Genomic DNA, 57,671 nt, shown 5'->3' on the forward strand with positions numbered 1-57,671 from the left:
ATTCGATGTGCCGCTCGGACTTCGACCAGGCGCTGTTGATCAGGAAGTCCTCCAGCATGGAGATGAAGACCGGAATATGATGCCAGTAGATCGACGTATAATCCGGACCGGTATACGGGTAATCCGCCTTCATCTGGTGGAAGATCGCCCTATCCTGGTAGTAGCCCGGATAGTTGCCGAATCGGCCGATCATCGCATTGCGCGCCATCGTTTCGAAATACGGATCGCCCGTATATTGCGACAACTTGACCAGCATGCCCGCCCAGTTGTTCATCGTGATGACGTTGCCGTGTCCCGGCGTCCGCGGGTGCTCGGTGCCCATCCCCGCTTTGGCGATCAGCCAGCCCGGCGCCGTCTCCTGCTGCAGAGGCGGTCCCGCCACCTGCGGCGGCAATGCCGACCCGTCCGGATTGCCCAGCCGCCACTGCTTGTCGCCGTGCCACCAGAACGTAAAGCGATCGGCGACAAGCGGCCGTTCCGCCGTTGCAACCGGGTCTACCGTGTAATCGGTTGCCGCGTAATCGTCGTGGTAGCCGGTCGTCCAGACACCGGTAGCGAGCAGCCGCGCGCTATCTTCTGCGGCGTCCAGGTACTTCTGCTCGCCGGTTGCCTCATAAGCGGCCAGGAATGTCGTCACCATCGGAATATAATCGCCGTAGATAAAGCCGCTTACAAATTGCTGCTCGCGTTTGGCCGGCGCATTCGGATGATTCTCCAGATAGTAATCCGCCAGCGCCTTCAGCTTAACCAGATAGTCCGCATCCCCGGTATATTTATGAAGCGCCGCCTGATCGGTGACGCCGGCCAAATTTCCGGTTTCCTTGGCTGTCTGGATGGCCGTATCCATCAGGAACGGCATGCGACCCTGGGTCATCTCATACAAGCCGCCGTAGACGCTCGCCGAATAATTCTCGACCGGCCCGCCCATCGGTGAGGGCTTCTCCGGCACATAGTTCCCGCCGCCGGAGCTGTTCGTCGCCTTGAAATGATAGCGCAGCCTGCTGAGCATATACGCTAACGTAGGCGCGGCCCGCTCGTCGAGAATCTCTTCGTTCTCCGTCAGCAAATAGCGCTGGACAGCCGTCATCGCATTGGACACCGTCGTCAGATGCCGCTCCTCCATATTGTAATGAGCCATGTTGACCGGGTCCCAGCCGCCGTAATCGTCATCCATCATCAAATCCGTCGCGTTGTAGATCGCTTCGTTAAGTGAGTGGAAGTAGTTCGTCCGGATATCCGAAAAGTTGAACAAATTCTCCGACACATGCGTCAGCGTATCGTACCAGGAGCTGAAGCGGTTGACGATCCGGTAGCTCACCTCGTAGCTGTCGCCGCTGTCAAAGAAGCTGCTCTCCGCTCCGAACAAGGGCGCGACCAATTGCGGCTTTACGTTGCTCTGCTGGTCGCGGAGCACAAACCCGAACGTGGACGTATCGGGATACGAGAACCCTTGCGGCACGCTCGCCGGGTCCATGGCAACGCCGGAGGTCAGCTGCCGGCCGGGCGCCTTCGACTGCCCTTCGTTGAAATGAAGTGTCGCCATCGGCGTAAACAAATAACTTTCCGGAAGCATGCTGGAATCCTTAGGCACCGCCTTCTTCACATACAACAGCGGCGCGGTCACCGTATCAAACGCCTGAGCGTCAACGCCGTCCCCGCTGAACAGCATGAAGGAATACGCCCCCGCCTGCGGGAACTGCGCGTTCAGCGTCACCTTCGGATCGTCTGCAAGCGCATCCAATTTAAACGTCACCTGCAGATTCGCTTCCGTGTTCGGGAACGTCAGCACGACGGTATCGTCATCAAGCTTCTCGAAGTCCGACGGAATAAACCATACCGGCACGCCGGTCTTGAAGAAGTCTCCCGTATACGAGGTAACCGCCCTGCCCCCTATCTCGATGGTCTGCCGCACGAGCGTGAATTGACCGCTCTCGCGGGCGAATTCGCTATTTAGCGCAGCCATCATCAGAAAACCGAGTTCCTCCGTTTTCCCCTTCACCTGCACCCATGCTCCGCCGTCCTTGACGAAAATTTCATTTTGCACAAGGCTGCCGTGGTCGCCCACCCCGCGGTGGAAAACGACCTTTACGGAATCGTTTTCGATGGAAGCGGATTCAATAGGCGGAATGTTCTGCTTTGCCCAGGCGGGGAATTCGGCGGACGGCAGTTCGTCGAACGGATGCCGAGGCTGAACAATTTCAAGCAGCTGCCCCTTATCTTCAGGTGGAACCATATTTAAATCCTCCGTCAGAAAAAAACCTTCGCTTCTGGCATAAAATCCCGAGGTGTCCCACAGCGCAAGCTCATGAACCCCTGCGTTCAACGAATAAACGCCAACCTGCGACCAGCGGAAGCCTTCCATCCCGTGGTCGCCGAGCTTCTCACTGGACATGACACCGTCAACCGATGCATGGAACGACCGTTTCCCCGGCTGGTTGGTCGCGTAATCCCGGTCACGAACCCACAATCTGTAATTTCCCGGCTTCGTGATGACGACCTCGGCGATCGCCGGAACTCCGTTCGTCCCGCCGGTTCCGTCTGTGCGCCCGGTCATATAGTCCCCGTTCAGCGTCCACGAACCGAATGACTTGAAAGATAATGGGGGGATAAAAAAATGCTGCATCTCCGAGTGCTGATCCTCCTCGGCCAAAGCGGGGGCTGCAGGCAGCCAAGAGATAGCCAGGCATACCGCCAAAAACAACGTCAAAACCTTTCTCACCATATTCCTCCTTCACTTGGTTAAATATGTTCTCCAACGGTACATAGTCCGCCGCCGCTTGCGCAAGCGGCAGCGGACCGAACGAGCGCCGCATTTACTTCTGTGTGCTCTTGATGTACTCGTTCATTTGCTTGACGTATTCCTCGCCTCCCTTCTTGTACCATTGCGCCAGCAGCTTGTCGAATTCGTCAACCGGCAGCTCCCCGATCATAATTTTGGTAATCGTTTCGTCCCAGATCAGCTTGAAATCCATGTATTCCGGTTTTTTCGCCGCCGGAGGGATGTACCCTTTATCCAGCGAAAACACGACGGTCTCGATCGACCGGTCCACCCACCTTTTAATCTGCTGACGTTCCTTTTCCGGCAGATTAGTGGGGATAAAAAAGTCGCCGTCATTCGCTCTTCGGACAATGTTCTTTCTCCAAGGCGCCTTCGCATCGGGATTGTACTGCCGCTCTCCGTTCACCATGTTGTATTCGACACCCTCAACGCCGTATTTGACCATGTTCCAGCCTTCATCCGACAACAGCCAGTCAAGCACTTCCAAAGCGCGCTGCGGCTCTTTCGCTTTATTCGTTACGCCCCATACGCCGAACGTCGCCGTTCCGTAGGCTGCGCCCTTCAGTTTGCCCTCGCGGTCCTGAATGAAAATATACTCAATATCCGTGTTCGGATTGATCTTTTTGCCTCTTGTTTCGGAGCCGGTCATATTGCCTGAGAATTCATACCGGATGCCTGAGATTCCGCGTTCAAACCGTTCTATCGAAGCCGAACGCTCGATAACGGGCGAATCCGGATCGACCAAGCCCTCTTTGAACGCCATCTGCGTATAGGCGAGCACGTCTTTGTAGATCTTCGTATTGTTTTTGTCGTACATCGGCGTCATGTATTCGAACTCGCCGCCGGTCGACTTCTGCCACCCGAGGTTTCCGAATTGCGACGAGAGGATCGGGTCGATCATCTTGCTCCCGTTCAGATACCCCGCAAATCCGTACGTATCGTTTTTCCCGTTTTTATCCGGATCTTCGAACGTAAACTTGCGCAAAATTTCCGTGAATTGATCGATCGTCACCTCGCGGTTTTCCGGCATCTTGAAGCCGATATTTTTCAGCCAATCCTCACGGATGATGAAGCCGTCGTTGCGGGCGACCGACGTGCGCGGGACGCCGTAAATTTTGCCATCGCGATTCGTTTCCAGGGCTTCCCAAGAAATGTCATACGTGTGCTGCTTGATATTTTTCAATTGATCCAGATACGGGTTTACCGGAATGACGATGCCTTCCTTCACCGCGTTGAGGAACGTCTCGTCCGTCTCGGAAGGGAACATGACCAGATCCGCATAATCCCCGGAGACGAGCGATAGCTGAAGCTGCTCCTTGTACCCCGTCGACGGCGGGACGACCCACTCCAGATCGACGTTCAGCGCCGCCTTGAGCTTGTCGAACAATGCTTTGTCCGCAGGCGTAATATTCGCCTCACTGAAATTGGCCATAATCTTGATCGTCACCCGCTTCGACTTATCGGCCGGGCCGGATGCAGCAGGCGTCCCGCCTTTTGACGACTCCCCCGGACCGGGTGCGCCCGGCTCCCCGACTCCCGCGCCGCCCCCGGAGCAAGCGGACAGCAGGAGCATTGTCGTTACGAATCCGATGCTCAGCGTATTTCTGAATGAACCCCTCATTGTCGTACTCCCCTCATGTTTTTAATTTATAATAAAGGCCGCGGCCTCTACTATCGAACCGAATAGGTCAGCCCTTCACCGAACCGAGCATGATGCCTTTCACGAAATATTTTTGCAGGAACGGATAGACGCACAGGATCGGGATCATGACGATCATCAGCGTCGCATATTGAAGGGTGACAGGCATAATGTTGATATCCATAGCTTCCGCGGCGTTACCTCCCGCTATCGTGTTCAGCTTGGACCCTTCGATAATTTCGCGCAAAAACAGCATCAGCGGCCAATTCGTCACATCGCGGATATACACGATTGCGTTATAGAAGTTGTTCCAGTAGCCTACGGCCGAAAACAAACAAAGCGTCGCGATGATGGGACCCGACAACGGGACGATGATGCGGAATAAAATGTAGGGGTCGGACGCGCCGTCCATACGAGCCGCTTCCTCCAGCTCCTCCGGAATATGTTCCATGAACGTCTTCATCAAGATCAGGTTGAAGCCGGTGAGCAGCGCCGGCACCACGAGAGCGGCCAGCGTATTGATCAGTCCGAGCTCGCGCATCAAATAGTAATTCGGGATGAGACCGCCGTTGAAGAGCATCGTGAATACGATAGCTACCATAATGAGGCCGCGGCCTCTGAGGTGCTTCTTCGACAACGGATACGCGGTAAGAATGTAGAGAACAATGCCGATCAGCACGCCGGAGACGGTAACGATAATCGTGTTCAAATAACTGGACCACAGCACCGGATGCTTCACGATCTCGCGGTACGCTTCGAATGAAATATCCTTCGGCCAGATGCGCATCGGATTTTCCACGAAAGCGCCGTAGCCGCTGATGGACACGACGAATACGTTCAGGAACGGGTACAGCATCAGCAGCGTGACGAGCGTGACGAGCGTGTTGTTGACGGTATCGAACAAACTGAATTTGAGCCGCATTCGCTTTCCTCCTACCAGATGGACTTTCCGCTTATTTTACGGGCCGCGTAATTCGCCGAGATGATCAGCATAAATCCGACCACGCTCTTGAACAATCCGACCGCCGTAGCGTAGGACAACCGCCCGTCCTGCAAGCCGATCCGGTATGTGTACGTCTCGAAAATATCGCCCGTCTCGTAAGTGACCGGATTATACAGCAGGAATACTTGCTCGAAGCCGTTGTCCAAAATGTTGCCGAGGTTCAGCAGCAGCATGATGATAACAGTCGTCGCGATGCCCGGGATCGTGATGTAGAAGATACGCTGCATCCGCGAGGCGCCGTCGATCTTGGCCGATTCGTACAGCGTCGGATCAATGCCCGTCATCGCGGCCAAATAAATGATCGTCCCCCAGCCGACTCCCTTCCAAATTTCGGCGCTGACGATAATGCTTCTGAAGTACTGAGGCTCCTGCAAAAACTTGATCGGCTCGTGCCCGAACGCCGTCACAATCTGGTTCACGATGCCCGCCGTCGGCGAAAGGAAGTTAATGACGATGCCGGCGAGCACAACCCAGGAAATAAAGTGCGGCAAATATAAAATCGTCTGCGTGACGCGCTTGAACGCCATGATCCTCACTTCGTTCAGCATCAGAGCCAGAATGACCGGCGCCGGAAACCCGAAAATGATCTGGTACGCGCTAAGCAGAAGCGAGTTCCTTAATACTCTCAGGAAGTGGGAGGACGAAAACAACGTTTCGAAATTGGAAAAGCCGATCCATTCGCTGCCCCAAATCCCTTTTGCGATGCTCAAGTCTTTGAAAGCGATTACGATACCGAACATCGGAACGTATTTGAAGATGAGAAAGTACAATAGACCGGGAATCAGAAAGATATACAGCCACTTATTTTTGACAACATACTTTAGAAAGCTTTCTTTTTTCACCGCAACGGCTCGATAAGGCTGAATATAGCCATCGATTTCGGTACTGGATTGCGCCACGCTGCAACCTCTCCTTCCTTCAAGGGATTTGGATCCGGGCTTGATAGGCTTCAGTATATAATCCGCGGGTAAAAATAAAAACTCCTCTCAAACTACAAATAGTGAGAGGATGTAAACGCTTTATTGGATACGCTTTCAAGGAGGTGGGTCGTTTTTTACATTTGGTGAGGTACCGACAACTTACAGCCGTTTCGGGATTCGCAATTCGACGATCGTCCCTTCTCCTTCTTTGCCCAAAATGCGAATGCCGTAGTTCTCCCCGAAGATAAGACGGATTCTGTGATTGACGTTGCTGAGCCCAATATGAGCGTTTTCCTTAATTTCTTCGGATCGAAGCTCTTGATTGATCTTGTCCGCCACCGCTTGGCTGATTCCGACCCCGTTGTCTTTGATTTTCAGGACGACGCACTCCGTCTCCTCATATCCGATAATACTGATGACACCCGGCCTCGCGGAAGGCTTGATTCCATGATAAATCGCGTTCTCGATAATCGGCTGCAAGGTAAGCTTGACCGTCAAATAGTCGAGGATGCTGCCGTTAATTTTCCAGATGACCTCTAATTTCTCCTTGAAATGAAGCTGCTGCACCTCCACATACATCCGGGCATGCTCCATCTCCGCCCTTAGCGGAATGATGTTTTCGCCTGTCGACAAGCTGAGCCGCAGCAATTGAGACAGCGCTTGAATCATGACGGACGCTTCATTCTTGCCGTTCGTCAGCCTCATGACCTTCCAATTGATAGCTTCCAGCGTATTGTACAGCATGTGGGGATTGATTTGCGCCTGCAGCGCGATGCCTTGCGCCTTGCTCATCATCTCGTACCGGCGCTGAAGTTCCTGCTCCATCTCATTTTTCTGCTCCGTAGATTCCATAATCGTCGCCGCGATATATTTAATCTCATTGGCGGCCGCGGACGCTTTGCTCTTAAAGTCTCTCATCGGGGGATGACTGCTTTCGAGCAAGTGCAAAATGCCCTGGATCGGCTGGTACGTCCGTACGGTTATCAGAAAGGCAATCAGGAAGCTGGAGCCGACCCCGATCGCGACCAGAAGGTAAATGAACGAACGAAGCTGATTCTGTCTCGATTCAAAGCGCTCCAAAGGCACGATGGACAGATAGGTCCATGCGCCGCGGGAGGATGGAACGGCAGAGACGATTCGGTCGCTGCCCTCATGCCGGATAATGCCGGAAAACGACATTCCCGTTATCGGATGCGGCAATTCCGGATGATGCAGCTCGATGGATTCGGTAATGAAACGCTGATCCTGCGTATAAACGATGTTTCCTTCCCGATCCAGAATGTAGATTTCTTGCTCCGGCGTGATCTCCTTCAGCAGAGGCGTCAGCTGTTTGGCGCCGATGGTCACGGTCAGCAAGCCCTCTTTGCTCCCGCCGCCGGTCGAAAGCTTGCGGAACAGGACAAGTTTATGCTCTATCGGACTCGTATCCTGAACCGGCTTCTGCAGAGTGCTGATCCAAAAGTTATGCTCGTCCTTCTTCGACACATACTCATCGAACCACCATCGGTGCTCGAACTTGTCCAACGCCCCTGCGTTCGACGGAGAAAGCAAATACTCGTTCTGTCCGTTGCGGGAGTAGATGTGGATCGTTTCCACATAGGGATTCGTTAAAATAGAAGTCCCGAGCATCTCTTGAATTCTTCGAAATCTTGATATCGTAGAATAGGAAAGGGGATATTCGATCTTATTTTCCGCCAGAAACAGCTCGACGTCCGCGGCGGAGCCGAGACGGATACCGAGACTTTCCGCTTCTGCCATAATGATGTCCACAGTATCGCGGATCCGGGTAAGCTCGCCGGCGTTCGCGCGGCCAACCTCCTCCCGCAGCGTCGAGTCGTTATAATCGAATACGAGATAATGCACGCACGCCAAGGGGACCATCAGGAGGACAAACACGACGATGAAATTTTTGATAAAGATGCTGTTAAACTTGTAGTTCCGGATATACGTCCATACGGTTGGTCTTCTTCTCATTGGCCCCTCCCAAAGATCGATCCGTTCCTGACATGCGGCCGCTTAGTCGGCTCGTTCCCGATATTCGCTTGGCGAGCATCCCGCATACTGCTTAAACAGCTTGTAGAAATGCCTCACGTCTTTATAGCCGGATTTTTCGCAAATCTCGTAAATTTTTAAATTCGTGTCCCGCAGCAGCTGCGCAGCCTGACTCATCCGGGTTTCCGTCACGTAATCGGAGAAGCTCATCCCGGTCTCCAGCTTGAACAAGCGGCTTAGGTAAACCGGGTTCAAGTAGACATGGTTCGCCACATCCTGCAGCATGATCTCGCTACCGGCGTTCGCTTTCACGAATTGCTTCGCTTGCTTGATGACCTTCCGTTCCGCCTCCGCTTGACCGCCCGCTTCTCTGCCGCTCAGCTCCTGCAGCAGCGACAAGCCGATATGCCGGATTTCGTCCATGTCCTCCGATTTGCACAGCTGCATCAGCCGGTTGCTGCCGCTGTCCGCTGCGAACACCTCATCCCTGCTGCCAAACAGTTGAATGAGCAGGGATTTGACCGTATCGATCGATTCCCCGCCATAGGTCGCCAGCGTCTGCTCCAGCAGACGCCCCGCATCCTCGTACCGTTCCGCTTGCAAATAGTCGGACCATCGCTGTTTCTCCGCTTTCCACTGCTGCAGCCGCGCGTTCGGCAGCGGGTTCGTCTGGAGGCGCAAGGTTCTGTGCTCCTCCAAGAACTCGCTCAGACCGCGGGATTCGGAATCCGCCTGCCATTCGATCGCAAGCCCAAGCAAGGTCCGCAGGCGCGACGCCGCTTGCGAGAGCATGCGGTCGATTTCGCCGGCAAGCTCGCAGCGTTCCGTGTCGACGCAAATCGCGAGCATCATGAGCGGATTCGAAGCCTGCTCGAACGGCAGAAGCGCAACGGACGAGACATGCTCCGACAAGCTGCGCAGCAAGGCGCGCTGCACGGCATCCGGCGGGGAGGCGGACGGCCAGGAAATACGGACAGGAGCGCAGGCGCATGTCTTGGGATCGATATTGAGCCCGATCATCTCGAACTGCCTCCTGATCTCCTCTTCGTCCGCATGGGTGTCGAACAGCAGATGAGGCAAATACCGCTCCTTCAAGTATCGCATCATCTGACTCCACATTTCCTTATCCATCGCCAGCCGGTTGAGCGCCGCCCGCTCCTCATCCAGCTGCTCCTTCAAGACCCCGAACACCCGGTATACCTCGTCCAGATCCGTCGGCTTGAGCAAATATTCCTGCACGTTATACCGGAGCGCTTCCTTCGCCAATTCGAATTCCTGATGGCCGCTGATTAGAACTATCTTGGCGGGAATCCGATGTTCGTAAATATGCTTCGCAACCTCCAGGCCCGACATGAACGTCATGCGGATATCCGAGAGAACGACGTCGACTTGATGCTCCGCGAGGTACGGAATCGCCTCCGCCCCGTCCTTCAGGACGGCCGCCACCCGGAAACCGCACCGCTTCCAATCCACGATCTCGGTCAGCCCGCTGCGGACCTCCTCGTCATCGTCTACGATCAAAACTCGATATGCCGTATCCTTCATGTCAGTCCTCCGATTTCAATTGGGATCATGCCAGCTTGAGGCAAATTTTCAGGCTTTTACCTCGAAATATTCGGTAACCGCCCCACGCATCGCCTGCTCGTCGATCTCGACGCCAAGTCCCGGATCGTTCGGAACGACGATATGCCCCTTCTCCAGACGGAAGGAAGCGTTGGAGTATGGAGCGCTTCTCTGCAAGGCGTTAGGCTGGTATTCGTAGATCAGGAAATTCGAGATTGCCGCTGATACATGAATCGAGGCGGCGTGGCCGACCGCCTGATGCGCGCTCAGATGCGGCGCAAACGTGAGGTGAAACGCCTCCGCCAGGTGGGCGATCCGCATCATCTCCGTAATCCCGTTCCGGCCCATATCCGGTTGCAGCACCTCCACGGCGCCGGAGGCGATCCACTCCTTGAACGTATAGATCGTACGCAGCGGCTCGCCGACGGCGACGGCCGTATCGATCGCCTCCGCCAGCTTGCGGTGTCCTTCCCGGTCCTCGAACGTAATGGGCGCTTCGAAAAAGATGGCGTCCAGCTCGCCGAGCGCCCGGCCGACCGTATACGCCTCCGAGTGCGTATATTTCCCGTGGGCGTCCAGCATCAAATCCATCTCGTCCGGGCCGAACTCGCCGCGAATCGCGTACAGCCCCTCCAGATCGGCTTTCTTGCCCTTGCCGAACGTGTGGAACTTAATGGCGTCGAAGCCTTCCTCCTTGAGCCGGATGACATGCTCGAGACGTTCTTTCGCATCCGCCCCCGGCACGCTGGAGCAGTAGCATCGCAGCTTATCGCGGTATTTGCCGCCTAGCAGCATATAGACCGGCTGTCCGAGCGCCTTCCCTTTAATGTCCCAGAACGCAATGTCGAGCCCGGCCATCGCATCGACCAGGTAACCGCCGGTATACCCGCGCTCGCGGAGCGTATCCAGCATGCGGTCCCACAACACTTGATTTTGCATCGGATTTTGGCCGAGCGCCATCGGCGCCAGATGATGCTTGAGAATCGTCGCCACAACTTCCGGATTCGTCGGCGCCAATATTTCCCCCCAGCCGGCGATGCCTTCGTCGGTCGACACCTTCACGAAGACGGTCTCCGAATTGACGGAGTATACGCAAGAGCGCTTGTTGCTGTCGGCAACGAAATAATCCGGCGTAATGAATCTCTTGCCCGCCGTTTGGACCGGCCCCGTCGGCCGCAGCTTCACGATATATACTTCTATGTTAGTAACCTTCATATCGGAATCCTCCTTATACGGATGCGCCGTTCTCGACGCGAATGCGCCATCCGAATCGTATTTGTTGCCCGGGGGCCAGCTCGCCTGCCCCGGTTTCGGACGCAGCCCACGGCAGGTTGAAGGCATCCGGAATACAAGTGTGCGGCTCCAACGATACGGCTTCTCCCCAATTCGGCAGAAACAGCACCATCACGGCAAACAACCCGTCCGTCTGAAAATGAATCCGCCGGCTGCTCCCGCTGTCGGCCAGTGTGCAAACATACGGCTCGCTGCGCCCCGAAACGTCGGAGCGGCCGCATTGCAGGTAGTGAAGATTGCCTTCGACACCGGAGACGGCCACTCCTTCCCGAAGCGAGGCGGATAGCGCCGTCTCCTCCGGCAGCGCGGCGGGACCGCCGCCGGCCATAGGCCACTGGGCGAAGGCCGGCAGCTTGAGAACGGTGCGGCGAAGGTCGCAGCAGAAATAAGGGTGATAGCCGAGCGAGAAGGGGGCGAACTGCTTTCCCGCGTTCCCCACGACGCCTTCAAGCGAGAGCTCCCCCTCCTTCAGGCGCACCGTTACGGTAAATTCCAGATCTGCCGGATACGCTGCGAATTGCAGGCCATCGTCCCGGCAGGTATAGCTCGCTTGAAGATAAGCTCCGTCTTCCGAATCCGCTCCCTGCGATTCGATCCGCCAAGGCAAGGCGCCGATTACCCCGTGCAGATTATGCCCTCCGTCTCGAAGCGGAAGCCGGTACTCCACGCCGCGAAACGCGTATGAGCCGTTGCTCGTCTTGCCCGGCGGGCTGAGCGCCGGAATGCCGTAGCGGAACGGAGTCTTTCGGAGTTCCGCCATGGACGGGGGCTGCAGCACGACGTCTTTCCCTCCCGAGACGTAGCGGATGATGTTCATCCCGAAGCCGGGCAGCAAGTCCGCCGTCGCCCCCGCAGCTTCATCAATAAGCCGGCAGACAGACTCCCCTTCTTTTTCCATCCAATCGATTCGATAGTGGTTCATAGGCCGTTATTCCTCCGCCTCCAGCTTGTAGACGCCCTTCCTCCAGCGCTTCCGCAGATCGGGACGAATCAGGCCGGTCGTCGCCAGCAGCGTCATGCCGCCGTCAACAGGCAAGTTGACGCCGTTCACGAAGGCGGACAAGTCGGAGGCGAGGAACAGGACGGCATTCGCCACATCCTCCGGAAGCCCGAGACGGCCCAGCGGATAGCAGTCGCGATCGATGTTGAAGCCGGCGTCGTTCTCGCGCTCTCGCTGCTTCGCCTCGCTCGGCGTCCATCCCGGCGAGACGCAGTTCGCCCGGATCCGGTATTGGGCGCCTTCGATCGCGAGCTGCTCCGTCAAGGCGAGGATGCCCCTTTTCGCCGCCGCATAGGCCGGGAAACCCGGATTCACTCGAAGCGCATTAATGGATGATATACTCACGATCGCCGGGGCTTCCGACCGGCTTAGAAGCGGCATCGCGTATTTGCTGCAGAGGAAGACGGATGTCAGATTGACATTCAGGATGTCGTTCCATTCCTGGAGCGAAACATGCTCCACGAAGCCTCCTCGGGTTCTGCCGGCGTTGTTGACTAAAATATCCAAAGCATCGATGGCTGCGAACGCCTGCTTCACCGATTCCTCGTCCGTCACATCCATGACGACGGCTTCCGCGCGATAACCGCGCCGGTTCAAGCTTTCCGCCGCAGCCGCAGCCGCCGGACCGTTCAGGTCCGCAATCCATACGGCGCAGCCCTCGGCAGCGAACCGTTCGGCGATCGCCCTGCCTAAATTCCCTGCCGCACCCGTAATGAGCGCCTTTCTGCCCGCTAACAGCATCGTCAGCCACTCCGTTCCATTGGAATTATCGTTGTTAACGTTTCCATTTCAACACTAACGGGTCTAATCCCTTCAAGGTATCGAATACTTCGCTGCGCAGGATGTCGTCAATCGGGGCGTTCGGGTTTCGCACGTAAGCGGATTGAATGACGCCTCCCGCCTTCAGTACCTCCTTATGTACGGCCATCGCGAAACCCGCGACCGTTCCGATACGGATGAAAGGCAGGTAGCGGAAAAACAGCTCTCTGGCTCCATCCTTGTCGCCGGAGATGAATTTTTGATAAATGTCCACGCAAGCGTCCGGGAATTCGCACGCCGGCATCGTGCCGACCGCGCCTCGGCACAACTCTTCGTAATAGTACATGCCGTTCAAGCCGCCGAATACCGTAAGGCGCCCCTCCGACTGCTCGAGCACCTCCGTTATTTTCACCGTCGTCGGCGGAGCCTCCACCTTCACATAAGCAATATTCTCGTACTCTTTAGCAAGCTTCGCCATCGTGGGCACCGGGATCGTGACGCCGCTTGCAATCGGTGCGTCCTGCAGCATGATCGGGATGTCGACCGCCTTCGCGACCGCGGCAAAATATTCGATCATCCGCTTGCCGTCCGGCTTTACCATGTAGGGGGGAAGCACCATCAGGGCGTCCGCGCCGGCCTTCTGTGCCCATTTGCTCAGTTGAACCGCGCCTTCCAGACCCGTATGTCCGCTGCCGAACACGAGCGGAACTTGCCCCTTCACCTCGTCCATGACGATTTCCGCTATCATCTCCCGTTCCCGGTCCAGCAGCGTGTACATCTCGCTCGCATTGCCGAACAGGGCGATGCCGTTCACCTTCGCCGCCAGCTGGAAGCGGACGAGCTCGCGCAAGCTTTGCTCATCCACCTCGCCCTTTTCCGTAAAGGGGGTGGCCAGAATCGGATATACGCCTTTCAACGCTTGGTGTGTTTGTGCCATATCACAATCGCTCCTTCTATAGAAAATAATACTCTTGCGCTTTCCGCAGCCGGTAAAACCCTCCTGAACGCCGAAGCCCCGGATGCAGCTTGATCAGCTGGAAGCCGCGCTCCTTCCATTCCAGCGCCAGCTCGATTTTCTCCTTTCCATCCCGGTTAGTTGTATGGCGTTCCCCCTCTCAAATGCTTCCTATTCCAGCAAAAATGATTGCAAACTGAACAATGACATTTTATAATACGAATGTATATATTACAATATAATATTAAATTCTGTTTTACGGGTTTATCCTGAAAATATTCGTAATCGATTCCGGTACGACTGCAAAGATAGTTCGTCTATACGCGGAGAATCGGACCGGCTTAGCGCGAGAGGAGCCATGAGAATTTTCGAACGATATAAGGTATAATGAGGGGATAATACACGCGAGGGATGGGTCCTAATGAAGTCTGATAATGCGAATCCGATGATCACGCAGAGCGTGACCCGGGCGCTGGCTATTTTATCCTGCTTCTCCGATGAGCAGCCGGAGCTTCGAGTGATCGACTTTTCGAAAAAGCTGAGTTTGACGCAGAGCAACGTCTCGCGCTTGTTGGCGACGATGGTGAGCCTGGGTTATGTGGAAAAGGACGAATTCAGCGGGTTTTACCGCCTGGGGCATCAGATCATTACGCTTGGGGGCATCGCGCTGAACAACTCCGAAATCCGTAAGCTCGCGCTTCCCGAGCTATTCGACCTGGAGCGGCGGCTCGGACTCGGTGCGAACGTGGCCGTGCTGAAGTCGAAGCATATGTTTTATCTGGCGCATGTGGACAGTCACCGCTCGCCGCGGATGTATACGCTGCTGGGGAGGAGCAATCCGCTGTACAACACGGGCATCGGCAAGGTTCTCCTGGCGCATCTCGACCGCAGCGAGGCGGAAACGCTGCTGGACCAGATCGAGCTGACCGCCTATACAGATCGGACGATTACCGACCGAAGCGCTCTGCTGCTGGAGCTGGAACGGGTCCGCACCCACGGCTACGCCATGGAACTGGAGGAGCTCGCGCTCGGCCGGGCTTGTATGGCAGCGCCCCTCCGGGGAAGAAGCGGCAAGGTGGTGGCGGGGATCAGCTTGTCGGGCCCTCTGTCCGAAATCCGCCTGCCCGAGCGGGAGCGCGAGCTGGCCGGCATCCTTATCGAAGTCGCCGACCGCATCTCCGTGAAGATGGGATATGTCACGGCAGCGAGAATATAGCGCTCTCGGTGCGCGCAAACAAATGTCCGGGGACCAGCCGAGATGAACCTCGGGCAGCAACCGGTTTGGAATGAGATCAGCGGGCATTCATACCAAAGAGCACTCTCGCGCGGCCTCGCACGGGTGCTCTTTGGTATACCCTCTCAATCCCAGAAAGGGGGACGAAACGGAAGTCGAACCCTCTCTCAGACATGCTTCTGGCGCAGATCGCACCGGATCATCCCCGGTTGACCGCCATCAAGGCGGTAGCCCTACGTATAGCCAACGACAAGCTCATCGCCCCCGTTTACATGTTCAGACATATTCAGCTCCCCTAGTTAGCGTCGCGGCGCATTCGCGGCGCCGTCCCGCCCTCTGTGTGGGCGACGCCGCTGACGACGAAGCCGACAGATTCGTAAAATCCTATCGCATGCGGGTTGGCGGTCACTTCTATACGCACACCGCGACGCGCGATGTCTTGGATCAGACGACTCGCGACGCCTTGGCGCATCCAGTCAGGATCAGTGAACAGATCCTCAAGTTCGAGGAAATCATCAACGGGACGTGCCGACGCAAAGCCGACGATCCGCCCGGCAGCAACAGCGACACGCGCGTACGGCAGCATCGCGTCGTCCCACACCAGCCACTCGGGATGAGCCGCCATAAGATCGCGGTAGCCATCGACAGTCAGTGACGCACGGCGAAAAATGTCGCGCAGCTTATCGACATCGTCGACGGCTGCGCTTCGGATAACAAGGTTAGACGGATACGAATCGTTTTCCATGTGCGGGTAACCTCCCAAATTATGGTCTATTTCGATTATTTCAACGTGTTTCCGTAATTGCTTTACGTATAGACCAACCGTTCTCTTGTCCGATCCCAGCGCCAATTCATCTCTTTTCCAAGATGCAGGCCCCCATACCACTCGTCCATCTCTTTTTCCCTTAGCCAATCTTTCTCGCCGGACAACACCGCCCTTCCCAGCTCTGTTAATGCAACGGCCGAATCGCTGCTGGATGCTGTCGGAGTTCTAAGTTCCAAGAGGGCATTCGGCCCGGCGGACATCGTTCTAAGCCGATACCAGAATTCCAAATCTCCCATTCCTAATGAATGCAGCAGCTTGCCGACTTCCTGAAATAACTTATGAGATGTATGCACACCTTTGTCTACGAATTCCAACGTGGTTTGCTCTACGATCCCCAATCCATTATCCGGTGAAGGCAAACGTGCCGCATGTTGGGTGAAAGCCGCCCGGGCGAATGGCAGCACAGCAGTATCCATCTGCAAAATGTCGATATGATCCTCTACATTGGGGGAAGTATAGGCCTTCCATATACGGCTGCCTAGTTCAAATTCCTTTTCTCCAATACGGCTCCACGTGCCGGACAAAGATTTCAACTGCTCACTTGAGAGCTGCCCCATCCCGCGGAACAAGTCAATCCCCGGATAATCCCCGATACACAAGAGATTGATGGGGGTTGTGCCCACAGATTGCTTGGCGAACCAATCCAATAAGTAACACAACATGGTTTGATCGAAGAGATCATGCTCGAACCACATCACCACTTCTTCATACTGGTGGAAATTTCGGATGACCTGCTCCTGCGATTCACAATTCTTGATGAAGTCGGAAGCGGGAACCCCCAGAGTCCGTTCCAAATATTGCGCTCTGAACAGCCTTTCCTTGTGCCCGTTCATCTTCTCGAACACCGGTCCAACCGAGTAGATCTCCCTCCAGACCAAGATATCTCCCCGGATATTTCCTTCTTTAAGCTTGTTGCCCACGTGGTCCCCGTTCACAATATGAAGCATGGTTCCTCCCCCTTGATACAAATCATTAAATATGGATATAAAGTCGGAGACTAGCAACGAACTTTTCAGTTTTTGGCGAGCGTCGAAAAGCCGCTTTTTCAATACCGAAGCAGACAATCCCAAGCAGCTTGATATTTCCTTGATCGAATACCCTTGCAAGTAAAAAAGTTGTACCGCCAATTTCAAATGCGGAGGCAAGCATTCCACAGAATGGATTAGCGTCTCCTGCCTTTCTTTGGTTTCAATAATCGACTCCACGCTGCTGTCGTCCGCAGGTATGCCAACTGCCTCTCCGAGCGGGAACGTGACCTGTTTTTTCCGGCGAAGGAAGCGATAGCATCGATGCTCAACGATGGTTTTAAACCATCCCGGGAATGCCTCAGGATCTTGTAATTTGGCCAGATTGGCGAAAGCCTCCACGAACGCTTCCTGCACCGCATCCTCAGCCAAAAACCGATCGCTTAACTTTCCATAAGCGACTGTATGGGCCATTCCCTTAAAATGGCGAACAATGTGTTCATATGCTTCCTGATCGCCAAGCCTCGCTCTTTCGATCCATTGCCGCATCTCTCCTGCACCTCCTTTGTATCTACGCCCTACCTACCAGGTGCCAGGCACAAAGCTAAAGGTTACAAGCTTTCCTAGCGCCGCGCATAAAATTTGCCTTTATTACATAACGGGTAGAACCCCAATGCTTCATGTGACACATTTTTCGGCAATCCATTTTTAGTATAAGATCCAATGCTTAGGAAAGTCTAACTTTGATGAAAGAAAGGAGGGATAGTTACTCAATGAATTCGCCAACACTAGCGCCGCACGAATCGATGGAACTGCATGAAGCGTTAAACTTCAAAACGCTCTGCCTCGCTAAGTCTAAACTTATGCAAGGCTTGGTCTTTGACCAGGAGTTGAAAGCGTTAATGCAGAAGGACGTCATTTTATCGACCCAACAGATCGCCGAGCTCCAGGCCATCTACGCAAGAGCTCCCTTCCAAGCGCCTGTTCCGAATAGCCCGACACCTATCACACATTAAAGGGGAGCGCCCATGAACACCGATTATTTAGACCCGATTAATTCGTTAAATATGCCGGAGATGGCGGATATGACCTTTGCCATGGACTTCCTTATTCGTGCCAAGGAGGGTGTGCGAAATTTGTCCATCGCCCTGACGGAAACGGCTTCTCCGGATGTAAGAGCGCTGCTGCGCCGTCATCTTATGCAGGGGATTGCGCTGCATCAAGAAATCACGGAGCTCATGATTCGCAAAAAATGGTTCCATCCGTACGAGCTGAACGAACAGTACCAGCTCGACCAGCTTTCCGCGAAAAATACGGTGATGATCGGGCAGATGAATTTGTTTCCGGATGACACGTCGCGTAAAGGGATGTTTGATCGGACCCCGGATGAACATATGGGAGGACATAAAGCATGAAGGCGGTCACGTACCAAGGGATTAAAAATGTCGTGGTCAAAGAGGTGCCGGATCCGAAGATTGAGAAACCGGACGATATGATCGTAAGAGTCACCAGTTCCGCTATTTGCGGTTCGGACCTTCACCTGATTCACGGGATGATCCCTAACCTTCAGGAGAACTATGTCATCGGGCATGAGCCGATGGGAATCGTAGAAGAAGTGGGGCCCGGCGTGACCAAGGTAAAGAAAGGCGACCGGGTGATCATCCCTTTCAACATCGCGTGCGGAGAATGCTTTTATTGTAAGAATCAGCTGGAAAGCCAATGCGACAATTCAAACGAACACGGAGATATTGGCGCATTTTTCGGCTACTCCGGAACGACCGGCGGTTACCCTGGGGGGCAAGCCGAGTATTTACGAGTTCCGTTTGCCAATTTCACCCACTTCAAGATTCCTGAAAACTGCGAGCAACCGGACGAAAAGCTAAGCTTGATCGCCGATGCCATGACGACGGCATTTTGGAGCGTAGATAACGCCGGCGTCAAGAATGGAGATACGGTCATCGTGCTCGGCTGCGGTCCGGTCGGACTTCTGGCCCAGAAATTCTGCTGGCTGAAGGGAGCGAAGCGGGTCATCGCCGTCGACTATGTCGATTACCGCTTACAGCATGCGAAGCGAACAAATCATGTGGAAATCGTAAACTTCGAACAGGATAAAAATATCGGCAGCACTCTCAAGGAAATGACCAAAGGCGGCGCCGATGTCGTGATTGATGCGGTAGGAATGGACGGCAAGATGAGCGATCTCGAATTTCTGGCCAGCGGTTTGAAGCTGCAAGGCGGCACCATGAGCGCATTTATCATTGCGTCTCAGGCTGTCCGCAAAGGCGGGACCATCCAAGTCACTGGGGTATACGGCGGACGTTATAACGGATTTCCGCTCGGCGACATCATGCAGCGCAACGTGAATATCCGTTCCGGACAAGCTCCGGTCATTCACTACATGCCGTATATGTACGAGCTGGTTACGTCGGGCAAAGTAGACCCTGGAGACATTGTTACGCACGTCATTCCGCTCAGTGAGGCCAAGCGCGGCTATGAAGTGTTCGATACGAAAACGGACAATTGCATCAAAGTCATCTTAAAGCCTTGAATAGGGATAGATACATGGGAGGACGATCCGAATGAATGCCAATTACGCCTTGCATGAGACGCTGGAGGTTCATGAAATTGCTGCGTTCAAGACCGTTTGCATGACCAAATCCAAAACCATGCAAGCTCTGGTAACCGACCCGGAGCTCACACAAATTTTGCAGCAAGACGTGCAACTCTCACAGCAGCAGCTTCAGGAGCTCAGTGAAGTGCTGTCTAAAGCGACCCTGACCTAAAAGGAGATCACATGAACATAATATTGGAACACATGACAGGGCTTCATACGCTGACCGACGAAGTGATCGCAATGGATTTGTTGATGAACGCCAAGAGCGGAGTCAGAAACTACGCCATGGCCGTGACCGAATGTGTCACCCCCGAAATCAAGCAAATTTTGATGAAACAGCTCGACGAAGCTATAGACTCCCATGAAAAGATATCAAACTATATGATGCAGCGGGGCCTCTACCATCCCTACCATATTCCGGAGCAAATTCAGCTCGATCTTAAAAATATTCAGACCGCCATGAACATTCCGTCCTAACTCCGTGTTGTGACTGCAGACGGATTGTGCTACAATAGGTTCACTTTAAGGAACGGAGGGTTGTCCTGACTATGGGTGCAGTTAATTACGGAAGATTGCGTTTTGTTACTTTGTCCCACTAATTCCATAGTGAACAAAGGCTCTGCCTGCGTGTGGAGCAAAACGGAATCGGTCTGCCCATTTCAGGATATCCCGCTGCTTGGATGGCTAACAGGGGACAGCGCGTCTGTCTCTTTTTGCGTGCGTAACAACGAGTATGAACGAAGAGCTCCTTCGCAAAGGATGAAGCGAGCCTCTGACGTTATCCATCCTTGCAACTGAAATTCCAATTAAAAGGTTGTCCGTATTTGCACTACGACAACCGTTTATTTGAATGCGCACTCAACCTCTCGCTTCCCGTTTTTTCGCCGCAGGCATAAGCCTGCGTTTTTTTGTTGTCGCGAAAAAACAATCGGGAGGATATCCGAAATGCGTAAACACGACAAAAAGCATAGAACGATAAGAAAACACAAAACAGGGCCGAATTTCACCGCGCAGCATTTGCTGCACAATCCGGCCACCATCAAAAAACTCATCGACATGGCGCGTCTGCAGCCGACCGAGACCGTGCTGGAAATCGGTGCGGGCAAAGGAAACCTTACGTTTCCGCTTGCCGAACGTTCCCGCAAAGTAATTGCTGTCGAGATCGATGCGGGCTTTGTTCAAACACTTCGCACCAAAGCAACAAATTATCCGCATATTAGCATCATACATGGCGATATAAGGAGAATACGGTTACCCGCCGAACCTTTTAGTGTTGTCTCCAATATCCCTTTTTCAATTACAACGGACATTCTGGACAAACTGCTTGGTGCCGAAGGCAGCATGTTACAAAGCGGTGTTCTGATTGTTGAAAAGGGAGCGGCCCGAAGATTTACTCAGAACACCTATCTGGAACCTCGTCCGCTGCGATGGAGCATGTACTTCCGGCTCGAAATGATAGCTGTCATTCCCCGCACCCATTTTGCTCCGCCACCCGGCGTCGATGCCGCTATCATGCGGATTGTCCGCAGAGATCGCCCGTTGATCCCGGCTGGGAAAGGAAAGTATTTCGCGGTCTTCGCTGCTTGTATGCTGCGTGAGCCGCGCCTGATGACGGCGCATGCGCTCAAGGGAATTTTCACTCCGGCACAGTTGAAGCATTCGTTGAGGATCGCCAAGGCCGACCGCGAACAACCGGTCGCTACTCTTTCGGCTGAACAGTGGGCAAGTCTGTTTACGTCCATGATTCGCCATGTGGACTTCCATCGATGGCCGAAAGGCTAAACGAACGGTCGACGTATCTATAGAGCCCGGCCCGCGAATTCCGCAGGCTGGGCTTGTTGGATTCCTTTCCGCGCATCCATTAAAGAGTTCCTTACCCTGCGCCCGGCAAAGGTGAAGTGACGCTGATGGTGCAAGTGCAGATTGCTTAACAAATTAGCGCCAATCTCGTTCGGAATTGACGCTTTTGTTATTTTTTTCCGTTTTATATTGATCGAACCTTGGTTTAGGTTTAACATCGAACTATTAGCTTATCATGGGAGTGAATCGTATGGAGATTAGAATTGACGATTTGACCGGAAAGGAAATCATCGCACTGATTAGCGAGCATGTACAGAGCATGCTTGAACAATCCCCGCCTGAAAGTGTACATGCATTAAAGTGGGAGGAACTAAGAGCACCGGAAATTACCCTCTGGAGCGCCTGGGAACAAGGCGAACTCTTAGGTTGCGGCGCTCTGAAAGCACTGGATGAGTACCATGGGGAAATCAAATCAATGCGCACTTCTGCGAGACATCTTAGAAAGGGTGTCGCCTCAAAATTACTCGCCCATATCATGGAGGAAGCCAAGCGGCAAGGCTATCGACGGCTGAGCTTGGAAACCGGATCTATGGAATCTTTCAAAGCGGCCAGAACCTTATACGAACAATTCGGATTTGAATACTGCCGTCCCTTTGCCAAGTATACGGACGATCCCAACAGTGGTTTTATGACAAAATCTTTGTAAACACACATCTGTAAAAAGGAGGATTCAGGTCTTGCGTACAAAAGCGGGTTACCCATTAGAGATACGTCGTTTATATCACTTTGGAATTACAGGACATATGGGCGTTTATGGTGGATGCTGTTTCGCGGCTCCCTTCCCAGGAGCTTTTTGCAATGAGACGACGAAGAGTATTTCCTAGGAATTTTTAGTGGAGAAGGTGAGGTTTACGGCGCTTTTAATCATGGAAAGTTAGTTGCTTATTCCGTTTTGGCATTTCCCGGTGCAAGCCAGAGCAACCTGGGGACAGGACAGAATGTGGAGTGCTGAATCATTGTGCTAAAGAAATACGATGTTGAGTCCCCGTTGTTTTCGAACCAGACAAAATACATCACCAGGGTATGCAACCGCTCGGTGATGTATTTCCCCAAACATCCTGTTATTTTTCCGTCGTCCTCTGAACAAGAAAATGCAAATTTCCGGTCATTGCCCCGTACACCGAAGCCCTCCCAACAAAAGGAGCCGCTTAAACTTCCGTGTAAATTTGAAAGGTTACGCCAAATTTGTCCGTCACATCGCCGAAGCCCGGGCTGAACGTTTCCTCGCTAAACGGCAGGTTCACTTGCCCGCCTTGCTTAAGTGCCTCAAAGATTCTTCTGGAATGCTCCACGTCATTCGTCGTGATGCAGATCGTCACCCTTTTGCCGGCTTCAACCGCCGATCCTCCGGGAGAATCTGAAAACATGAGCTCAGCTTCGCCCACTCGCAGCTTGGCATGTGCCACAAGCTCCCTCAGATTGTCGGTGAACGTATCCGGCATGTCCGGCATATCTCCGTAGGTCATGAGAGAAAGAACCTCCGCTCCGATAGCTTGTTCATAGAACGAGATTGCTTCCTTTGTATTGCCCTCCAAAGTAATGTACGGGGTAAGTTTGACTGTCATCGATTATTCCTCCTCGAGTTTGGTTGATCCTCTATTTGCGCCTTCCTAGTTATAGACGAATCAGCCATGAAGAAATCATCGGTGAACTCACAAAATGCCGACATGAATCGTCTGGGACGATCTGCGCTTGCCCAGAAATGCCCAAAATAAGAGCTGCCGCGATATGATCTAGCTGTTGTCTGGCGTGCTTCTCCTTTTCAATAACAAACTCGCCAGAATCACCTACCGAGTAGGTACACCGCTCCACATTTAGCCTATTGACTGTTCCGTACATGCCGGCGTCCCTCATGCTTCAATCCATGTACTCAATTTTTATCGACAATGCAGTAATTCAGCCACGCACTCCATACGGAGTGCGACCGGGCAGATTTTCCTTGAGATGCTCGTAGTAATATTTATTTCAATCCACGCACTCCCTACGGAGCGCGACATCTAAAATTACACAATCAATTAAATTTGAGCATGAATCCCATCATCTGTCAATTCATTTATTGCCAAATCGATATGGATTATATATTGACTTCTCAAGACATAATTGAACTTGTAACCAATTCAACAAATTTCGAGGTGCGAAAGAACCGGGGATTTCATGGGAACTTCACATTCGCATCCAAAACCCCCGGTTCTTTTTCCACACTAGCCTTATAAATCTCCGTTTAGACAGCTTCGACATGCGCCATCGCTTGCCTGCGAACGACGGGCTGAACACCTAGCGAACCGATCGGAAGCACCCGCGCAAGTAGCCAATGCGATGAACGGACCGATTGATCAGCGGCATGCGCTGCCTCGCTATCTGCCCTGCCGCATCCGTTCCATCTACGGCGGCCGTCACTCCTCCGCCGCCAGCTGGTTGTCCAGTCTTTCCTTCCAGATGCCCCGCAGCTTAACCGGCATGCCGGCAGCATGAAGATGCGACGTATCTCCCAGCTCTATACAGCGCGGTACAGCCCACTGCTCACTCCGCTGGTCCATAAAGATCGTTGTGACCGACGTAGGAGCCAGCCAGAACGAGGACCAGACAAGCGGCACCGGCAGCCGAAGCAGATGCGCCAGCCAGGTCAGGCCCAGCCCCCCGTGGCAGAAGACGGCAACCTTGTCGCCATTCGGACGGACGCAGCGGTACCGTCCGCCGACCCGCTCGTAGCCATGCTCCCGGAGCAGCTCGTCCGAGCCGCGCCCGATCTCGGCGATTTTATCCGCCAGCCGCTCATCGGCGAAATAGGGCGGGGCGAGCCAGCCTTCCGCCCCCGGCGGCGGGTCCTGCTCCAGGATCAGCTCCCCCGGCGTATTAAAGGGCGCAAATGTGCCGTAGCCGTCCAGCGTCATATACATCCCGGTGATCTCGCTGGCCCAGTCCAGCACGCGATGCTCGGCGCCAAGCCGGTCTGCCGTCGCCTTCATCGTGGCCAGCGCCCGGCCGAGCGGCGAGCTGTAGATATAGTCGAGCCCGAGCGGCGCCAGCCGCTCGGCCAGCGCTCCCGCTTCCAGCAGGCCGTCGGCCGTCAGCGTATCGTTCGTATAATCCGGATCACCGTGCCGGATAATGTAGAGTCTCATTGTCCTTCCCCTTCACCCTCTCCTGCCCGCCAGACAGGTAATATTCGATGCGGCGGGTGATTCTCCCGTCCGCTTCCGCCTCGATCACGAGCCGGTTATGCCCGTCCGCCAGCGGGTATCTTACCGCAAACGCGCCGTCCGCGCCGGCTTCGCCGCTTCTACGGCGGTTGACGCGGATGACGGCATGCGGCGCCGTCACGCCCGTTATGACGGCAGCCGTGCCGCCGCCCTCCTTCAGCGGCTTAGCGGCAACGGCCGACAGCAGCAGCTCCGGCCCACGGAGGCTGGTCAGCAGCCCTTCGTCCAGCGGCGTGCCGACCGCATCCTGCGGTCCCTCGAAGCCGAGCAGCCTGGCGATCGTAGGAGCGATGTCGATAATCCGGACCCGGCGGTCGCACTCCGCGCCGCGAATGACGCCGGACCCCGACATCATCGTGAAGATACGCCGCACATTCGGGTCCAGCGAATCGTGATTCGCTCCGACGGTCCTCGGCAGCTCCGGCTTCTCCCAGGACATATGATACGGCGGCTTCGGCGAGATGAGCAGATCGGCGAAGCCGGGCATTGCGCCCTTGCGCAGCAGCTGTTCCTTGGTCAGATGCGTGCCATAGTAGCTTTTCGCCCGGATAGCCGAGACGATCTCATCCAAAGCTGCCTGATCCGCATCGACGCGGAAATTAATCTGCGCTTGCAGCGTGACGACGGTTATAACGATCTCCGTATCGTCCTGCGCCTGCTGGCCGTCCCGGCAAAGCACTTCGACCTTGTACCGCTCGCCACGGACCCGGCGACCCGCCTCGGCAACCGTCTCCGCCAGGTCGGCGAGGCGGCTCATCGCCTCCGGCGCAGCAGACGCGCCGCTCTCCCGGTCCGGAGCGCCGTAGTAGGCCATACCGTGATCGGTCGTCAGCACAATCGTCGTCCGGTCATAGACGCCGCGCCGCTTGAGCGCCTCGACGAGCCAGCCGAGCGCTTCGTCCATTCTCATAATCGTTTCGGCGATATTGTCGTACCACATCTGCCGCGTATCGGCCGTCCGCATCCCGTTGTAAACGGGCCGTCCATTGTGCGACACCGTATCGATATCGTCCGCATAAACGGAGAGCAGCTGAGGCATCTCCTCGAAGGTCACCAGACGGTCGCCCGTCATCACAGGCTCGCCGCCGATGAGCCGGATGATCGTCTGGACCCGGTCGGCGAAGTTGCTGTACGGCGGACATTGGATATACGGCTGCCGGATATCGCCCTCGCTCGTCCCGCGGTTTTCGAAATACCACGCGTTGACCGAAGCGACGGCAACGCCGTGGCGCACAGCTGCCTCAGCGATATTCTCCAGCGCATTATGACGGGCGAACTGGATAACCTGATTGCGGCTGACATCGTAGTACCGGTAGCAATTGCCCGTATCGGCAGGCCAAGCGCCGGAGGCTATGCATTGCTGCATAGCCCCCGTGATCGATGGAATGCCTGTCTCCGACCGGGTAAACCGTACGCCTTCCTTCAAGAGGGCGTTCAGATGCGGAGTTCCGCCGTACGAGCGGTTGACGAGCTCATACCACGCATCGGCAAAGCCGTCCCAGTTGATATACACGACGATCGGCTTCCTTCTCGTTCCCTTCACGACAGCTTCGCTCCCCTCGAACCGTTATTTGATCGTGGCGAACCATTCATTGGCTTCCTTCTCCAGTTGTTCGCCGCCCGATTTTTTCCACCTGGCCACAAACTCGTCGAAATAACTGATTGGCTTGTCGCCGGTGATAATGCTGATAAACGCTTCCTTCTCGATCTTCAGCAGCTCTTCCTTGTACTTGCTCTCGGAGGCGAGCGGCGTCAGCAGCGAATTGGAGATGCCGCCTACGTTGTATTGATTTTGATCAGCCCAGTCGAACCGGGGCTTCGCGCGCTTGATCGTAAATTCCTTGGGCTCGAACGGATTAAGCATCACGCCCATCTTCACTAGCATTTTGGCGTCCGCCCCGTTGATGAAGCCCGGGAAGCCGTTGTCCTTGTTGAACTCCCAATGCTTGCCCTGAATGCCGAAGATGCTGGTCAGGAAATCATCATACGACTTATTCATGGCTTCCAGGTTTTGCAGCGCCTTGGCCATCTTGTCCGGCTCCTTCTCCAGCTGCTTCCCGAAGCCGATGAAGTTGCCGTTGACCTCATTGGGCGCGCTTACGCCCAGCTTGCCCTCAGGTCCTTTCGGCGGCAAGCCGTGCACCAGCTTATCGGCCAGCTCCGGCTTGATCTTCTTCAGCTCCAGATAGTTCTCCGACTTGGAGTCGCCCGGATATAGCACCGGCTTCCATGTATAATATTCGCCGATGCTGGAGAAGCCGATGCGGCCGTTGAAGAAGGCGTGGGTGAATGCGTAATAACCGCCCTGATTTTCACCGGTAATAAATTCGGGGTCGAGCACCTTGTCCTTGTACCACTTGCTGAGCATCGTCAGCGCCTGCTTCACTTCCGGCTGCACCGACCCGTACACGAGCTTGCCGTCACGCTCCTGCCAAATTTCCGGCAAATAGCCGTACGCGCCGTAGACCGCCTGCATCCCAGTCTGCGACAAGCCATACGTATCCTTCTTCCCGTTTTTGTCCGGATCATCATTGGCGAATTTGTACATCGCCTCTTCGAATTCCTGGATCGTTTCCGGCGTCTTCGTAATCCCGACATTGTTCAGCCAAATGCCGTTCCAGACGATCGGCTTCCGGTTGCGGACAGCGTTCGGAATCGGGAGCCCGTACAGCTTGCTGCCTACCTTGCCGTACTTGAGTCCGTCCTTGACAGCCGTCTCATTAAGCTCCTTGTACAGATTGGGCGCGTTCTTCTTGACCATCTCTTCAGGAATTTCCGCCAGCAGATCCTGTTTCACATATTTCTGAAGTCCCGTAAAGCCCTTCACAAACATCTGATCCGGAATTTCGCCGGAAGCAAACTTCAGGTTCAAAATTTCATCCCACTTGTTCGATTCAATATTCCACACATCGTAATCGGTATTAAATTTGTCGCCGAAGTACTTGAGCATTTCCCCGTCCTTGTCGACAGGCACGACTGCGTTCAGAGCAACGGAAATTTTGTACCGCTTGGCAGGATCAGGTATGGACTTGTCTGCGGCGGGCGCTGAAGTCTGGCCGCCCTGAGGCGTGGCCGTCTCCGGATTAACAGGCGCGTTCTGGCTGCAGCCCGTCAGCGCCACCCCCGTGGTGAGCGCTCCGGCGAGAAGGAAGGAAATCGGTTTATTGGCTAGCTTGAACAATGCGAACAACCTCCTTTTTGTATATGCGGTGCTTCTCTATAAGCAACCGGGCCAGACAAGCTCCCGGATTACTAGCCTTTCAGCGAGCCAACCATAATTCCCTTGACGAAATGCTTCTGCACAAACGGATAGATCAGGATGATCGGAATCGTAGCGACCATGACCGTCGTCGCCTTGATCGTCTCCGGATTGGCTACCATGTCCTTGTCGTTCTCGAACGCGTTGAGGTCCATCATATCCTTTGTGCCTTCCAGTACAATCCGCCGCAGCACGACCTGCAGCACATGCTTATTGGAATCGCTGATATAAATCATGCTGTCGAACCAGGCGTTCCAATGATGCACCGCCGTCCATAAGCTGAGCGTGGCGATAATCGGCATCGACAGCGGGATGACCAGGCTGAACAGGATGCGGACTTCGTTGGCGCCGTCGATCTTTGCCGATTCCTCCAGACTCTCCGGCAGCGACATGAAGAAGTTGCGCGCGATGATCATCTGGAACGTGTGAACGAGGCCCGGAATAATAAGCGCCCAGATGGAATTCATCATGCCGAGCTTCTTCACCAGCAGATACATCGGGATCAGGCCTCCGCTGAAAAACATCGTAAATACGATGAACGCCGTCCAGAAATTGCGGTTGGGGAAATATTTTTTGGACAGCGGATAAGCCGTGAATATCGTAATCAGCACCGTGATCGCCGTGCCCAGCAGTGTCCTCAGCAGCGTATTGGCGAAGCCGGAGGCGATGAATTCGTTGGTCAGCACCTTCTCGTAGTTGCTCAGCGTCCACTTCGGCGGAATCAGATGAATCTGGCTGAACGAAATATCGCCCGGACTGAAGGATAACGACAGCAGAAATAAAAACGGATAGATTGTAGCGACGCACAGCAAGGTCAGAAACACGATATTGCCCGCATCGAAGCACTTGCTAAGCAGCGATGTTCGAATCCGGCCCGTCTTCATAGCTCGCCCTCCTTTGCATAATATGGGTTACCATAGGCCGTAATCGTTGATGCGCTTGGCTATCGCGTTCGTCAGGACGACCAGCGTGAAGGCGACGATATTTTTGAACAGCCCGACAGCCGTAGCGAAGCTGTATTCCATGCCGACAAGCCCCTTGCGGTACGTATACGTGCTCAGCACGTCCCCGACGCTGTATACGGCAGAGTTATACATGTTGAACACCTGATCGAAGTCGTCGTTCACCAGCCGGCCTACGGCGAAAATGAACATAATCGTAATGACCGGGGTCAAAGAAGGCAGCGTAATATAGATCGTATTCTGAAACCGGTTTGCCCCGTCGACCTTGGACGCTTCGTACAATTCGGGACTGATTGAAGTGAGCGCCGCCAGATAAACGATCGTCCCCCAGCCTACATCCTTCCAGATATCGGTGATGACCAGGACCGAACGGAACCAGGCCGGATCGGCCAGAAAATAAATCGGCTTCAGACCAAGCGATATCAGCACGACGTTAATCGGTCCGATCGAAGGCGATAGAAACTGGACGAACAGCCCTGCGATAATGACCCAAGAGAGGAAATGCGGCATGTAAGTGATCGTCTGGACCGCCCGTTTGAAAAAAACAAGCCGCACCTCGTTGAGCAGCAGCGCCAGCGCGATCGGCGCCGGAAAGCCGAAAATCAGCTTGTACGTGCTGATAATAATCGTGTTGCGGAATACTTCCCAGAAGCTGCCCAGCGTAAATAAGTCGCGGAAATGCATAAGTCCTACCCATTCGCTGCCCCAGATGCCCGCACTGAATTTGTAGTCCTTGAAGGCAATCAGCACTCCGTAGATCGGAACATAGTGAAAAATAACGTAATAGAGCACCGCCGGCGCAAACATCAGAGCCAAATATTTATGTTTCCGGTAAGAAAACAGCAGCCCCTTCTTCTTTTGCGCCGGTACGGCGTATCCCGCTTCATGGTTCGCCAACCGGCTCATTGTGTCTCGCCACCCCTTCGCATAGTTGTTGGATGCCGGCCCGCTCTCTGGCTTCTTGCCGGCGCCTCTTTACCGTAAGGGAAGCAGCCGCCGGGCGTAAATACGAAAGATTCATGATCGTGTAAGAATGTGCGGATGGGGGAAATTTCGCAGGTTTGGCAGGCGCCGGAATGGCTCTAACAAAATTTCACGATGATAGCAAATACCGATTTCTTCGTTCGCTGCGCGTTCCCGCCCTTGGCGGGATATGCTATACTTGTGTCAAATTCTTGTACGATCCGGTTGCATCGGCGCTGCGGGTATATAACGAGTATACAATACGGAGGGGACCCCGCTTATATGAGAATTATGGGAAGACTTGGTACCGTTTTCTTCAAGCTGGTCTTATCTTATGTCGTATTAATAGCGATCACGCTGGCCGTCGGCGTCATCTCTTATTTCTACTTCTCCTCCAGCTTCAATGAGCAGGTGGAGAAGGTCAATCAGCGTATCCTGAGTCATCTGAGCCAAACGATCGAAGACGATGTGATCGTCCTGGCGGAGAAAAGCTATTTGTCGATCATTACCGACGAGAAGCAGGGAAGCGTACTTCCGCTATTTTTCTTCGATCATCCCATCGCAGGCAACCACACGAAAATAAGCGAAATCCATCAGCAGCTGAAGGCCATGGTTGCGTCAAATTCCGCCATCATCGATTCGATCGGCATTTATTACAAAAACAATCAGATCGTCATCGCGTCGGACTCCGGCATTTCCTATCTGGATCAGCCCGTAACGATCAATCTCGACTGGCTGGAACGCGCTCGCAAGACCGCCCTGCTGCCGTGGGCCGAGACGAGAACTGTGCAGCCGAGCATCTACTCCGACTCCAGCGCTTCCGACATCCTTACCTTCGTCCGCCCTTATCCGTACACCTCCGACGAAAGCCGGATTAAAGGCTATATTGCCATTCATTTGAAAGAAGAGGCCATCAGCAAGCTGCTTCGCTCCAATAACCCCGGCGACAAGAGCGAGATGCTTCTGCTGGCTGCGGACGGCCGGACGATCTCGCGAAGCGTCCCCGAGAAGCTGTACGAAAGCGAAGCGGATAAGCCGCATATCCGTGCCATTCTGCAAGCGGGCGATGCGCCGGACGGCTTCATCGAAGCGGTGGAGGACGTCAAAACGATGGTATCGTATATCAAAATTCCGTCTGCCCGGTGGAGTCTGGTCAGCCTGACGCCGGTGGACGAATTTTATAAAAACACGGTTCCCGTCCGCAACACGCTGATCGTGATCTGTGTGATCGCGATTGCGGCCGGCTTGTTTATCTCCAATATGTTCACGCGCAATATGTACCGGCCGCTCAAGCAGATTACCCATACGGCCAGGCAGCTGTTCGGTGCAGGTCCGCTGCCGCATGAGAACGAATACAAGGTCATCGGCCACGCCATCGACAGCCTGTCCGTGAAGGTGACCGAGCTTGAGCAGACGCTGCACGCAAACCTGCCTCTGATCAAGCATAATCTCGTGCTCGGCTTGCTGCACCGCAAGATCCGTACGGAGGAGGAGCTGGGGGCCAGGCTGGATATGCTCGGTATGCAGTGGACCCAGGAGGCGTATTATGCCGTGACGTTCAAGCTGGAGGCCGCCGATATGGAGCATTTCCCGCTGGACAAAAGTCAATTCGTCAAGTACAACATCATCGAGCATATCGAGCGGCTCGGCGACGCGGAGCGGATGCTGCTGGCGATCGAGTTGTCCGAGCAGGAAATCTACGCCATCGTCGGCTGCAAGGCCCACGATATGAACGCCGTCATCGCACTGGCCGAGGAAGTGGCGGATTACGCCTCCTCCAGCTTCGCGATCAAAACTGTCGCAGCGATCGGCTCGATGGTCGATTCTCCGCTTGACCTGCACCTGTCCGTCAAGGAAGCCGTAGCGCTGCTGAAATATGTGTTTTTCCTGCCCGGGCAGCGGATTTATTACGGGATCAAGCTGCTGCACCGGGAGTTCAGCGAGGAGGAGATGCCGGAGGAGGTGCTTGAGCGGTTCGCCGCCAGTCTGCGCTCCGGCAAACGGGAGCAGATCCAGGACATTGTCGCCGAATTCGTGCGGCTAACCCAGACCGGCGGCTATTCCGCCGATCATTGCCATCAGAGATGGCGCGAGCTGACCGGCGTCTACCGCACCTTTCTGAAGGATATTCACATCCCGCCGGATACGATTCTGTGCGGCGAACTGCTCGAGCAGTTCAAGAACATCCGCGACATTGCCGGCTTCGAGCAGTGGCTGCTGCAGGCTATAGATACGGCGCTTGAGATGGTGGAGCTGCGCAGCGGCAATCGGACCAACGACATTATCGAGCGCGTCAAGAAATACATCCAGGCTCATATCCGTTCCCCGCTGTCTCTGGATCTGCTCGCACATCACGTATCGCTGAGCCCGCGGTACTTGAGCAGGGTGTTCAAGGACGAGGTCGGCATGAACTTCACGGATTTCGTGACGAACCAGCGGATCGATAAAGCCAGCGAGCTGATTCTGACGACCGATCTGACCGTGGAGCAGATCGCCGATCAGGTCGGCTTCAACAGCTCCGCTTATTTCATCAAAAAGTTCAAGGAATCGTACGGCGTCACTCCCAAAACGTATAAGCATAATTATATGTTGAGCGTGGAGGGAAAATCGGACGGCAAGCTGGAGGCGAATTAGCCCGCAATTCCGGCTCCGGCCCCGCGCTTGCTCCTCATGGCTGCACTCCGCCGCCGTCGAAGGCTTCATATACGAAAGAGCCCCGTGGTTTCGCCTGTATAAGCGAAGCCCGGGGCCTTCTTCATCCATCTGTCTAACCGTTAATAAATTGTACCGCCTGCAGCAGCCGCTTCAGCATGACGGCCGCCTGAGCCCGGCTGGCGGGCTCTGCGGGGGCGAACCGCCCATCCGCCACGCCCCGGACAATACCGGCCTGTGATACTTGTGCCACAGCCTCCCTCGCCCAGCTGCTGATCGCAGCCTGATCAGAATAAGCTCCCAGAGCGGCTTCCGCTTCCACTTTTGTTTCCGTTTCCGCCTCCCCCGTAGCAGCCGCACGATTCGCCTTACCGGCTGCACTCATCGCGCGCACAAGCATGACGGCCATCTCCTCGCGGGTAATGGCAGCGTTCGGATGGAAGCTGCCCTCAGCGTCGCCTTGGACGAGGCCCGCTGCGACTGCAGCTCCGACGGAGCCTGCGAACCAATCGGCGGAGGCGACATCGTCGAATGCCAGCGACTGAGCCGATTCGCCCAGTCCGAGACCTCGGGCGAGCAACGACGCGAACTCGGCGCGCGTGATGCTGCTGTCCGGGACAAATTCCGTGGCGGAGGCGCCGTTCACGAGCAGCTTGGACGCAAGCAGCTCCACATCCGCTTCCGCCCAGTGGCCGGCGATGTCGGCGAACGTTTTGCGAGCCGTGACCGCCATATAGACGCTGTTGCCTTGGCGCTTGGCCGTTATGACCGTCTGTCCGTCTCTCGAGACGAAAACGGCTGGAACGAAGGCATAGCCGCCCGCTGCCGGATCGAACCAGATGACGGAAGTGCGGGAAGGGTCAAGATAACCGGCAACCGTCAGCATGCGGTCCGCATAAGCTCCGAAGCTGTCCACCTTCACGGACCTGCCGTCCGCCGCCTCGACGGCTACGCTGAATTCAAGCGGATCGCTCAGCGGAGAAGCGCCTGCCGCTTGAACCTGCTTGAGATACGGCTGCGCTTCGGAGCCGCCAAGCTTCCGGATATTTACGCGAATGGTCAAATCCGCTTCTTCCGCTGCGAGCCGCTTGGCGATGTCCTTCACGTCGACGTGCTGCATCGGCAGTCGATACGCCGCTACATCGGTCTGTACTTGCAGCGTCATCTCGGAGCCCGCTTCGGCCCATGCCGCTGCCGGGAACCGTACCGATGCACCGGCTCCGCTATCCGGCACCTTCACATCAAGCAGCTTCAAGCCCGCGGCATGAAGCTGCTGCAGCTCCTGTCTCAGCTTCGCTTCATCCAGTTGAACGTCAGCCTGCTTCTCTGTGCCTGGCCGGACGCCTTCAGCCGCGTTCCCGGGCACCGGCGCTCCCGGGCCTGAAGGGCCTCCACCGGAGCCGCCGGATGAGCCGTCCGAGCCGGAGCCGCCCGAGCCGGAGCCGCCCGAGCCCGCCCCGGTGCCTGTCGATGCGGATGTTTCCGCTATGCGCTGCAGCCAGTAGACGCCCCACGGGAGTTCACCCCTTGCCGTCGAAACTGTCGTTACTCGTCTGGTCGCCGTTGTGCCGCCGAAGCTGAACGTCAACGTGTACTCTCCGGCCGGCATATCGAAATAATAGTGCAGCTGCCCTTCCACCACATTGCCGAATTGATCTGTCGCATCGGTGAGCGCATATCGGCCGACTGCCGTCTCACCCGGCGCTCCGCCGTACGCGGCTTCATACAGCACCGTCCCGTTCGCGGTCGACAGCTTGACCGAAGCAGCGGTCTTGGCCGACTGGCCGAGCGCGATTTCCCCGAAAATATGGTAGTTTGCGGCCGGCTGCCTCTCCGCTGCACGGAAGGCTGCATACGCTTCATTCAGCTGATTCAGCCCTTCGTCAAGCTGAGCCTGCGTCGCGCCGATATGCTCGCTCAGAATGACGGCCCGGGTCAAGGCAGGCTTAAACGCCGCCTTGGCGTTCGGCTTGTATTGGCCGGCTTCCGGTCCTTCCACCGCGCTTTCATACGCCTTCTTGGCAGCGGCGAGCAGCTGCAGCAGCTGCTCCCGCGGCACCTGATAAGTAACGAAGAGGACCTGGCGGGTTTCCCGGCCGCCCGACTCCGCCTCCGCGATGATCCGGTTTATACCTGGCGAGAGCGGGTGCGTCACGGCAAAGCCGCCTTGCCCGTCTGCAGCACCTACCGTCTTCTTGTTGAGCTTGATCGCAGCAAACGGAGCCGTGCTCCCTTCGATCAGCACGCTTCCCGCAGCCGCATCCGTATCGTCCGACGCAGGAGAAGTCAGCGTCAGTCCCGGTCCGCGGTACGCCTCCTCCAGCACCTCTTCCGGTACCGATCCCGTTGCGCCCGCCGGACCTTCGATGCCTAGCAGCCTGCCGATCGCCTGTGCCATGTCGATATTGTAGACCGGCTTGTCATAGGTCATTTTCTTGATATATGCCCCGGACAATAAAGTAAAGATGCGCTGCGCCCCGTCATCCAGCGAATCGTGCTGGCCGTTGATATAGCGCTGCCTTGTCACGTTCGGATCGCCCGTTTTGAAGTGATACGGCGGCTTCGGCGAAAGCACCAGGTCCGCAAAATGCGCGGGCGTCCCTCTTTTCACAATATCTTCCTGATACAAATGATGACCATAATACACTTTCGCCCGGAAGCGCTCGACGATCTCATCCTGAACCGCCCGCTCCACCGGAATGCGGAACTTGATCTGCGCCTGCAGGCCGACAGTCGTGATGACGATCTCCGTCTCCGCCTTGGCCGACGTGCCTGCGGCAAATACGGTCTCCACCTTATAGGGCTCGCCGCGGAACTTCACGCCTACATCCGCGATCATCCGCTCGAGGTCGGCCAGACTGGTATACGTGCCGGGCAAATAAGGCTCCTCGAAGCGGTTGTTATCGGCTCCGAACTGTACCATGCCATGGTCGGTTGTGAGGACCACCGTCGTTTTATCATAAATGCCGCGGTCCTTGAGCGCCTGAACGATGCGGCCCAGCTGCTCATCGACGCGGATCACCGTGCGGGCGACATTGTCATAGTAATCGTCTACGTTAAGTGCAACCGGAGTGCCGTAAGCGCCTCCCGCTTCCGTATGCGTGTTATGCCCGACTGCATCGATATCGTCCGCATAGAACGCGAGGAAATGCGGCACCTCCTCCAGCTGCAGTGTTTTACCGCCGGATTGGAACGGCTCGCCGAGGATCACCTTGACCATCTGGTCGGCCCGCTCCTTCACGCTGTTTATCCCGCTGGCGGTGATGTAAGGACGGGTCGCATCGCCTGCGGACGCTCCCCTGTTCTCGAAGTAGAAGGCATTGACCGCAGCCATGGGAATCTTGTGCCTAACTACCGCCTCCGCGATATTTTCCAGCGCGTTGTCGCGCCCATACTGCACCACGACGTTAGCAGCGCTGTCATAGTGCCGGTAATCGTTGCCCGTATCGACTGGCCACGCGCCGGCTACGACAGCCTGCTGCATCGCATCGGTTATCGAAGGCAGGCCAGTGCGGGCATTGGTGAAGTGAACGCCATTTGCGATCAGCGCATTGAGCACAGGCGTGCCCCCGTACGCCGGCTTGTTGGCCAGCTCGTACCACTTGTAGGCGAAGCCGTCCAGATTGACGTAGAGCACATAATTATCGAGCGGCTCCTCCAAAGACGCGTTCAGCACGCTTTTGCCTTCCGCTTGAAGCGGGGCCCGGATGGCCAGCAGCTCGGCGATCGTCGGCGCGAGATCGGTGACGCTCGTCTGCGTCTTGACGCTTCCTTTGGCCGCGACCCGCGGGCCGGATACGACTCCGAACATATAGGTCGAGGCAGGCAAATACGAGTCGGGCCGATGCACCTTCTCCCCGGCCGGACAGAACGTGAAGCCTTCCTTGGGAATAACCAGAAAGTCGGCGAACTGCGGATGAACGCCAAGCGCATCCAACTGCTGTCTTGTCAGCACGTCCTGCACATAGTCCTGCTGCCGGATCAGCTGAATCAGCGCGTCCACCCGGTCCTGCGTCATGGATGCTTTATTATAGATGAACAACTGAAGATAAGAGGCCTCATAATTTTTAATCGTGGCCACATCGGGATTGCCGGCGACCGCTCCGGTGCTGACCTCCAGCTTCGTGTAACCGGCCGCACCGATGGCGTTCAGCAAAGCGGTCGTTTTCTTCCCTTTCGTTTGCACCGTTCCGCTGTAGGAGCTCAGCACATAGGTCGTATTAGCGGGATCTCCCTCCTCCCGGATTTTCCGCATCAGCCCGCCGAGCTGGCCGTCCAGCTCTTCCAGCTTGGTCAGCAGCCGCTCCTCGAATTCATCCTGCTCGCTGGTTACTTCCCGGTCCTGCATATACAAATCATTGGCATACAGATTGATATAATCGGACTGGCCGTAATGCTCGATGTCGTATGTCGCCTTTGTCACAGAGTCGGCAAACGGCACCAGTGCGGCAGACGTAGTGGCATAGTAGCGATATCCCGGAGCCGACTCCTCCTTCAAGGCGGTTTCGTTCACAGCCGTTGCCGACCGGATGCCCTGCATCGCCTGGGTCAGCGTCTGGGCCTGATTGAAGGTCGCGCTGAAATTTTGCACCGTCGCGCCGTCCAGGTACTTGTACGTATTGCCCGTCGTCTTCGGGAACGCTCCGGTCATCGTCGCGAACCGGGCCGCTACGGCCGACGGAATCGTCGTCTTATGCTTCGTCAGCCGCATCCCGTCCGCAACCAGCTGGTCCAGATGAGGTGTTTGCTTCCCCCTCTGCTTGGCCAGCTCGTAAAGCTCATCGTAGAACCCGTCCCACGTCATATGCACCACCTTGCTGTACGTTGCGGTCGTCACCGTTGAGTCTTCCCCGGCGGCCAAGGCCCTCTGCGTCAGCCCTCCCGTCCCGAAGCCGGCGCCGTCCAGACCGGTTACCGCCAGCAGCACAACCATCATCATGCTGATTAGCCGAATGAATGATGCTTTCATATCCGTGTCCCCCTCTCCCCTCCATCAAATAGCTGCTCAGCCGCAATCGCCGTCAGCTAGCTTCAGGGTACATGCCGGCGCCGCGTCTGTATGTAGCAAGCTTTCAGCTTGATATCATTTTTCGCAGCGCTCGCGGAAGAAGGTATAGCAAAATTTCAATATGATATAACTTTGCGGCCGGATACGTCTGTTGGCAGGCAGGAAGCGTCGAGGACTGAGGAGGTGCAGGAGCGCAAGCACAAACAAGGGAACGCGGCTCGAAGGCCTTCGTTCCCTTGTCTATGGTGCCGCCGCAGCTGTTAAAGCTGAAGACGGTGCGTTTCCAGAAAGCGGGTGTTGAATTCTCCCGAAACAAATACTTCATGCTCCAGCAGCCGGAGATGGAACGGAATCGTCGTATGGACGCCGCGGATCTCAAACTCCGTTAAAGCCCGCTTCATCCGCCGGATCGCCTCATCGCGCGTCGGCCCCCACACGATCACCTTCGCCACCATGGAATCATAGAAGGGCGAGATCCGGCTCCCCGGGTAGACGGCGCTGTCAACCCGGACGCCGAAGCCGCCCGGGGGCAGGTACGCTTCCACAAGACCGGGCGACGGCATGAAGTCCTTGGCCGGATTCTCGGCATTGATGCGGCATTCGATCGCCCAGCCGGAGATGCGCACATCCTCCTGCCGGAAGGACAGGGGATGGCCCGCAGCTACGGATAGCTGCTCCCGGACCAGATCGATGCCGGTCACCATCTCCGTCACCGGATGCTCGACCTGAATGCGCGTGTTCATCTCCATGAAATAGAAGCTGCCGTCCTCATTCAGCAGAAATTCGACCGTGCCCGCCCCGCAGTAATCGACGGCCCGGGCCGCGGCGACAGCCGCCTCGCCCATCCGTTCGCGCAAGTCCGCGGTGAGCGCGGGCGACGGCGCCTCCTCCACCAGCTTCTGGTGGCGGCGCTGGATGGAGCAGTCCCGCTCTCCGAGGTAGACGACATGGCCATGGGCATCGGCCATAATCTGGATCTCCACATGACGGGGCCGTTCCAGATACTTCTCCAGATAAACCCCGGCATTGCCGAAGGACGTTTCGGCCTCGCGCTGCGCTTGCCCGACGGCCTGAACGAGCTCCGCTTCATCGCGCACGACGCGCATCCCTTTGCCTCCTCCCCCTGCGGTCGCCTTGATGATCACCGGATAACCGATGCTGCGGGCCGCATGGGCGGCTTCCTCCGCCGTTCCGACGAGCCCTTCAGTCCCGGGCACCGTCGGTACGCCCGCCCGCTTCATCGTCTCCTTCGCAATCGACTTGTCTCCCATGCGGGTGATAGCTTCAGCTGAAGGACCGATGAAGGTGACGTCGCAGGCGGAGCAGATTTCCGCGAAGCTGGCGTTCTCCGCCAGGAAGCCGTAGCCCGGATGGATCGCATCGGCTCCGGTCCGGCTGGCGATCGTCATCAGGCTGACGATATTCAGATAGCTTTGCTTGGCGGGAGCAGGGCCGATGCAGTAGGCTTCGTCCGCCATCCGCACATGAAGCGAATCGCGGTCAGGCTCTGAATAGACGGCCACTGTCGCCAAGCCCAGCTCCCGGCATGCCCGGATGATGCGAACGGCGATCTCTCCTCTGTTGGCGACCAGCACCTTTTTCAACATATGCTTCACCTACTCCGTCCTAAGCGTAAATAACGGCTGGCCAAACTCAACCATCTGGCCGTTTTTGACCAGCACCTCGGCGATCTCTCCGCCGACCTCGGCTTCGATCTGGTTGAACAGCTTCATCGCCTCCACGATGCAAACCGTGCTGCCCGGCTTCACACGATCGCCGATCTGTACGTACGGCTTCGTATTCGGATCGGGCGAAGCATAGAAAGTGCCGACGAGCGGCGCCGTGATCGTATGCAGCTTCGGGTCGGGCTGCGGCGGATGAGCCGGCAGTCCTGGGGCCGGAGCTGACAACGGCGCTTCGGCGGCGGCAGCAACCTGTGCGGCAGCCGGGACGGCCGCAGACGCAACTCCGGATGCGGCAGCCGGTTGTTGAATAACGGGACTCTGCTGCTGACCAGCCGTCTCAGCCTTGGCGATCCGGACCTTGACTTGATCCGACTCCAGCTCAAGCAGCCCAAGCGAGGAACGGTCCATAAGCTTCATTAATTCCTTCAATTCCTGAATGGTTATCATGGTGAACAATCTCCTTTGGCGGTGTCCTTCTGCAGTCTCCTGCACGTTATGCGTTACGGCGAACTTAACCGAATCCCCAAGCGGAGCTCTCTGAGCTTCAGCTCCTGCCGTATATGCAGCCGCTCGGCTTGCGCCAGCGTGATCTCGCGAAAATACAGCCGCCGGCCCGGTCTCAGCTGGGCCAGCAGTGGAATATCTGCGCTGGCGATATGGGCGATGCGCGGATAGCCGCCGGCCGTCTGCCGGTCCGCCAGCAGAATAATGGGCTGTCCCTCGGGCGGCAGCTGAACGGTTCCGGGCGATACGGCCTCGGAGAGCATTTCCTGATGAACGGCCTGCTTCAGCCGTTCCCCGTTCAGCCGGTAGCCCATCCGGTCCGACTGCGTGCTGATCTCGAACGGTTGCGTAAACAGCCGCTCCCGGCTCTCTGCGGTCAAGCTGTCAAAGTCCGTGCCGGGCAGCGCCCTGACGGTGACGGCTCCCTGACCGCCCGGGATCGGACAGAGCGGGCCCGCGAACCAGGGAGCGGCCGCCAGCAGCCTGCCCTCTCCAGGACAATCGGCCAGCCGATGCATCAACCGCCTGGAAAACTGCCCCGGCTCCCGGCATTTCAACACGTCTCCTGCCGCCAGCATCCGGCCTTCGAAGCCGCCAAAGCCGCCCCTGAGATACGTGCTGCGGCTGCCGAGCAGCCTCGGCACGTCGAAGCCGCCCGCCGCCGCCAAATAAGCCCGGCAGCCCGTGCGGCAGGCGCCGAAGCGGATGACGCTGCCTTTCCGGACGAGAACGGGCCTGTAGGACGGCATCGCCTGTCCGTCCACGGTCGGGGAGAAATCTCCCCCGCACCAGGCCAGCAGCAGATCCTCCTGCGCTTGCAGCACCGGTCCCGTCAGCGTGATCTCCAGCGCCGCCTCCCCGTCTTCGTTGCCGACCAGCAGATTGGCCAGACGCAGAGACAGCGAATCCATCGCTCCGCCGACCACAACCCCGTATTGCTGGTAGCCTGTCCGGCCCAAGTCTTGAACCGTGGTCAGCATGCCCGAACGTATAACCTCGATGCTCATCCCTGTCCCTCCCCGTTAAGCGACTGATACTCCTTAAGGGATATGGGGCGAAAGCGAATCCGATCTCCCGCCTGCAGATAGCTCGGAGGATCGTCCTCCGGGCGAAACAACTTGAGCGGCGTGTGCCCGATAATTTGCCAGCCTCCCGGCGTATCCACGGAATAGATGCCGGTTTGGACCCCGGCGATCCCGACGGAGCCCGCCCGTACCGACGGACGCGGCGTCTGGCGCCGCGGAGCGGCAATTCGCTCTGACATGCCGCCCAGGTACGGAAAGCCGGGGGCGAAACCGATCATGTACACGGTGTAGACAGCGCTGCTGTGCAGCTCGATGACCTCCTCCGCGCGGAGCCCGTTGTGCCGGGCCACCCATTCCAGATCGGGCCCCGACTCCCCTCCGTAATAAACCGGTATGTCCACGGTCCGGGCCGCTTCGTCCTCCATGGGGACAAGCTGCCGCAAAAGCTGCTTCAGCCGTCCGCACACCGCTTCGAATATCGTGGCCGCACCGTCGTGCTCCCGCTGCGCCTCATCCTGCTCCTTGCCAGGCGTCTGCTCCCGCATCCGCCCCTCGCGAAACCTGCTCCAGGACCAGACAGCAATCGGATCGTAATGAACGGTGAGGCTTGCGAAGGCAGGCACGCATTCGATCATGCCGGGAAAGCGGTGCCGGTTCAGGTGGGCCGCCGCCTCCCTCACCCTGCGGTGCGTGATGGGATCGATATGACGGCCGAAGCGGATCATGACCGCCGCATCTCCAAGCGGCAGCCATTCCGGCTCGGCCGGGGCCGCTTGCCGCACGTCCTCTTTGGCCCGCCCTGCTGGTCCAGGCCGGCTTTCTCTCCCGGGCAGGCCGGACTCAAAATCTGGCAATGCGAACACCCGCCTTCTCCAGACCCGACCGTATACGGCGGATGATCGCCAAGGCGCCTTGCGTGTCCCCGTGTACGCACAGACTTTCCCCCTGAATATCGATCCACGTCCCGTCCAGCGTTCGGGTCCTGCCCTCCACGATCATCCGGATCGCGTTCTCCGCCGCCGCCTCCGGATCATGTATAACCGCGCCGGGCAAGCTCCGCGAAGCCAGCGTCCCGTCCGCCTGATAAGCGCGGTCCGCATACAGCTCCCGGACCACCGGCAGGCCGTAGTCCCCGGCCGCCCGCAGCAGCTCGCTGCCGGGTCTCGCCAGCACTGCCGTACCCGGCAGCACCAGCGCCACCGACTCGGCGATCGCCTCCGCGATCATCGCGTCGGTATCGGCCATATTGCTCATGCTGCCGTGCGGCTTGACGTGTGCGACGGCCACGCCGTGCTTGCGGCAGAATGCCTCCAGCGCGCCGATCTGATAGATGCAGCAGTTCAGCAGCTCGGCGCGGGACATGCTCATCTCCCGCCGCCCGAAGCCCGCCAGATCGGGATAGCCCATATGGACGCCGATGCCGACGCCGTGCTCCGCCGCCAGCTTGACCGTGCGGTCCATCACGCCGGGATCGCCGGCGTGAAAGCCGCAGGCGATATTGGCGGAGGTGATCCACGGCATAACCTCTTCGTCCATGCCCAGCTTGTAAATGCCGAAGCTTTCTCCCATATCGCAATTCAAATCAACTGTTCTCATGGTCCATCTATCCCCCATCCCAACCTCCCCCGGTTGGCTTTAACTAGGATTATAGCGGCGTCCCATCCGTGTGCCCACACAGAAAATTGCAGACCTTGGTGGACGATTTTGTCCGGGCAATACCGTCCACCATATTGGTCAAACCTATGAGTGTCCCCTTCGGGAAGCGCGCCTTATAATCATCTCGTACTTCAATCATACCACAAGAGCGAAAGGAAGCCGGTGCCATGAGTTTAGAGCTTGGGCTGCAGCTGTATACCGTCAGACATGAGTTAATGAAGGACCCCGTCGGCGCTTTGGAAAAAGTCGCGGAGATCGGATATAGAAACCTGGAGCTGGCGATCCACTACTCCGATGCGGAAGGAGTCGGCGGCTACAGCGTCTATGGACTTCGGGCCCCGGAATTGAAAAAACATTTCGACCGTCTCGGGCTAAAAGCGCTGAACGCCCAGATGTTCCCGATCGAAAGCGTGAACTGGGATTACCTGATTCCGTTCGCCCAGGAAATCGGCATGCCTGCGGCCTCCATCTCCATGCACATGTTCAAGAACAAGCAGGCTGTGCTCGACTTCAGCGCCCAGCTTAACCGTTGCGGCGAAACGTGCAGGAAGCACGGGCTTGATTTTTATTACCATAACCATTTTCAGGAGTTTCAGAAATTCGACGGGGTCTATGCCATGGATCTTATTCTGCAGCATACCGATCCCGCGCTGGTCAAAATTGAATTCGATACTTACTGGGCGCTGCGTGGCGGTGTCGATCCGAGCGAGTACCTGCGCGTGCTCGGCAGCCGCTGCGATCTGGTCCACCAGAAGGATATGCCTGCCTCCGCGCTGCCGGTCAACTGGTTCGACGTATTCGGCGAGGACGGAGATATTACGCTCGACAAGAAGCTGGGCACCTCCTCTCCGGAGCAGTTTACGGAAATCGGCAGCGGGGTGATGGACATCCGCGCCATCGTGCGGACCATCCGTCAGATGGGGATTGTGAAGACGGTATTTGTCGAGCAGGATTTTGCCAGCATCAATCAGTTCGAATGTGCGGCGATTAATTTCAGAGAAATGAGCAAGCTGCTCGCTGAAGGAGAGGAGTAAGAAATATGACGGACAAGATCAGAATCGGAATCATCGGGTTGGGAGGCATCGGCACGTCCAAGCATTTGCCGAGCTTGGCCAAGCTGCCCCAAGTAGAGGTTGCAGCTTTCTGCGATCTGGTAGAGGAAAAGGCGGCCAAGGCGGCCAAGGAATACGGAACGGCGGATGCCAAAGTTTACACCGATTACCGCAGGCTGCTGGAGGATTCTTCCCTCGACGTCGTACACGTATGTACGCCGAACAGCTCGCACGCGGAGATTACGGTGGCAGCGCTGGAAGCGGGCAAGCATGTCATGTGCGAGAAGCCGATGGCCATCTCGTCGGCTGACGCTGAACGGATGCTGGATGCTTCCAGGAGAACGGGCAAGAAGTTGACTATCGGTTACCAAAACCGTTTTCGCCCGGACAGTCTGTACCTGAAACAGCTATGCGAGATCGGCGAGCTTGGCGACATCTATTTCGGAAGAGCGCTGGCTTTGCGCCGCCGGGCGGTTCCGACCTGGGGCGTCTTCCTGGACAAAGAGCTGCAGGGCGGCGGCCCGCTGATCGATATCGGCACGCATGCGCTCGACTTGACGCTCTGGATGATGGACAACTACAAGCCGGTCAGCGTGACAGGCTCCGTCTTCCACAAGCTCGGCAGCACCCGCAACGCAGCCAACCTGTGGGGGTCCTGGGACCCGGACCAATTCCACGTGGAGGACTCCGCGTTCGGCTTCATCAAGATGGAGAACGGCGCGACCATTTCCCTGGAGGCCAGCTGGGCGCTCAATACGCTGGAAGCCCGCGAAGCGAAAACGACGCTCTGCGGCACGAAGGGCGGAGCCGATATGAACGACGGCCTGCGCCTCAACGGCGAACGCTTCAGCCGCTTGTACGAGCACAAGGTCAGCTTCGACACGGCGCCGGTCGTCTTCTACAGCGCCCAGAAGGACGAGACGCCGGCCGACATGGAGGCGCGCCTGTGGATCGAAGCCGTCATCAACGATACGGAGCCGGTCGTCAAGCCTGAGCAGGCGCTGGTCGTAAGCCGGATTCTGGAGGCGATATACGAGTCGGCCGCCACCGGCAAGACCATTTATTTGGGCGAGTCTGCCTCGCAATAAGTCAAGCACGCCAACAGCCATGCAAACGATCGAGCGACCGGATGCATGGCTGTTTGTTTGCTGCGGCGCTAGCGCTACGAACGGTTTACAGCATGTATGTCTAACCGGCTAAACGGTTAATCGCCTCAATCCTACGCGTCGCTAACCTGTCAGACAGCTCATGCCTCCAACAACCAGGTGACACATACAACAAGGGGCAAGAGGCATGCATGGCCAGCCAGCCGGCGAACCGGCCTCATGGCGCCTTCTTCCCCCCTCATGCAAAATCCGGACCCGGATGGCTGCCGCCTCCGGGTCCGGATCCTGAATTCATTTATTTTTGCTGCTTCGCCTTACTGTCCCAGATCGTTTGGATTTCCGCAAGCAGCTGCTCCTGATTCAGCCTGCCGGCTACATACTTCTGGAAGGCAGAAGCGGATTCCTGGGCGACGCCATCCGGGTATTTCGGCCACTGCCAGCCGAGCACCTTGTTGTCCTTCATATATTTGCTCACATCTTCGCCCAGTGTCCCGACCGATGCCGGATCGGCTTCAAAGCTTGTAAAGGCCGGAATGAACTTGAATTCCTTCGTAATATACGTTTTGCCGGTCTCCGAAGTAACGAGCCAGTTCAGAAATTCCTTGGCTTCCGCCTTCACCTTGGATTCCTTGCTGACAACCCAGTTGTTAGGGACATCAACGAACAGCTTGTCGTTGAGCGCCACATCGTCGTTGAGCGGCATCGGCATCAAGCCGACGCTGATATTCGGGTTGATCTTCTGCAGCAGCGGCAGCGTCCAATTTCCGCTTTGCATCATGGCCGCCTGCCCGTTGCCGAAGGTCGCGATCAAGTTGTTGTAGTCCGTTGTCATCTGGTTTTTATTGCCGTATTTCACGATGACATCGAGCAGTTTCGTGGAATCCTTGAACAAGGGATTCCCGCTGAATTTGACCGTACCGTCGTTCAAGCTCTTAATGAAGGCATCCGGATCGGCTTGCTTCGACATCGGATTATTGAAGAACTGGCGGCCGAGGCTGGACCATAACTGAAACATATTGACGTAAGGAGTCGTCCCGCTGGCCTGGATCTTCTCGCTGACCTGCTCCAGCTCCGTCAAGGTTTTCGGCAGAGTCGTAATGTTCGCTTTAGCGAACAGCTCCTTATTGTAAACAAGGCCGTAGCCCTCTACATTGACCGGCATCCCGTACATTTTGCCGTCCCGTGTCATCGGCTTTTTGGCGAATTCGTACACGTCCTTCACCCAAGGCTGGTCGCTCAGATCCTCGACTCTGTCCTTCCATACCTCCAGCTGCTGATGCCCTTCGTTGTTGAAAATATCCGGCATTTCCCCGGCTGCGAATTTCGTCTTAAGCGCTGTGCCGTAATCCGTACCGATCACCGTCTCAACCTGAAGCTTCACGCCCGGATGCGTTTTCTCGTATTCTTCCTTCAGCTTGTTCAGCGCTTCGGAGATTTCCACCTTGCTTTGGAAAATCTTGATGGTCACGTCCTTCTTTTCTGCGCCCCCGTTTCCTTGTTCCGCTTTCTGCGAGGACGGACTTTCGCCCCCCGCGCACCCGGCCGTTACCGAAGCCAGCAGAGCAAGAGCCGCTACCGTAGTCGCCATTCGTTTCATTTCTGTGTCCTCCCTTTTTATCGTCAAAGTCTTACAGCCTTCATTATAGGGAGTGCTCCGGAGGGTGGACACTCATGGGTTTGACCATTCTGGTGGATGAATTTGATCCTGACGCTTCGTGTCAGCTCATCTTCATGCGTCAGCCCTTAATCGCCCCGGCGGTAATGCCTTCGATAATGTGCTTTTGCAGCGCGAGGAAGAAAACAAGCAGCGGCACCATGCTCATGACAAGCGCAGCCAGTGCGAGATCCCATTGGTTGGTATACTCCCCGAACAAGGAATTGATGGCGATCTGGATCGTATGCAGCTGCTTGTCCTGCAAAATAATAAGAGCCAGCAGGAAGTCGTTCCACATCCACAAGCTGTTCAGCAGCACGATCGTGACCGTCATCGGCTTCAGCAGCGGGAAAACGATGCGCCAGAACACGCCGTAAGGCGTACAGCCGTCAACCGTGGCGGATTCCTCGATCTCCAGCGGAATCGACCGGACAAAACCTTGATACAGAAAGATGGAAAATGATACCCCAAGGCCGAAATAGCAGATGACGACGCCCGGTATGCTGTTAACCAGATGGAGCCAGGAGGCGACCTTCACTAGCGGTATCATGATCGCCTGAAACGGTATGACCATCGCAGCGATGAATAGCGTAAGCAGCGCGCGATGCGTCCGGCTCGGCTTGCGTACAAGCCGGTAGGCGGCCATAGAGGCGATCAGCACAAGCCCGATGTCTCCGGCTGCCGTAATGATCACCGTATTCGTCAGCGTATCGGCGAAGCGCAGCACCTTCCAGGCGTGAGCGAAATTTTCCCACACCAGCGTAGTCGGCAGACTCGCGGCGTTGACGAGCAGCTCGGCGAAGCTTTTGAGCGAATTGACGACAACAAAGTAAAAAGGGGCAAGGAACAGCAGCGCTACGACAATGAGCAGCAGCTCGGCCGCCAGCATGCGCGGGGTGTATTTCTCCGTATGCATTAGAGATCAACCTCCTTGCGCTTAGTGAGCGTGACCTGAATGGTCGTAATAACGGATACCGCTATAAAGAATAGAAGCGCTTTAGCCGTACCGAGACCGTAATTGTTGTTCACGAACGCTTCATTGTAAATGTTCATGGCGACCGACTCCGTCGAATTAAACGGTCCGCCCTTCGTCAGCGAGAAATTGATATCGAACATTTTGAACGCCCAGGCGATCGTGAGAAATAAACAAACGGTAATAATCGGCATGATCAAAGGCAAAATCACGCTTTTCAGCACTTGCCAGCGGTTGGCTCCATCGAGCATCGCCGCCTCCAGCATGTCCTTGGGCACATTGGTCAGGCCAGCGATATAGATGACCATGATATAGCCAGCTCCGTGCCAGACAAATACGATAACGAGCGCCCAGAAGGCCGTGTTCTCCGTACCAAGCCAGGGAAGCTCGAAGAAGGCCAAATTCGTCAGCCGGCCGATGGAGGCGAAGCCTTGGACGAAGATAAACTGCCAGATGAAGCCAAGCAGCAGTCCTCCGAGCACGTTCGGAACAAAGAAAATCGTGCGCAGCAGGTTGCGCGTCTTGAAAGCATGGGTCAGCATATAGGCGAATATAAAACCGACCAGGTTCGTTAAGATGACGACAGTGACGGTAAAGCGGGCCGTAAACCAGAAGGAATAACCGAAGTTGGCGTCGCTGGTGAGCACATGCAGGAAATTGTCCAGCCCCACCCAAGCGACCCGGCCCGAAACGCCGTCCCAATTCGTAAAGGAGTAATAAACATTAAGCGCAAACGGCAAAGCGATGATCAATGCGTATACAGTGAGAGCGGGGCCCAGAAATACTGTCTGCTGCATCCCGTTCGATAGTAACCATCTCCGCAAGGTAGGTCCTCCCTTCTCCACAATTCGTTTATAGTGCGATTATAGCGGTGCGTCAGCGCCATTCACACACAGAAAATTGTAGAGATTGGTGGACAATTTTGCTTAAGGTCCCAAAGAAGACCGACAGTTGGCGCCGCCAGGCGGCGAGCCGTCACTCCTCAAGCACTCTGAACTCCTTCGGAGACTGGCCCTCCAGCTTCTTGAACACCCGGCTGAAATACTTTTCGTCCTGATAGCCTACTAGACGGGCAGCCTCGGACACCTTGACATGCGGATTCAGCAGCAGCACCTTCGCCTTCTCAATCCGCACCCGGTTCAAATAATCGATGACATTCTCCTTCAGCTCCAGCTTGAACTTGCGGGAGATGTACTCACGATTCAAATGAAACTGGGCGGAAATGTCCTGCAGCGTAATGTTTTTCTGGTAATTGAGCTGAATATACCGGGCAATATCGTGCATCGTATGACCGCTCTGCGCCTTCCGGGTCTGGAACATCCGCTGCAGGGCGGCGAGGCTCCGGCTTACCTGTCCCTGGAACAAGGCCAATGAAAAACGCCCCAGATCATCCATCGGAAACGACTGCCACTCCAGCACATCCGGCGGGAGCTGCTCGGGCACCGAGGAAGCGTCCGGCAGAAACTCCTCCGTCCAGCGGATCAGGCGCACGGTGAACTCATCCTGCCACAGCTCCAGCTGCTGCAGTGTGATCGTCTCCAGCTGAGCGAGCGCGTCGAACCACTCATGGAGCGCCTGGTCAAGCTGCTCGCTTCTGCCGCTTCGCAGTGCCAGACCGATAGGCTCCTCATGCTCGCCGAAACGCAGCGTGCCGAGCTTCAGCCCTGTCTCCTGACGATACATGTGAAGCCGGTTGTCCGGGTCCAGCAGGTTGCGCTGCCTCAAGGCCCTCCGGGCCTGCAGGCAGGAATCTTGAAGCCCCCCGGGAAAAGGCAGCTCTAGCCCAATGCCGATATCGAAACGCGCATGCAGCCGGCGCACGATATCCTGATGGATGCGCGAAATCGTCCCTTCCGTCCGTTCCAGGTCTCCCCACAGCAGCATCCCAATCTCATGCTTGCCGTTTAGATTGCGGAAAGCCGTCCCATGCCCCGCCGGATGGAGCGCGCGACTGCAAATCTCGATCAGTTCGGAGACGAGCCGGTCTCTGTCCGAGCCGTACTTCTCCCGCACGCTCCGCTCCATAAACTCGAAGCTCAGCACGGCCACTCGGCAGCTCTGCGTTCTGCGCAGCTCCGGGTACCGCTCGAGCAGCCCGTCGATCTCGCCGGAGTGGCCGCCTGCCTCCAGAATCAGGCCCGACAGCAGCTTGTCCCGATAAACATCCTGCAGCTTGCTGACCTCCTGATTGCGCGTCAGCTCGTGACGCCGCCGCCGCTCCTCCTCATTCCAGGCATCTACCGCCTTCTTCAGCGCTTCCTGAAGCTGATGGGGGACGATCGGCTTCAGCAAGTAGTCGATCCCTCCATGCTTGATCGTCTGTCTCGCGTATTCAAAATCGTTGTAACCGCTGATCACCATTTTTTTGCAGTCTCCCGCATGCGCATTCATCCAGCCCATCAGATCCAGCCCGTTCTTCAGCGGCATCATAATATCCGTTATGACGACCTGCGGCCGCTCAGTCTGGATCAGCTCGATGGCATCCGCGCCGTTTTCGGCCTCGAGGATGACGTCCACCTTCAGCGCCGGCCAGTCGGCCAGCATACGGATCGTATTGCGTACATGCTTCTCGTCGTCGACAATCAATACCTTCATGTTAGCTCCTCCTCCATCGTGACGTTTAAAGGAATAGACAGCTTTACGCGCAAGCCTTGCGGAGCAACGGCGCGGAGGGTCATCCCGCCTGCTTCGCCGTAATAAAGCCGCAGCCGGTACAGGACATTCACAAGCCCAATGCTCTCTCCAAGCTTCTCCCCGCTGGGGTCCGGATTCGTAAGCCGCTGCTGCAGCTTCCTCAGCCCGTCCTCCGGCATGCCCTTGCCGTTATCCTCCACGCGAATGATCAGCCGCTTCTCATCGACACGGGCGGTAATCCGCAGAATGCCGACGCCTTCCGGCTGTCCGTCGAAGCCGTGCTTGAAATAATTTTCCACGATAGGCTGCACGAGCATCTTGGGCACGTGGATGGACGCCGCCGCCCGGTCGATGTCGACCGCTACCTGCAATCGCTCTCCGAACCGCTCCAGCTGCAGCTCGCAATAGTAATGAACATGCTCGATTTCCCTGGAGAGGGGGACAACCGTTTCCTGCGTGTTCATGCTGTAATGCATCATTTGTCCAAGTGAAGTGATCAGGGTATACACCTTCGGCGCCTGATTTTCCAGCGCGCTATGGCCGATCGACTGCAGGGCATTGTTGATAAAATGAGGGTTGATCTGCGCCTGCAGCATTTTCAGCTGGTTCGTTTTATTGGCCAAATTCAGCTTGTATTCGCGCAAAAACAGATCGTTGATCGTATCCATCATGTTCTGGAACCGCTTGGCGACAATCCCGATCTCATCCGATCGTTCGATCGGAATGGTAGCGTCGAGCTGGCCGGCCTGAATTTTGCTGATATGGGAGATCAGCTGCTTCAGCGGCTTGGTCAGCCGCAGGGAAACGATCAGAATGGCAGCCGTGGCGATCAGCAGACAAATGCTGGCGACGGCGCTGTTGATCAGCGTTAGACGGCGGGCATACTTGTACAGATGCGAATCGGGAATCCGCTTGACGATCGTCCAGTTCAGATAAGCGTTCGTCAGCTTGCTGTACACCATGATCCCCGAGAAATCGGACTGGCTCCATTCCAGGTAGCCGGCATCCCTCCCGCTGTCCAGCACGCGCGTCATCCATTCGGCCCGCGGGTCCTCTTCCCCTTCCCCTTCCCCTTCCCCGCTATTCGCCCCGTAGACGACAACTCCGGCATCGTCCAGAATATAAATGTCTTTGTTGTCGGCATCGTACAGCTGGGCCGTCAGCTTGCTCAGCGCCTCCTGCTTGATATCGATCGACAGCAGGCCGATCTGCTCATTGCTGGGCACGCGGAAAATCGGCCGGTGCACGGTAAACACCTTCTCGGGGATAAGCGCCAGGGGCGAGCGGACAACGCCGTAATCATGGCTCGGATGCGTCGGCTCGGTATACAGGGTATAGGGACTCATCGTCGTCGGAATCGGCGGCTTATAGAGAATAGGTCCGCGGTTAAAATTGTTCTGATGCAGCAAATACGCGCGGTTGGCTCCTTCCAAACCGAGATAAACCTGATAAATGTCTCCGGCCGAGCGGGAGACAATCTGCATGATCGTCAATATATACGAATCGTTTTGATAGTCGTCCACACCGCCCGTCAGCAAGCTGTCAATCGAGGCGTTGGAGTAAACAGAGAGCGAGGAATTCACCACCGTGCCCAAGTAATTCAATATATTCATGCCGGCTTCCGTGATCAGCCGGGTATTCTGCTCGATGGCCTGCTGCTTTAACGAGTCTTTCGTATACATATAAGAAATCACGATCGACAGCACGATGGGCAGAATGGTCGAAATCAACAACAGCGCGACCAGCTTATAGCGGATGCTGTTTCGAAAAAAACGCATGATGCTCCCCTTTCTTCTTCCCATCTCCAAATCGAACAAGATCAGTCAATTTTCCTGACAAAGGGTGATGGAATGATACCGCTTTATACTCACTATACCATATTGGGCCCCCGCTTGATTATGGGCACAATTGGAAACGGGCCGGCTGTGCAGGCGATTGTGAAGCAAGAGAAAAAGACCTCAACGCCACTAGAAGTGGGATGAGGTCTTTCTGCCGGCAAAACCCTGTGCAAAGCCGGGGTATTCGCCGCGATAGCGGAGTTAATGCCGCAGGGCAGCCTTCGGAATCAGCCGGTCCAGCGCATACAGGCTGGCCTTGCGCGTAGGCGAGGAGCCGGAGGCGAAGCCGAAGCTCAGCTCGGCCTTGGTAGGATGTTTCGGATCGGGAATCCGGATCGCCATCCCTTCCGGCTCGCGGAAGGAAAGCGTATCGCCGGCGGTCATGAGCTGCTTGTCGACAACCTCGCCCGAAGGCAGATCCACGATCGTCACATACGTATTGCCTGCCGGTGCGGTCGACCCGTTCGAGCCGTAGGAGTTGCCCTCCAGCAGGTACAGGAAGCCGCCGAAGGAGGCAAAGCCCTGGAACGTGCCGACTGCCGGCTGAAGCACATCCGCAAGCGGCACGTACTCGCCCTCCTTCACCTGCTGCAGATCGTAGACGGCGAAATGAAACACGCCGGCCTGGCGGTAGCGCATCGTCAGCAAGCCGTGCGCCTGATCGATATTGACCGTGGTCCGGTCCGCGCCGGGGATCAGCTGATGCTTCTCCAGCTCCGGCGAGTCCGGCGTCAGGATCTTTCCGTTCTCGAAGGCGAAGCGGGCCAGCTTCGTTCCCCAGCCGCTGGTTCCTTCGGCTACAGAATCGGTCTCCGTCCATAGATACGCGGTTTGCCCCACAGGCTCAACGCCGATCTGCACTCCGTGGCCGAAGCCCTTCAGAAACATATGCCCGGTTTCGTTGCCCTCCCAGTCCAGCTGCGTCAGCGTCAGGTCGCCGTTCAAGTCCCGATTCGCTCCGCTTACCGGCGCGCTTTCTCCCGGGAGCTGCTGTCCGCCGGCCATCAGCTGCACGACATAGATATGCCGGTTCACATTATCGTAGGCGAAGGATTGCAGCACCGTCCCGTTATGCAGCGTCTTCTCCCGGATGATCTCCTCCGCCGGGTCGGACAGATCGAAAAGCTTGGAATGAAATAATGGCTTGGCTTCGCCCGCGACAGGCTGTACCAGCGGAAGCAGAGCAACAACCAACAAAACGGCCAGCAGTCTGGCCCAGCGGGTTCCTGCAAATCCAGACGGACGACGGATAACGGAATAGCTTTCCTTAGTTATATGCCTCATAGTTCCCTCCAGCTTGGTTGGTTTTGACATCATGGTCATGGCTTATTTCCGTGCAAGCCGCTCTGTTCCAGCTTGATGTGATTCAGCTCCTTCATGACTGCCAGTTCCCCGCGTCCAAACCGCTCATAAAGCCGGCAGTATTCCCGGTACAACCGCTCATAGACAATCTTATGCTCCGGATTGGGACGAAAAGTTTCCTCCTGCAGACGGGCCATGCGCAAGGCCGCCTCGGTAATATCGGCGCAGCCGCCTTCGGCCGGTCCTGCCGCAACAGCCCCGTACATGGCGGCCCCAAGCGCCGTGGTCTGCACAGAACCGGCAACGCGAATCTCGCGTCCCGTCACATCCGCGAAAATTTGCATCAGCAGCCGGTTGCGTCCCGGCAAGCCTCCGCAAGCCAGCAGCTCGTTCACGGGCAGCCCCGACCGCTCGTAGGTTTCAATAATGAGGCGCGTGCCGAATGCCGCCGCCTCCAGCAGCGCCCGGTAAATATCCTCGGGCTTCGTCCGCAGCGTCAGCCCGACGATCAGGCCGCTGAGGTCCGGGTCCACCAGCACGGACCGGTTGCCGTTCCACCAATCCAGCGCCAGCAGCCCGTGCTGGCCGGGCTTCAGCTGCGCCGCCCGGCTCTCCAGCCAAGCGTGCACGCTAACCCCTTCGCCTGCGGCTTCCCGCTCCACATAAGCAGGCACGGCCTGCCCGACGAACCAGCCGAATAAATCTCCGACCGCCGGCTGCCCGGCCTCGTAGCCGTACAATTCCGGAACGATGCCGCCCCGGACGACACCCCGGATGCCGGCTACATGGACCTCCCGGTCGCTGAGCAGCATATGGCACAAGGAAGTGCCCATTGCCATCACCATTTGGCCCGGACGCACGGCCCCTGTCCCCACCGCACCCGCGTGAGCGTCGATCAAGGCAACCGCAACCGCCGTTCCCGGACATAGTCCGGTCAAAGCCGCCGCCTCGCCGGTCAGCTCGCCCGCTTTGGCTCCCAGCGGCAATACCGGGCCCGCCCATTTCGTCGCCGCAATCCCGGCCAGTCTGGCATCCAGCCCGGCCAGGAAGGAAGGCGCCGGGTAGCCTTCCTCCTCGCTCCACAACGCCTTGTACCCGGCGCTGCAGGCGCTTCGGACCGGCCGGCCCGTCAGCCGGTATACGATCCAATCGCCGGCTTCCATCAGCAGATCGGCCGCTTCGTAAACCTCCGGCGCTTCGTTCAGCAGCTGCCAGGCTTTGGGCAGCATCCATTCGCAGGATATTTTACCGCCATAGCGGGAAAGCCAGCCCGCAGCTTCCGCTTCAGCCAGCTCCTGAATGCGCGCGCCTTCCTCTACGGCGGCATAATGCTTCCACAGCTTCACGTAGGCATGCGGCTCCTCGCGGAAGCTCTCTCGCAAACAGAGCGCTTCGCCGTCCGCATCGACCGGAAGCATCGTGCACGACGTGAAGTCGACACCCAGCCCGATAACCTGCTGCGGGGCAACGCCCGCGGCCCGCAGCACCTCCGAGACCGACACGCGCAAAACCTCCAAATAATCGCCCGGATGCTGGAGCGCCCAGCCGGGAGCGAGCTTTCTGCCCGACTGCGGCATGCGCTCCTCGATCACGCCGTGAGGGTAGCGGGTCACATGGACCGCCAGCTCCCGCCCGTCTCCCGCATCCACCAGCACCGCCCGGCCGGATTCCGTCCCGTAGTCGATCCCGATGACATACCGCTTCTCCATGCGTTGTCCTCCGGATCGCTACGGCATCCGACTCAGCTGCTCGCGAACCTGCATCGCAGGCAGCGGATCGTTGACGGTCATCAGCAGCGTTCCGCAGCCCAGTGCATAGAACACTTGCTGCTCGCTGTCCGGGCAGTAGCACCAGGCCAGTACGCCTTGCTCCTCGTAGGCGCGAGCCAGCTGGGGCGTCAGCAGCTTCATGCTGAGCCCGACCGCCCACATCTTGGAGATCGTGCCCTCCGGCCCGTCCGTATAACCCGACATCAACTCGCCCGGAAAGCCCTGCGTCTTCAAGCCGTGCGCATCGTGCATATAGGCAAGCACCTCGGCGTCGAAGCAGGTGAACACACAGCGGGGCAAATATCCGAACCGCTCCAGCATGGCGACAGCACTGTCCACGACCGCCTTGGCATCCGGGCTTGGCTTGACCTCCACGTTAAGCAGCACATCCGGATAAGCGGAGAGCAGCTCGCACAACTCCTCCAGCGTCGGTATTTTCAAGCCCTCGAACGGCTTGCCGAACCAGCCGCCGGCATCCAGCTCCCTGAGCTCCGCCAAGGTGAAGTCGCCGACCCGGCCGGACCCGTTCGTCGTGCGGTCCACGGTTTCGTCATGAATGACAACTACCGTCCGATCCTTGGAGAACCTCAGGTCGAACTCCAGCATATCGACGCCGAGCTTCAGCGCCTCTTGAAACGCAAGCAGCGTATTCTCCGGATAGGCCGACTTCCAGCCCCGGTGTCCGGCCACAATCACCGATTGGTTATCGCGAAGTCTTTCGATCATGCGATTTCTTCCTCCCTACTGCTTCATAATCCGCTCGGCTTCCTTCCTAAACGTATCCAGCGAAGCCCCGATGTCTTTATTGTCATACATAACAGCCTGAATCATCTTGAAAAACTCCTGCATCACTTGCGGCCACGCCACATGCTTATTCGTATCCACCGCATACTGCAGCTGGTCATAGGCCACCTTGCGGTTAGGCTCCTTGGCCCACAGATCCTTCATCTCCTGCGACTCGGTCATCTTCTTCGTGAACGGCAGGTAGCCGGAGTCGAGAATAAACTTCAGACCGCCCTTCGGATCGGTCATCGTCCAGTTGATGAACTCCCATGCCGCATCCTTATGCTGGGAACCCGCCATGATCGCCACATTAGCTCCGCCGGTCGGATTCGCATACACCTGATCCATCGGCATATAGGCGGTGACATAGTCGAACTTGACGTTATCCTTCAGGCTTCCGATGACGCCGGTGGATTGAAACATCATCCCGATTTTGCCGCTCGTGAACATCTGATTGACGATATTGCCCGAGTCTTGAGCAGGCGGATAGTACAAGGCTCCCGTTCCCTGCAGCTCCTTCAGGAATTTGAACGTCTTGATACCTTCCTCCTGGAAGCCTAGCGATGTCCCCTCATCGTTGAAAAACTTGCCCTTGGCCTCCGAAATCATGGCGATCGGATACCACGTATCGTAAGGCATACTGTAGCCGTAGCGCTTAAATTCCCCGTTTTCCTTAATGACCAGCGCATTCGCCACCTGCTTGAGCTCATCCCAGGTTTTCGGAATCGCAAGCCCCTTCTCGTCAAGCATCGTTTTGTTTACATGCAAGATAGGCGTGGAACGGTTCAAGGGCAGTGAAACGAGCTTCTTGTCGAACGTGGAGTGCCCCATCAGCCCTTCCGGGAAATCGGCGACCGTCAGCTTGGACTTGGCCATATAAGGCGTCAGATCCTCCAGCACCTCGGATTCCGCAAACATCTGCACATAAGCCCGCTCCAGCATCGTAATATCCGGAGCCGTCTTGGCCGCAACCGCCTGCTGAAGCTTCGTCACCGTCTCATCGTAAGAGCCCTGGAACGTGCCGACGACCTCCACCTTATCCTGGGATTCATTAAACCGCTGAATCAGCCCGTTGATATAATCGCCGTTTTTGCCGCCCAGGGAATGCCAGAATTGGACGGTTGTCTTGCCTGCCGGAGCAGGGGCGGATGGCGTATTGCCCGAAGGCTGCGCTGCGGGCTCCTGGGAGGTGCCGGAGCAGGCTGCCAGCAGCGAGGATGTCATAGCGGTTGCCAGTAGGAGAGACGGAATTCGTTTTTTCATGGAAATAACCCCTTTTTCTAAAAGTTATGTTTCCTCGAATTTACTTGATGCCCGAATAAACAAATGCCTTCACGATCTGCTTGGAGGCAAATAAATAAACGAGAAGGATCGGCAGAACCAGCACGACGTTGCCGGCCATAATAATATGCCAGTTGCTGATTCCCTCCGTCTCCCGCAGCATGGCGATCCCCATCGTGAGGGGGCGGACCGCCGCCGAGTCGGTCATAACAAGCGGCCAGAAGTAGTCGTTCCAATGGCTGACGAAGCTGAACAGGGCAATCGTCGCCAGCGCGGGCATCGACATCGGGATCATGATGTTGCGCATAATCTGAAGCTCGCTCGCATTATCCAGCCGGGCCGCTTCGATTAGTTCATGAGGAATCTGCATGAAATATTGGCGCAGCAGGAAGATGCCGAACGCATTGGACATGAACGGAATAATTTGCGGCAGCAGCGACTTGATGAGGCCCGCGTCAGCCAGCATCAGGTAGACGGGAATAAAGGTAACTTGGCCCGGAATCATAAACGCCAGCAGCACCAGGCTGAAAAACAGCTCTTTGCCCTTAAAGCTGTATTTGGCGAATGCGTAAGCGGCCGGGACCATGACCACGAGCTGCAGCACAATAATGGACAACGTGACAATCACGGAATTTTTGGCATACGTCAGGAACGGGCCCGCATTCATCGCCTGCACGAAGTTGCTCCACTGCGGAACGGATGGAATCCAGGTCGGCGGGAAGGAGAGCGTCTCCGCGAGCGTTTGCAGCGAAGTCGAGATCATCCACAGAAACGGGAATACAAAAATCATGAGTACGCAAGCCTTGAGTATAAAAGCGACAGAGCTTTTAACCGATTTCGATAAGGAAACGGAGCGGACGTTGTACGCCTGCTTTCCACGCACCCCATTTTCTTGTTGCGCCAGCACCGGCAGGCACCTCCTTGTTCATAAGCATCGGGGATGTCTTATTGATAATGAACCTT

At 56.4% G+C, this 57,671-nt stretch carries 46 protein-coding genes (1 of these 46 running past the window's edge); 11 read left to right on the top strand and 35 right to left on the bottom strand.

The window, feature by feature from the left end:
* The 10 genes from BLR08_RS28615 to BLR08_RS28660 form a co-directional block, all read right to left on the bottom strand.
* A partial coding sequence (locus BLR08_RS28615) for a glycoside hydrolase family protein (protein ID WP_143014487.1) occupies positions 1 to 2,719 on the bottom strand: 2,719 nt, incomplete at its 3' end.
* Positions 2,720 to 2,813: 94 nt separating this feature from the next.
* Complete coding sequence (locus tag BLR08_RS28620; protein ID WP_072337730.1) at positions 2,814 to 4,400, bottom strand: extracellular solute-binding protein; 1,587 nt, start codon at positions 4,398 to 4,400, stop codon at positions 2,814 to 2,816.
* 67 nt (positions 4,401 to 4,467) lie between these two features.
* Positions 4,468 to 5,340 (bottom strand): carbohydrate ABC transporter permease, encoded by an 873-nt coding sequence (locus tag BLR08_RS28625; RefSeq protein ID WP_072337728.1) that lies wholly within the window; start codon positions 5,338 to 5,340, stop codon positions 4,468 to 4,470.
* A gap of 11 nt (positions 5,341 to 5,351) precedes the next feature.
* The gene (locus BLR08_RS28630; protein ID WP_090586593.1) at positions 5,352 to 6,320 is read right to left on the bottom strand and encodes an ABC transporter permease; all 969 of its coding nucleotides are present in this window, start codon (positions 6,318 to 6,320) and stop codon (positions 5,352 to 5,354) included.
* A gap of 180 nt (positions 6,321 to 6,500) precedes the next feature.
* Positions 6,501 to 8,315: a cache domain-containing sensor histidine kinase gene (locus BLR08_RS28635; protein WP_072337726.1), complete on the bottom strand. Its 1,815-nt coding sequence runs from the start codon at positions 8,313 to 8,315 to the stop codon at positions 6,501 to 6,503.
* Positions 8,316 to 8,357: 42 nt separating this feature from the next.
* Positions 8,358 to 9,878: a helix-turn-helix domain-containing protein gene (locus BLR08_RS28640; RefSeq protein WP_072337724.1), complete on the bottom strand. Its 1,521-nt coding sequence runs from the start codon at positions 9,876 to 9,878 to the stop codon at positions 8,358 to 8,360.
* A gap of 48 nt (positions 9,879 to 9,926) precedes the next feature.
* Entirely contained in the window at positions 9,927 to 11,111 is a 1,185-nt protein-coding gene (locus BLR08_RS28645) for a mandelate racemase/muconate lactonizing enzyme family protein (RefSeq protein ID WP_072337722.1), read from the bottom strand.
* 13 nt (positions 11,112 to 11,124) lie between these two features.
* Positions 11,125 to 12,111: an aldose 1-epimerase gene (locus BLR08_RS28650; RefSeq protein WP_072337720.1), complete on the bottom strand. Its 987-nt coding sequence runs from the start codon at positions 12,109 to 12,111 to the stop codon at positions 11,125 to 11,127.
* A 6-nt stretch (positions 12,112 to 12,117) separates the two neighbouring features.
* Entirely contained in the window at positions 12,118 to 12,930 is an 813-nt protein-coding gene (locus tag BLR08_RS28655) for an SDR family NAD(P)-dependent oxidoreductase (RefSeq protein WP_072337718.1), read from the bottom strand.
* Between the two features lie 34 nt (positions 12,931 to 12,964).
* On the bottom strand, positions 12,965 to 13,885 hold the full coding sequence (locus tag BLR08_RS28660) for a dihydrodipicolinate synthase family protein (protein ID WP_072337716.1): 921 nt from the start codon (positions 13,883 to 13,885) through the stop codon (positions 12,965 to 12,967).
* 439 nt (positions 13,886 to 14,324) lie between these two features.
* On the opposite strand from BLR08_RS28660, the gene BLR08_RS28665 reads away from it, so the two are divergent.
* Positions 14,325 to 15,119, top strand: coding sequence for an IclR family transcriptional regulator (locus tag BLR08_RS28665; protein ID WP_072337714.1), 795 nt, complete (start codon positions 14,325 to 14,327; stop codon positions 15,117 to 15,119).
* A gap of 313 nt (positions 15,120 to 15,432) precedes the next feature.
* Here the strand turns inward: BLR08_RS28665 and BLR08_RS28670 are convergent, their stop codons facing one another.
* Together BLR08_RS28670 and BLR08_RS28675 are read right to left on the bottom strand one after the other, a co-directional pair.
* On the bottom strand, positions 15,433 to 15,882 hold the full coding sequence (locus tag BLR08_RS28670; protein ID WP_072337712.1) for a GNAT family N-acetyltransferase: 450 nt from the start codon (positions 15,880 to 15,882) through the stop codon (positions 15,433 to 15,435).
* A gap of 62 nt (positions 15,883 to 15,944) precedes the next feature.
* Positions 15,945 to 17,477 carry a sigma-70 family RNA polymerase sigma factor gene (locus BLR08_RS28675; RefSeq protein ID WP_072337710.1) on the bottom strand — a complete coding sequence of 511 codons (1,533 nt, stop codon included), beginning with the start codon at positions 17,475 to 17,477 and terminating at the stop codon, positions 15,945 to 15,947.
* Between the two features lie 224 nt (positions 17,478 to 17,701).
* On the opposite strand from BLR08_RS28675, the gene BLR08_RS28680 reads away from it, so the two are divergent.
* The 7 genes from BLR08_RS28680 to BLR08_RS28710 all read left to right on the top strand — a co-directional run bounded on the left by BLR08_RS28680 (position 17,702) and on the right by BLR08_RS28710 (position 22,048).
* Complete coding sequence (locus tag BLR08_RS28680; RefSeq protein ID WP_072337708.1) at positions 17,702 to 17,944, top strand: spore gernimation protein GerQ; 243 nt, start codon at positions 17,702 to 17,704, stop codon at positions 17,942 to 17,944.
* A gap of 12 nt (positions 17,945 to 17,956) precedes the next feature.
* Positions 17,957 to 18,343: a spore coat protein gene (locus BLR08_RS28685; protein WP_072337706.1), complete on the top strand. Its 387-nt coding sequence runs from the start codon at positions 17,957 to 17,959 to the stop codon at positions 18,341 to 18,343.
* Positions 18,340 to 19,476, top strand: a complete 1,137-nt coding sequence (locus BLR08_RS28690) for a zinc-dependent alcohol dehydrogenase (protein WP_072337704.1) — start codon at positions 18,340 to 18,342, stop codon at positions 19,474 to 19,476. Before BLR08_RS28685 ends, BLR08_RS28690 begins: the two co-directional genes overlap by 4 nt.
* A gap of 31 nt (positions 19,477 to 19,507) precedes the next feature.
* Complete coding sequence (locus BLR08_RS28695; RefSeq protein WP_072337702.1) at positions 19,508 to 19,711, top strand: hypothetical protein; 204 nt, start codon at positions 19,508 to 19,510, stop codon at positions 19,709 to 19,711.
* A gap of 11 nt (positions 19,712 to 19,722) precedes the next feature.
* Positions 19,723 to 20,019, top strand: coding sequence for a spore coat protein (locus tag BLR08_RS28700; protein ID WP_072337700.1), 297 nt, complete (start codon positions 19,723 to 19,725; stop codon positions 20,017 to 20,019).
* A gap of 468 nt (positions 20,020 to 20,487) precedes the next feature.
* Entirely contained in the window at positions 20,488 to 21,324 is an 837-nt protein-coding gene (gene erm / locus BLR08_RS28705) for a 23S ribosomal RNA methyltransferase Erm (protein WP_072337697.1), read from the top strand.
* 268 nt (positions 21,325 to 21,592) lie between these two features.
* Positions 21,593 to 22,048: a GNAT family N-acetyltransferase gene (locus tag BLR08_RS28710; RefSeq protein ID WP_072337695.1), complete on the top strand. Its 456-nt coding sequence runs from the start codon at positions 21,593 to 21,595 to the stop codon at positions 22,046 to 22,048.
* Positions 22,049 to 22,550: 502 nt separating this feature from the next.
* On the opposite strand, the gene BLR08_RS28715 is transcribed toward BLR08_RS28710, so the two are convergent.
* From BLR08_RS28715 to BLR08_RS28740, 6 genes are all read right to left on the bottom strand, one after another.
* The gene (locus tag BLR08_RS28715; RefSeq protein WP_072337693.1) at positions 22,551 to 22,967 is read right to left on the bottom strand and encodes a VOC family protein; all 417 of its coding nucleotides are present in this window, start codon (positions 22,965 to 22,967) and stop codon (positions 22,551 to 22,553) included.
* A gap of 828 nt (positions 22,968 to 23,795) precedes the next feature.
* A complete protein-coding gene (locus BLR08_RS28720; RefSeq protein WP_072337689.1) occupies positions 23,796 to 24,524 on the bottom strand; it encodes a histidine phosphatase family protein in 729 nt (242 codons plus the stop codon).
* A complete protein-coding gene (locus tag BLR08_RS28725; RefSeq protein ID WP_072337687.1) occupies positions 24,496 to 26,145 on the bottom strand; it encodes an alkaline phosphatase family protein in 1,650 nt (549 codons plus the stop codon). The genes BLR08_RS28720 and BLR08_RS28725 overlap by 29 nt, the downstream gene beginning before the upstream one ends.
* Before the next feature lie 24 nt (positions 26,146 to 26,169).
* Positions 26,170 to 27,783, bottom strand: a complete 1,614-nt coding sequence (locus BLR08_RS28730) for a type 2 periplasmic-binding domain-containing protein (protein WP_072337685.1) — start codon at positions 27,781 to 27,783, stop codon at positions 26,170 to 26,172.
* 71 nt (positions 27,784 to 27,854) lie between these two features.
* Positions 27,855 to 28,745, bottom strand: a complete 891-nt coding sequence (locus tag BLR08_RS28735) for a carbohydrate ABC transporter permease (protein ID WP_072337682.1) — start codon at positions 28,743 to 28,745, stop codon at positions 27,855 to 27,857.
* 27 nt (positions 28,746 to 28,772) lie between these two features.
* A complete protein-coding gene (locus tag BLR08_RS28740; protein WP_083537529.1) occupies positions 28,773 to 29,729 on the bottom strand; it encodes an ABC transporter permease in 957 nt (318 codons plus the stop codon).
* A gap of 339 nt (positions 29,730 to 30,068) precedes the next feature.
* On the opposite strand from BLR08_RS28740, the gene BLR08_RS28745 reads away from it, so the two are divergent.
* Positions 30,069 to 32,420, top strand: coding sequence for a helix-turn-helix domain-containing protein (locus BLR08_RS28745; protein ID WP_072337680.1), 2,352 nt, complete (start codon positions 30,069 to 30,071; stop codon positions 32,418 to 32,420).
* A gap of 133 nt (positions 32,421 to 32,553) precedes the next feature.
* Here BLR08_RS28745 and BLR08_RS28750 read toward each other — a convergent pair whose 3' ends face one another.
* The 6 genes from BLR08_RS28750 to BLR08_RS28775 form a co-directional block, all read right to left on the bottom strand.
* On the bottom strand, positions 32,554 to 37,407 hold the full coding sequence (locus BLR08_RS28750; RefSeq protein WP_072337678.1) for an S-layer homology domain-containing protein: 4,854 nt from the start codon (positions 37,405 to 37,407) through the stop codon (positions 32,554 to 32,556).
* A gap of 299 nt (positions 37,408 to 37,706) precedes the next feature.
* Positions 37,707 to 39,053 carry an acetyl-CoA carboxylase biotin carboxylase subunit gene (accC, locus tag BLR08_RS28755; RefSeq protein ID WP_072337676.1) on the bottom strand — a complete coding sequence of 449 codons (1,347 nt, stop codon included), beginning with the start codon at positions 39,051 to 39,053 and terminating at the stop codon, positions 37,707 to 37,709.
* 9 nt (positions 39,054 to 39,062) lie between these two features.
* The gene (gene accB, locus BLR08_RS28760) at positions 39,063 to 39,578 is read right to left on the bottom strand and encodes an acetyl-CoA carboxylase biotin carboxyl carrier protein (protein ID WP_072337674.1); all 516 of its coding nucleotides are present in this window, start codon (positions 39,576 to 39,578) and stop codon (positions 39,063 to 39,065) included.
* Positions 39,579 to 39,631: 53 nt separating this feature from the next.
* On the bottom strand, positions 39,632 to 40,642 hold the full coding sequence (locus tag BLR08_RS28765; protein ID WP_072337672.1) for a 5-oxoprolinase subunit C family protein: 1,011 nt from the start codon (positions 40,640 to 40,642) through the stop codon (positions 39,632 to 39,634).
* Positions 40,639 to 41,442: a 5-oxoprolinase subunit PxpB gene (gene pxpB, locus BLR08_RS28770; protein ID WP_072337761.1), complete on the bottom strand. Its 804-nt coding sequence runs from the start codon at positions 41,440 to 41,442 to the stop codon at positions 40,639 to 40,641. Before pxpB ends, BLR08_RS28765 begins: the two co-directional genes overlap by 4 nt.
* Positions 41,443 to 41,500: 58 nt before the next feature.
* Complete coding sequence (locus tag BLR08_RS28775; protein ID WP_256257809.1) at positions 41,501 to 42,274, bottom strand: LamB/YcsF family protein; 774 nt, start codon at positions 42,272 to 42,274, stop codon at positions 41,501 to 41,503.
* A gap of 209 nt (positions 42,275 to 42,483) precedes the next feature.
* Here BLR08_RS28775 and BLR08_RS28780 point away from each other — a divergent pair, with 209 nt between their 5' ends.
* Both BLR08_RS28780 and BLR08_RS28785 read left to right on the top strand, forming a co-directional pair.
* Positions 42,484 to 43,350, top strand: a complete 867-nt coding sequence (locus tag BLR08_RS28780; protein WP_072337670.1) for a sugar phosphate isomerase/epimerase family protein — start codon at positions 42,484 to 42,486, stop codon at positions 43,348 to 43,350.
* Between the two features lie 5 nt (positions 43,351 to 43,355).
* On the top strand, positions 43,356 to 44,456 hold the full coding sequence (locus BLR08_RS28785; RefSeq protein WP_072337668.1) for a Gfo/Idh/MocA family protein: 1,101 nt from the start codon (positions 43,356 to 43,358) through the stop codon (positions 44,454 to 44,456).
* Between the two features lie 313 nt (positions 44,457 to 44,769).
* On the opposite strand, the gene BLR08_RS28790 is transcribed toward BLR08_RS28785, so the two are convergent.
* From BLR08_RS28790 to BLR08_RS28840, 11 genes are all read right to left on the bottom strand, one after another.
* Positions 44,770 to 46,071 (bottom strand): ABC transporter substrate-binding protein, encoded by a 1,302-nt coding sequence (locus BLR08_RS28790; protein WP_072337665.1) that lies wholly within the window; start codon positions 46,069 to 46,071, stop codon positions 44,770 to 44,772.
* Positions 46,072 to 46,210: 139 nt separating this feature from the next.
* The gene (locus tag BLR08_RS28795) at positions 46,211 to 47,044 is read right to left on the bottom strand and encodes a carbohydrate ABC transporter permease (protein WP_072337663.1); all 834 of its coding nucleotides are present in this window, start codon (positions 47,042 to 47,044) and stop codon (positions 46,211 to 46,213) included.
* Positions 47,044 to 47,898 carry a carbohydrate ABC transporter permease gene (locus BLR08_RS28800; protein WP_072337661.1) on the bottom strand — a complete coding sequence of 285 codons (855 nt, stop codon included), beginning with the start codon at positions 47,896 to 47,898 and terminating at the stop codon, positions 47,044 to 47,046. The genes BLR08_RS28795 and BLR08_RS28800 overlap by 1 nt, the downstream gene beginning before the upstream one ends.
* Before the next feature lie 178 nt (positions 47,899 to 48,076).
* The gene (locus BLR08_RS28805; protein WP_072337659.1) at positions 48,077 to 49,696 is read right to left on the bottom strand and encodes a response regulator; all 1,620 of its coding nucleotides are present in this window, start codon (positions 49,694 to 49,696) and stop codon (positions 48,077 to 48,079) included.
* The gene (locus tag BLR08_RS28810; RefSeq protein WP_072337757.1) at positions 49,693 to 51,513 is read right to left on the bottom strand and encodes a cache domain-containing sensor histidine kinase; all 1,821 of its coding nucleotides are present in this window, start codon (positions 51,511 to 51,513) and stop codon (positions 49,693 to 49,695) included. The genes BLR08_RS28805 and BLR08_RS28810 overlap by 4 nt, the downstream gene beginning before the upstream one ends.
* A gap of 261 nt (positions 51,514 to 51,774) precedes the next feature.
* Positions 51,775 to 52,857: a phage baseplate protein gene (locus BLR08_RS28815; RefSeq protein ID WP_083537526.1), complete on the bottom strand. Its 1,083-nt coding sequence runs from the start codon at positions 52,855 to 52,857 to the stop codon at positions 51,775 to 51,777.
* 35 nt (positions 52,858 to 52,892) lie between these two features.
* Positions 52,893 to 54,584 carry a ribulokinase gene (locus BLR08_RS28820; protein WP_072337657.1) on the bottom strand — a complete coding sequence of 564 codons (1,692 nt, stop codon included), beginning with the start codon at positions 54,582 to 54,584 and terminating at the stop codon, positions 52,893 to 52,895.
* An 18-nt stretch (positions 54,585 to 54,602) separates the two neighbouring features.
* On the bottom strand, positions 54,603 to 55,370 hold the full coding sequence (locus BLR08_RS28825; RefSeq protein WP_072337655.1) for a glycerophosphodiester phosphodiesterase family protein: 768 nt from the start codon (positions 55,368 to 55,370) through the stop codon (positions 54,603 to 54,605).
* A gap of 15 nt (positions 55,371 to 55,385) precedes the next feature.
* Entirely contained in the window at positions 55,386 to 56,690 is a 1,305-nt protein-coding gene (locus BLR08_RS28830) for an ABC transporter substrate-binding protein (protein WP_072337653.1), read from the bottom strand.
* Between the two features lie 40 nt (positions 56,691 to 56,730).
* A complete protein-coding gene (locus BLR08_RS28835) occupies positions 56,731 to 57,498 on the bottom strand; it encodes a carbohydrate ABC transporter permease (protein WP_256257816.1) in 768 nt (255 codons plus the stop codon).
* A gap of 155 nt (positions 57,499 to 57,653) precedes the next feature.
* Positions 57,654 to 57,671, bottom strand: the end of a protein-coding gene (locus tag BLR08_RS28840; RefSeq protein ID WP_072337651.1) for a carbohydrate ABC transporter permease. Its footprint extends 864 nt past the window's final position; 18 of the gene's 882 nt are visible here — the last part of the coding sequence; its start codon lies beyond the right edge, outside the window; its stop codon occupies positions 57,654 to 57,656.

It is taken from the genome of Paenibacillus sp. cl123, from assembly GCF_900101595.1.
Classification (GTDB): Bacteria; Bacillota; Bacilli; order Paenibacillales; family NBRC-103111; genus Paenibacillus_G.

Coding starts and splice junctions, on each gene's coding strand:
- BLR08_RS28620 (WP_072337730.1), bottom strand. CDS start 4,400: ATGAGGGGTTCATTCAGAAATACGCTGAGCATCGGATTCGTAACGACA.
- BLR08_RS28625 (WP_072337728.1), bottom strand. CDS start 5,340: ATGCGGCTCAAATTCAGTTTGTTCGATACCGTCAACAACACGCTCGTC.
- BLR08_RS28635 (WP_072337726.1), bottom strand. CDS start 8,315: ATGAGAAGAAGACCAACCGTATGGACGTATATCCGGAACTACAAGTTT.
- BLR08_RS28640 (WP_072337724.1), bottom strand. CDS start 9,878: ATGAAGGATACGGCATATCGAGTTTTGATCGTAGACGATGACGAGGAG.
- BLR08_RS28645 (WP_072337722.1), bottom strand. CDS start 11,111: ATGAAGGTTACTAACATAGAAGTATATATCGTGAAGCTGCGGCCGACG.
- BLR08_RS28650 (WP_072337720.1), bottom strand. CDS start 12,111: ATGAACCACTATCGAATCGATTGGATGGAAAAAGAAGGGGAGTCTGTC.
- BLR08_RS28655 (WP_072337718.1), bottom strand. CDS start 12,930: ATGCTGTTAGCGGGCAGAAAGGCGCTCATTACGGGTGCGGCAGGGAAT.
- BLR08_RS28660 (WP_072337716.1), bottom strand. CDS start 13,885: ATGGCACAAACACACCAAGCGTTGAAAGGCGTATATCCGATTCTGGCC.
- BLR08_RS28665 (WP_072337714.1), top strand. CDS start 14,325: ATGAAGTCTGATAATGCGAATCCGATGATCACGCAGAGCGTGACCCGG.
- BLR08_RS28670 (WP_072337712.1), bottom strand. CDS start 15,882: ATGGAAAACGATTCGTATCCGTCTAACCTTGTTATCCGAAGCGCAGCC.
- BLR08_RS28675 (WP_072337710.1), bottom strand. CDS start 17,477: ATGCGGCAATGGATCGAAAGAGCGAGGCTTGGCGATCAGGAAGCATAT.
- BLR08_RS28680 (WP_072337708.1), top strand. CDS start 17,702: ATGAATTCGCCAACACTAGCGCCGCACGAATCGATGGAACTGCATGAA.
- BLR08_RS28685 (WP_072337706.1), top strand. CDS start 17,957: ATGAACACCGATTATTTAGACCCGATTAATTCGTTAAATATGCCGGAG.
- BLR08_RS28690 (WP_072337704.1), top strand. CDS start 18,340: ATGAAGGCGGTCACGTACCAAGGGATTAAAAATGTCGTGGTCAAAGAG.
- BLR08_RS28695 (WP_072337702.1), top strand. CDS start 19,508: ATGAATGCCAATTACGCCTTGCATGAGACGCTGGAGGTTCATGAAATT.
- BLR08_RS28700 (WP_072337700.1), top strand. CDS start 19,723: ATGAACATAATATTGGAACACATGACAGGGCTTCATACGCTGACCGAC.
- erm (WP_072337697.1), top strand. CDS start 20,488: ATGCGTAAACACGACAAAAAGCATAGAACGATAAGAAAACACAAAACA.
- BLR08_RS28710 (WP_072337695.1), top strand. CDS start 21,593: ATGGAGATTAGAATTGACGATTTGACCGGAAAGGAAATCATCGCACTG.
- BLR08_RS28715 (WP_072337693.1), bottom strand. CDS start 22,967: ATGACAGTCAAACTTACCCCGTACATTACTTTGGAGGGCAATACAAAG.
- BLR08_RS28720 (WP_072337689.1), bottom strand. CDS start 24,524: ATGAGACTCTACATTATCCGGCACGGTGATCCGGATTATACGAACGAT.
- BLR08_RS28735 (WP_072337682.1), bottom strand. CDS start 28,745: ATGAAGACGGGCCGGATTCGAACATCGCTGCTTAGCAAGTGCTTCGAT.
- BLR08_RS28740 (WP_083537529.1), bottom strand. CDS start 29,729: ATGAGCCGGTTGGCGAACCATGAAGCGGGATACGCCGTACCGGCGCAA.
- BLR08_RS28745 (WP_072337680.1), top strand. CDS start 30,069: ATGAGAATTATGGGAAGACTTGGTACCGTTTTCTTCAAGCTGGTCTTA.
- BLR08_RS28750 (WP_072337678.1), bottom strand. CDS start 37,407: ATGAAAGCATCATTCATTCGGCTAATCAGCATGATGATGGTTGTGCTG.
- accC (WP_072337676.1), bottom strand. CDS start 39,053: ATGTTGAAAAAGGTGCTGGTCGCCAACAGAGGAGAGATCGCCGTTCGC.
- accB (WP_072337674.1), bottom strand. CDS start 39,578: ATGATAACCATTCAGGAATTGAAGGAATTAATGAAGCTTATGGACCGT.
- BLR08_RS28765 (WP_072337672.1), bottom strand. CDS start 40,642: ATGAGCATCGAGGTTATACGTTCGGGCATGCTGACCACGGTTCAAGAC.
- BLR08_RS28775 (WP_256257809.1), bottom strand. CDS start 42,274: ATGGGGGATAGATGGACCATGAGAACAGTTGATTTGAATTGCGATATG.
- BLR08_RS28780 (WP_072337670.1), top strand. CDS start 42,484: ATGAGTTTAGAGCTTGGGCTGCAGCTGTATACCGTCAGACATGAGTTA.
- BLR08_RS28785 (WP_072337668.1), top strand. CDS start 43,356: ATGACGGACAAGATCAGAATCGGAATCATCGGGTTGGGAGGCATCGGC.
- BLR08_RS28790 (WP_072337665.1), bottom strand. CDS start 46,071: ATGAAACGAATGGCGACTACGGTAGCGGCTCTTGCTCTGCTGGCTTCG.
- BLR08_RS28795 (WP_072337663.1), bottom strand. CDS start 47,044: ATGCATACGGAGAAATACACCCCGCGCATGCTGGCGGCCGAGCTGCTG.
- BLR08_RS28800 (WP_072337661.1), bottom strand. CDS start 47,898: ATGCAGCAGACAGTATTTCTGGGCCCCGCTCTCACTGTATACGCATTG.
- BLR08_RS28805 (WP_072337659.1), bottom strand. CDS start 49,696: ATGAAGGTATTGATTGTCGACGACGAGAAGCATGTACGCAATACGATC.
- BLR08_RS28810 (WP_072337757.1), bottom strand. CDS start 51,513: ATGCGTTTTTTTCGAAACAGCATCCGCTATAAGCTGGTCGCGCTGTTG.
- BLR08_RS28815 (WP_083537526.1), bottom strand. CDS start 52,857: ATGAGGCATATAACTAAGGAAAGCTATTCCGTTATCCGTCGTCCGTCT.
- BLR08_RS28820 (WP_072337657.1), bottom strand. CDS start 54,584: ATGGAGAAGCGGTATGTCATCGGGATCGACTACGGGACGGAATCCGGC.
- BLR08_RS28825 (WP_072337655.1), bottom strand. CDS start 55,370: ATGATCGAAAGACTTCGCGATAACCAATCGGTGATTGTGGCCGGACAC.
- BLR08_RS28830 (WP_072337653.1), bottom strand. CDS start 56,690: ATGAAAAAACGAATTCCGTCTCTCCTACTGGCAACCGCTATGACATCC.
- BLR08_RS28835 (WP_256257816.1), bottom strand. CDS start 57,498: ATGATTTTTGTATTCCCGTTTCTGTGGATGATCTCGACTTCGCTGCAA.